This is a genomic window from Rhodococcus sp. Eu-32, assembly GCF_003336925.1.
GTDB classification, from domain to species: Bacteria; Actinomycetota; Actinomycetes; order Mycobacteriales; family Mycobacteriaceae; genus Rhodococcoides; species Rhodococcoides kyotonensis_B.
Genome location: NZ_QGNK01000027.1, coordinates 1 through 57,671, shown reverse-complemented (window position 1 = coordinate 57,671; position 57,671 = coordinate 1). Strand labels below are relative to the sequence as shown.

Here is a 57,671-nt window from a genome sequence, read left to right as displayed (position 1 = left end):
TCGGCAGATCCAACCAGGTCGGCCGATTGCGCGCCTCGTACACCGCTTCGTAGACGGCCTTGTCGAGTTCGTAGGCACCGAGCAGCGCCGCGTGATCACGGGGGTCGTAGCCCGCGACCTCGGCATAGCCGTCGCAGAACGCCGACGAGTTGCGGGCAGCCCAGGCCGACGCGCGGGCATACGTCTCGTCGGTCACGTCGGCATCGCCGAGGAGTAGATGGTGCGCGGCGTAGTCGAACGAGCGGAGCATGCCCGCGACGTCACGCAGCGGACTGTCCATCCGACGTCGTTCCTCGAGGGACTTCGCCGGCTCACCTTCGAAGTCGATCAACAGCCACGTCGACGGCGTCCGCAACACCTGGCCCAGGTGCAGGTCACCGTGGATGCGTTGCACCGTCGCGGTTCCGCCCGCCTCGGCCCTGGCGACCAGATCGCGTGCCGCGGGGAGGTGCTCGGCGAGTTCGGGAACGACGGCCACAGCACCTTCGACGCGTCCGAGGATTTCGGCGACCGTCGACGACGCGTCGCGCTCGTCGGTTCCGAGTCCGCGGGCCAGATCCGCGTGGACGTGCGCGACCGCCGCACCCAGACCACGCGCTTCCGACGCGAAGTCCGAATCCATGTCCTCCGGCGACCGATCGGAGGCCAGCAGGTCACGCACGCTGGTGAGCGCCGTCGTCCATCCTTCGGCGGAATCCGAGGCGAAGTCCTGCGCCATGCCGAGCATCGACAGTTCGCCGTCGGATTCGGTTTCGATCCATGCTCGCAGCGGTGCCACGTACGTGCAGTCGGTCTCGGCGAGGACACGATGCAGTTCGATGTCCGGATTGATGCCCGACGCGACCTGCCGAAACAGCTTGAGCAGCAGCACTTCACCGAGAATCACCGACGTGTTCGACTGCTCGGCACCGAGTACGCGACCCGACATCCCGGCGTCGACGGCGGCCCCGGCGACGAGTCGGAAGTCGAGGGGCCCGACCGAATCGGCCGCGGCGATCGCGTCGGAATACAGGGCGATCACCGCGGGATCTCGAAGGCCGTCGTAGACGAACGGGCCATCCTGGATCGGCAGCCGCCATGCCGCCAGATCGTCGACCGAGGCGTCGCGAAATCCCAGCGGAACCTGATACCGCTGTACCGTGCCGTCACCCAGTTCTACATCGACGAGCAGGTGCTCGACCTGCACGTCGGGACGCGAGCCGACGTCGACGCGCGATGCGACACGCAGCGACGCGATGGGCGACCCCTTGGCCGCGAACCATCGTTGCTGCGGAAGCCACGGCAGCAGGGCATCTTCGAGAGAGTCGGTACTGACGTGCGCTCTGTCGGTCATGGGGACGTTTCTACCCGGAACGATCCGGAGACACACCTGTCGCGGGAAAGTTATGCGGACCGCGCTGTGCGTGGATGAGGTGACTCGTACAGTGGTCCCATGCCCCCTCCAATTCCGCACATCGATGTCCATCGGGCGGGCGATCGTCCGAAAACCCGTGTGGCGTGGCTCGACTCGAAGCATTCGTTCTCGTTCGGCCAGCATTACGACCCGGACAACACACATCACGGTCTGCTTCTCGTCAACAACGACGACATCGTCTCTCCCGGGCAGGGTTTCGAGACACACCCGCACCGTGACATGGAAATCGTGACGTGGGTCATGAAGGGCTCGCTGGTACACCAGGATTCGATCGGTCACTCCGGCGTGATCTATCCCGGGCTCGCGCAGCGCATGAGTGCGGGTCGAGGAATCATGCATTCGGAGAAGAACGATTCGTGGCGCATCGGGGGCGAAACACACGACGAGCCCGTCCGTTTCGTCCAGATGTGGGTCGTGCCCGACAGCCCGGGAATCGACCCGGGCTACGAACAACTCGAGATCGACGACGAGCTGCTGCGCGGCGGACTGGTTCCCGTGGCGTCGGGCATGAAGAAACATGCGGGGCAATCGGCGATTTCGATCTCGCAATCGGCTGCAGCGCTGCACGCAGCGCGATTGCAACCGGGTCGACCCGTGACCATTCCCGAGGCGCCGTTCCTGCACGTGTTCGTCGCGTCGGGCACGGTGCAGATGGAAGGCGTGGGCGAACTGTACGAGGGGGACGCCGTTCGACTGAGTTCTTCTGGCGGACAACGCATTCAGTCGTCCGAGCCCGCGGAGGTCCTGGTCTGGGAGATGCATTCGCGTCTCGGAGGGTGAGCGCAGCAGGTGAAAAGATGATCACGGTGTCGTCATAAGCGCAGAACACCGCCGCGTGCAGGCCTACACTTCGCAGGACTGACCCCGCACGCATCGGAGGTAGTCGCCATGTCGGATCAGCCGCCGTCAGGACCCCCGCCGTCAGAACCCCCGCCCGGCGAGTCACCACGTCCGGGCCGATATCAGCAGGGAAACACACCACCCGCCGGATATCCACAGGGCGGTGGCCAGCCACAGGCCGGTTATCCCCAGGGCGGTTACCCGCAGGGTGGTTATCCGCCGCCCGGTGGTTATCCGCCGGCCGGCAACTATCCGCCCGAGCACCGGCCGGGCCCGCAGAACGTCGTCGGGATCGTCGCGATCGTGGTCGCGATTCTCGCGTTCGTGACCAGCTGGACCATCGTCGGCGGCATCATCCTGGGCTTGCTGGCAGTCGTTCTCGGGTTCGTCGGCAGGTCGAGGTACAAGAAGGGCACTGCGACGAACGGCACGATGTCGCTGATCGCGATCGTCCTCGGCATCATCGCGGTCGTTCTGTCGATCGTGCTCGTCGTCGTCGGAATCGGGATCTTCCGCAGTTCCGGAGGTGACGACTTCGCCGACTGCATCAGCAAGGCAGGCAACAATCAGCGTGCACAGGAACAGTGTCGCGATCAGTTCCAGCGCGACCTCGAGAACCGTTTCGACTTCACGATCCCGCCGACCTGACCGGACGCGTCAATCCTGACTCCGTACCGCGGCGACGACCACCTGGTTGCCACCGCGGTGCTTCGCTTCGTACATGGCGACGTCGGCGCGACGGAGCAGCCGGGTCACCGCCGTCACGCTGTCGCCTTCGATGCTGGATGCATGTGCGACGCCGATGCTGACGGTCAGCGGCGACACGTCGTACGGCGAATACAACCGCGATCGAAGCCATTCGGCCACCGAGACGGCCTGATCGGCGCACACCCGTACGACGAGCGCGAACTCTTCACCGCCGGTACGAGCGACGAGAACGTCGTCGACGAGGAGCCGTCGCGCGATCAGCTGGAGTGCCAGATCACCGCCCTCGTGCCCGAACCGATCGTTGATGGATTTGAAGCGGTCGACGTCGATGACCATGACGGCGACCTCCGACTCCTCTCCCAGGAAGTGCGGCAGATCTTCGTCGAGGCCGCGCCTGTTCCGAAGGCCGGTCAGTGGATCGATCAACGCCCCGTTCGCGTCGAGACGCAGACTGAGCAACATCGACTGCAGGAAGACCGGCGTCGAGAACATGACCGGCAACAACACGACCAGTTGCGAGACGGCCAGTCCGTGATCGAACGTCGGCGTGCGAAGAATCAGCAGGAACATCGTCGTCACCGTGGCGCCCGACCAGGCCAGATGGGCGAGCAGCACCTTCGGACTGTGGAACACCTGCACGTAGACGCCCGTCGCCGCCAACAACGAGCACCCGGGGAACGACATCTGGATCGACCCGTAGGACAACAGCGCCAGGGTGGTCTCGACGTCGGCGTACAGCACGAACAGCAGGCTGACGCGCTCGGACGGCCACGGCCCACGCAGCCACAGTGCTCCGACGACGAACGACGACACCGTCCCGGCCAGGATGAACACGTCCGCGATCCACGTCGTCGGCGGCTTCGCGGTCAGGTACGTCGTGATCGCGGCAAGTCCGTAGCAGAAACAACACACGCCCACCACGACGCGGAACGCACTGAGCGCGCCGTGCGACTCGAAATATCGGCTCATCCAGTCGTAGCTGTACGACTGCCCCCACCACCTGCGCAGAAACGTCACTCGAGCGCCTCCACGCCGTTGTTTCGCCGACCAAACCACCTGGTCGCTTTCGGCACTCTACCGCCCGTCACCCCCGTAGGTCCCGTCTGCGGAACAATGCGGCTCCCACGGCGACCGCGACCACGGCCAACGACACCGTCCACGCCAGAGGAACCGCGGAGAAGTGTCCGCCCGGCAGATGCGGCACGTGGGTGAACGGCGAGATGTCGAGGATCGCCTGCGGCAACCCGATCACCTCACCCACCTGGCCGAGCAGCACGACCCCGGCCACGACCGCCCAGACGGCCGTCGACCAGGCCGGCAGGGCGCCGAACAACACCACGGCCACGCCGACGAGCACCCACACCGCCGGTAGCTGCGACAGCGCGGCACCGAGCACGCCCGGCAGCACCGAACCCACGTCGCCGACGCCTGTCCCGTACGTCAGTCCCGCCGCGAGCCCGACGACGAGCATCGCCAGCGCCGGCCCGGCGATCGCGAACGTCAGATGGCTTGCCAGCCACCGAACCTTGCCGACGCTCGCCGAGACGACCCACTCGGCGTGCGCATCCTCTTCCTCGGTATGAGCCCGAAGCACCGCCGATACCGCGTACGCGGCCGCAGCGATGCCGATGATGCTGATGATCGCGGCAACATAGGACTGCACGAGAGAGTTACCGCCGAACGCCGCGAGTGCGTCCGCGACCGCCTCGCTGCCGCCCAACTGGTCGCCGACGCTGTTCGCGGCGCTACCCAGGATCGCCGCGAACACCCCGAGGCCGACGGTCCAGGCCGCGAGCGACCCGCGATGCTGACGCCACGCAAGCGAGAACACCCCGGTCAGGCTCGCCGGTGCCGATGCAGGCCCGAGCCGGTCCGCAACGAGGCCGGAACCGACGTCGCGGGCTCGCGCGAGTGCGACGGCCGTCGCGATCGTCACCGCGGCCGCGCCTGCGGACAGCGTCGTCACCCACCAGCGCTCGTCGGCGAACGGCCGCAGCTGAGCGGACCACCCGATCGGCGACAGCCACGACAGCGTGCCGGACCCCGCGTCGCCGACTGCCCGGAGCGCGAACGCGACGGCGAGGACCGTCAACGCGTATCCGCGCGCGAGGCGGGCGCGGGGTCCGATCTGCGCAGCGACTGCACCGACGCCGGCGAACACCGTGCCGACCGAGGCGATCGCTGCACCGAACGCGATGCTGCCGACCACAGCGAACCCGGTCGCCAGCAGCGATACCGTCCCGACGAGTCCAGTCGTCACGACCATGCCGATCGTGACGACGAGCGCCGCGGCGAGACCGGCATGATGTCCGACAGCCGTCGCGCCGATCAGTTCGGTGCGTCCGGCATCCTCCTCGGCCCTCGTGTGACGGATGACCGTCAGAATCGCGGCGAGCGGAACGAGCGTCAGCAGCAACCCGGCACGCCACGTCACGAGAGCACCGAGGTCGCTGCCGAAGATCGGCGAGACCAGCGCCAACTCCGCCGGAGTGCGCAGCGTCGCCTGATAGAAGGCCTGCCGGTCGGCGGCCGTCGGGTACAGGCCCTCGAAGCTCACCGCGTACAGCAGTGGGACCAGCCCCATCGCGAGGATCCACAGCGGGGCGACCACGCGATCGCGGCGCAGGAAGAGCCGAACGAGCTGTGTCGTGCCCGTCACGACGCGCTCCCGTAGTAGCGCAGGAACAGATCCTCCAGCGTGGGCGGGGCACTGACCAGACTTGTGATGCCCGCGTCGGCCAGCACGTGCATCACCTTCGGCAGATCGGCCGGGTCGACGCGCACGCTCACCCGGCTCCCGTCGACACGGACGCCGTCGACGCCCGGCAACGAATCGAGGCCGTCGGGCACGCGCTGCACCTCGGCCGTGACCGTCGTCCGACTCAGGTGTCGCATCTCGGCGAGCGAGCCGGTGTCGACGGTTCGGCCGTCGCGGATGATCGTGACCCGCTCGCAGAGCTTCTCGACCTCGGACAGAATGTGCGACGACAACAGCACCGTCGCACCCCGCCCGGATGCGGCGGCCACGCAGTCGTCGAAGACCTGCTCCATCAGCGGATCGAGACCGGACGTCGGCTCGTCGAGCAGAATTAGTTCCGCGTTCGACGAAAAGGCCGCTACCAGAGCAACTTTCTGACGGTTTCCCTTCGAGTAGGTGCGTGACTTCTTCCTCGGATCGAGCGCGAACCTGTCGATCAACTCGTCGCGCTTACCCTGGTCGATACCGCCGCGCATCCGCCCGAGCAGGTCGATCACTTCACCACCGGTGAGCGACGGCCACAGCGTGACGTCTCCCGGGACGTACGCGATTCGCCGGTGCAGTGCGACGGCGTCGGTCCACGGATCGTGGCCGAGCAAGTGCACCTCGCCCGAGGTCGCGCGGATGAGCCCGAGCAGAACCCGCAGCGTCGTCGACTTGCCTGCGCCGTTGGGCCCGAGGAAGCCGTGCACCTCGCCGGCGTCGACGCGCAGCTCCAGCCCGTCGAGTGCCGTGACGTGGCCGAACGACTTCTTCAGGTCATGCACTTCGATCGCCGTGTTCATGGCTCCCCTGCCACTTCGGACGGAAACACACTTGCAAAGAGTGTAAAGATGGGGTGCATGACAGCAGTTGATTCTGGACAGGTGAATTCGGGTATCGACCTCAGCTTTCGCGACGACAGCACACGGGCTCAGGACGACCTGTTCGTGCACGTCAACGGCAAGTGGCTCGACGAGTACGCCATCCCGGCGGATCGAGCGGTCGACGGCGCGTTCCGGACTCTGTACGACAGGGCCGAGGAAGACGTCAGGACGATCATCCAGGAAGCTGCCGCGTCGAATCCGCCGGTCGGGACCGACGCACAGAAGATCGGCGACCTGTACTCGAGCTTCCTCGACGCCGACGCGGTCGAAGAATCCGGGCTCGCCCCCATCGCGAGCGAACTGGCCTCCGTCGCCGACGCCGAGGACCTCGTCACGCTCGCCGAGGTTCTCGGATCGCTGCAGCGCACCGGCGTCGGCGGCGCCATCGGCCACTATGTCGACACGGACGCCAAGAACTCGACGCGCTATCTGATGCACTTCACGCAGTCCGGCATCGGCCTTCCCGACGAGTCGTACTACCGCGAGGACAACTACGCGCAGATCCGCGAGGCGTACGTCGCGCACATCGCGACGATGTTCGAGCTCGCCGGTGTCTCGTACGACGCACAGCGCGTCTTCGAGCTCGAGAAGAAGCTCGCCGCCGGGCACTGGGACGTCGTTGCGCGTCGTGACGCGGAGAAGAGCTACAACCTGATCGACTTCGACACCCTCGTGCAGAACGAGCCCGGATTCAACTGGACGGCATGGATTTCCGGCCTCGGAAGCAACACCGAGCAGTTCGCCGAGATCGTCGTGCGCCAACCTCCGTTCCTGTCGACGTTCACCGGTCTGTGGGTCTCCGCCGACATCGAGGACTGGAAGGCGTGGCTCACGTGGCGCATCGTGCACTCGCGCGCCCCGTACCTGACTGCAGCACTGGTCGACGAGAATTTCGCGTTCTACGGAAAGACGTTGAGCGGCACCGAGGAAAACCGTGAGCGGTGGAAGCGCGGCGTCTCGCTGGTACAGGATCTGCTGGGCGAGGCCGTCGGCAAGCTGTACGTCGAGCGACACTTCCCGGCCGACGCGAAAGCGCGGATGCAGGTCCTCGTCGCGAATCTGCAAGAGGCATACCGTCGTAACATCACCGACCTCGAGTGGATGAGCCCGGAGACACGGCAGCGTGCGCTCGAGAAGCTCGACAAGTTCACGCCGAAGATCGGTTACCCCGACCGTTGGCGCGACTACTCGGCGGTGGAGATCGACGCGAGCGACCTCGTCGGCAACTACCGTCGCGGTTACGTCGCGGAGTACCAGCGAGACCTGGACAAGTTGGGCGGACCGGTCGATCGCGACGAGTGGTTCATGACGCCGCAGACCGTCAACGCGTACTACAACCCGGGAATGAACGAAATCGTCTTTCCCGCAGCGATTCTGCAGCCACCGTTCTTCGATGCCGACGCGGACGACGCCGCCAATTACGGCGGGATCGGCGCGGTCATCGGACACGAGATCGGCCACGGGTTCGATGATCAGGGCGCCAAGTACGACGGTGACGGAAACCTGATCGACTGGTGGACCGACTCGGACCGCACCGAATTCGGCAAGCGCACAACAGCGTTGATCGAGCAGTACGACCAGTTCGAGCCGAAGGCTCTGCCGGGTCACAAGGTCAACGGTCAGTTCACGATCGGCGAGAACATCGGCGACCTCGGTGGCCTGTCCATCGCCGTCACCGCGTACGAGATCGCATTGGAAGGCAAGGACGCACCGGTGCTCGACGGGCTGACCGGTCTGCAGCGTGTGTTCTTCGGCTGGTCACAGGTATGGCGGACCAAGGCGCGCGACGAGGAGGCGATCCGTCGCCTCGCGGTCGATCCGCACTCGCCGCCGGAGTTCCGCTGCAACGGCGTCGTTCGCAATCTGGACAGTTTTCACGAAGCGTTCGACGTGAAGCCGGGAGATGCGCTGTACTTGGATCCGGACGAGCGCGTCAGGATCTGGTAGGCGGCTGCGCCGCTCGTGAGTGCGAATGTAGTCCCTGCTATACATTCGCACTCACGAGCCCGACGGAGGGGTGGAAAATGAAGGCAAGAATCCGCTGGCTCGCGGCGCATGGGGTGGTGCGCTACGGAGCGAAGAAAGCTGCGGCACACGGGGATCCGCAAGCCATGCTGGTCGCCGATCCGGTGACCCGCGCCGATCCCCGGCCGGTGTTCGAACGGATCCGTGCCACCGGACCTCTGGTGAAGACGCGCATCGGCCACATCAGCGTCGACCACGGTGTCGTCCACGAACTGCTGCGTTCCGACGACTTCCGTGTCACGCAGCTCGGCGCCAACCTTCCCGCTCCCCTGCGCTGGATCGAGAACAGGACCCGGCCGTCGTCGCTGCATCCGCTGAAGCCGCCGTCGCTGCTGTCGGTGGAACCGCCCGAGCACACGCGGTACCGCAAGCTCGTCTCGTCGGTCTTCACCCCACGCGCCGTCGCCAGGATGCGTGAGATGGTGCAGGAGAAGGCGGACGAGTTGCTCGACGAGTTGACGCACGGCGCGAGAGAGATCGATATCGTCGCCCAGTACTGCTCGCAGCTGCCGGTGGCCGTGATCAGCAGCATCCTCGGCGTACCCGACGCCGATCGCCAGCGCGTGCTCGAGTTCGGTGAGATGGCAGCGCCGAGTCTCGACATCGGGCTCACCTGGGAACAGTTCGTCCGCGTCGAGGACGGCCTCCGGCAGTTCGACGCGTGGCTCGCCGGTCACCTCGCGGAGCTACGGCGGAACCCGGGCGACGATTTGATGAGTCAACTGATTCGCGCCGAGGACGACGGCGTCGGCCTGAACGACGAAGAACTCCGGGCGACGGCGGGGCTCGTGCTCGCCGCGGGATTCGAGACGACCGTCAATCTGCTCGGCAGCGGGGTTCGGTTGCTGCTGGATCACCCCGATCAGCTCGCGCTGCTGCACCGGGATCCGTCGCTGTGGCCGAGTGCGGTCGAGGAGATGCTCCGGCTCGAATCGCCGGTCCAGTTGACGGCGCGTCTGGCCAAGCGCGACGTCACGATCGAGGGCGTTCCGCTGACGCAGGGCGACCTCGTCGTGCTCGTACTCGCGGGCGCCAACCGGGATCCGGGTGTGTTCGACGACCCGTACCGGTTCGACGTCACGCGCGCCAACGCGAACAAGCACCTGTCGTTCTCGGGCGGTCGGCACTACTGTCTGGGCGCCTCGCTCGCGAAGGCAGAGTCGGAGGTCGGCCTGAAGACGTTGTTCGACAGGTTCCCTCACCTGCACGCGGCAGGTGAGGGAATCCGTCGTGACACCCGAGTCCTGCACGGCTGGGCGTCGTTGCCCGTCGACCTCGGGCAACCGGCAGCTACAGGCGCTGCCCGGTAGTCGACGAGAAGAAGAACACCTCGTCGAGCTTGGGGACGAGCCGGACGGTCTGGGCCAGACCGATCGACAGCTTCCGGTCGACCCGCACTGCGACACGGCCGGACTGGGTGTTCCAGTCCGCGCCGAGCGGCGGTGCACCGTAGACGAACGACTCGGCGCCGAGCTCCTCGATGAGCTCGACGGTCGCCGTCACCGCGCCGACGCCTTCGCCGACGAGATTCCAGCTCTCCGGTCGGACTCCGACCGTGACGCGGGCTTCCGCGGTGCGCGGCACCGGGATTCGCACATCGCCGACGACCGCAGCACCGTCGACGACGGGTGCGTCGATCAGATTCATGCCGGGCGAACCGATGAATCCGGCGACGAACGTGTTGACCGGGCTGTCGTACAGGTCGCGCGGCGACGCGATCTGTTGCAGCACCCCAGCTTTCAGCACCGCGACGCGGTCACCCATCGTCATGGCCTCGACCTGATCGTGCGTGACGTAGACCGTCGTCGTACCCAGTCGTTTCTGCAGACCGGCGATCTGTGCCCGCGTCGACACCCGAAGCTTCGCGTCGAGGTTGGACAGCGGCTCGTCCATGCAGAACACCTTGGGCTGCCGCACGATCGCGCGACCCATCGCGACGCGTTGACGCTGCCCGCCGGACAACTTGCCCGGCTTGCGGTTCAGCAGTGGTTCCAACTCCAGCATCTTCGCCGCGTCGAGCACACGAGCTGCCGTGTCGGACTTGCTCATTCCGGCGTTGCGCAGCGCGAAGCCCATGTTGTCCGCGACGGTCATGTTCGGGTAGAGCGCGTAGTTCTGGAACACCATCGCGACGTCCCGCTCGCGCGGGGCGAGCGAGGTCACGTCGACGCCGCCGATGTCGATGTGGCCGCTTTCGACCGACTCCAACCCTGCCAGCATCCGGAGACTGGTCGACTTTCCGCAGCCCGACGGACCGACGAGGACGATGAATTCCCCGTCGGCGATGTCGAGTTCGAGGGTGTCGACGGCAAGGGTGTCCGCACCGGGATACCGGTGCGAAACTCCCGCGTAGTGGACGCCTGCCATTACGACGCCGGGAGGTTCGGCGTGATCTGGCGATCGATGATCTGCTGCAGCTGATCCTGGACGCCGGCGAATGTGGTTGCGACGTCGGCGTTCTGCAGGGCGATCTGCTCGAGTCCGGTGCCGATGATCTTGTCGCCGCCCGGAACGAACACGCGTGCGTAGTCCTGCGAACGCGTGCGTGCGAGCTGGTCGACGGCCGTCTTCGCGTTCGGGTTCGCGGCGAGGAACTCGATCTCGCTCGGATCCTGCTGCGCCGACTTGCGGACCGGCATGTAGCCCGTGTTCTGCGAGAAGTACGCGGTGCTCGACGCGTTGGTGAAGAACTCGATGAACTTCAGCGCGTTGACCTTGCGCTCCTCCGAGATCTTCGACGGGACGGCGAGGCCGGCTCCACCCGTCGGGCAGCCGGGCTGTCCGTCGGCGGCGGGCAGGAAAGCGGTGCCGAACTCGAAGTTCGCGTTCGCGGTGACGCCGGACAGGTCGCCGGTGGAGGCGATCGTCGACGCGATGATTCCCGCGGCGAAGTCGTTGGCGATGTCGTTGGACACGTTCGCGTACTTCTTCGTGTGAATCATGTCCTTCAGGAACTGGCCGGCCGCAATGGTATTGGGGTCGTCGAACTTCAGGTCGAAGCCGTCGGAGTACGCGCCACCGAACGTCCAGATCGGACCTTCGAACGTCCATCCGAGATAGTCCACCGCGTTACCCCAGCCGTGGGCGAGCTTGCCGTTTCCGACGACGGCCTGGATGCGCGGGCCCCACTCGTCGAACTCCTGCCACGTGGCCGGTCCGCGATCGGGAAGGCCTGCCTGCGCCCAGACCTGCTTGTTGTAGTAGAAGAGCGGGGTCGAGCGAGCGTACGGAAGCGCCCAGTGGTTGCCGTTCCAGTCGTAGTCCGCGAGAAGCGAATCGACGTAGTCGCTGGAGTCGACGCCTGCAGCATCGAAGTGCTTGTCGAGCGGCTCGATGGCGCCGGTGAGCGCGAAGTTGAACCACCAGACGTCGGACAGGACGACGACGTCGGGAACGTCGTCACCGGAGAGCGAGGCGTTGAACTTCTGCGCGACCTCTTCGTAGTTCTTGCCGCCGTCGATCAGGTTGACCGTCAAGCCAGGATTCTCGGCCTGGAAGCGCGAGATGAGCTCCTTCTCGAATTCCTGCGACTTACCGGGGTGGCTCGACCAGAAGTTGATGGTGCTCGCGTCGCCACCGGAAGCCTCGGAGCCGGAACTGGTACCGGGGCTGCTGCAGGCTGCGAGTGCAGCAGCGGCTGCCGCTGCGCCGGTGAGCGTGAGGAATCCGCGGCGGTTGATGTTGGCCATAACTGTTCTCTCTCTTGGTGAATGAAGCGGATCAGCCTTTGACCGCACCGGAGGTGAGGCCCTTGATCATGTGGCGTTGCAGGGCGAGGAAGACGACGAGGATGGGAAGGATGGTCAGGACCGTCGCCGCCATGACCGCACCCCAGTTGGTGTAGCCCTCGCTGTTCTGCAACAGCGTGAGGCCGACCGGAAGCGGTGCGACGGACGAGTCGTCGGACATCAGGAACGGCCAGAGGTATTCGTTCCATTCGTTCACGATGGTGATGATCGCGAAGGCCACCATCGTCGGCCCCGACAGCGGGAGCACGACACGGAACAGCAGACGGAACGGGCCCGCCCCGTCCATGCGCGCCGCCTCGATGATCTCGGCGGGCAGGGACAGGAAGTGATTGCGCATCAGGAACGTACCGAATGCGACGCCTGCCAACGGGATGATGATGCCCTGGAACGTATTTCGCCACCCGAGTTCCGAGATCAACGAATAGTTCGAGATCACGGTGATCTGGTTGGGCACCATCAGCGCTGCGATGATGACGAGGAAGACGATGTTCTTGCCGGGGAACCGCAGGAACACCAGACCGTAGGCGCTGAGCACACCGAGCACGAACTTGATCGACGCGATCGCGGTGGTGATGATCAGCGAGTTGCGCAGGTACGTGAAGAACGGCACCTCCGTCGTCACCTCGCTGTAGTTCTCGGGGCGGAACGAACTCGGCCACCACGTGACCGGCTGGACGTAGATGTCACCGCGTTCCTTGAACGACGTGATCAGGATCCAGAACAGCGGCAACCCGATCATGAGCAGCACCAACACCATTGCGATGTATCCGAGCACCGTCGACAGGCTGCGCTGACGCTGCGGATCTCGCGGAGCTCGGCGCGTCGGCTCGGTGACGTCTTTCTTCAGGGTGATGGTCATCGCTGGTCGTCCCGATCCATGATGCGTACCTGCACGAGCGTGATGATCAGCAGGATGACGAACATGATCGTCGCCACCGTCGCGCCGTAGCCGGCTCGGAAGTTACGGAAGGTTTCCTCGTACACCTGAAAGACCATCGTGGTGGTGCCGTTCCCAAGGGGGCCACCGCGGGTCATGACGTTGATGATGTCGAAGACCTGCAACGAGTTGAGCAGCACGGTGATGGACAGGAAGAACGTCGTCGGACGCAGTTGCGGCAGAAGCACTTTGCGGAACGTCGTCCACTTCGACGCCCGATCGATCTCGGCCGCCTCCATCAACTCCTTGCGGGTGCCCTGCAGCGCAGCGAGGTAGATGACGAACGTGTAGCCGAGGTTCTTCCACAGGTAGGTCACCGTCACCATGAACAGCGCCCACGTGGGATCCTGGTAGAAGTCGGGAGACGAGAACCCTATGCGCTGCAACAGGTCCTGCACGAGGCCGAAGTTCGGGTCGAACACGAACTGGAAGGCGATACCGATGGCGGCGCCGGAGATGACGAACGGCGCGAACACGGCGGACCGGACGAAGTTGCGGCCCCGCAACTTTCGGTCCAGCAGCATCGCGAGAACGAGCCCGAGCACGAGACTTCCGACGACGGCCGCGACCGTGAAGACGACGGTGTTGGACACGATGGTCCACGTGTCGTCACGCGAGAACCACTCACGGTAGTTCTCGAAACCGATGAAAGTCGATGTGGGAGAAGACAAGTTCCAGTCGTAGAACGAGAACTGGAAATTCTCGACGAGGGGCCGGTAGGTGAACACGGCCAGCAACACGAGGTTGGGTCCGAGGAGGATCAGGAAGAGTGCGTAATCACTCCACGGCCTGCCGAAAAAGCTCTTTCGGCGTGCTGTGGGCAGCACTCGTTCCGTTGTTGTACTCACTGCGGGGACTGTGCTCACCTACCGCGAACGGTAGGTGAACGAGACCCCAATTCAGTTGAACGTTGAAACCAAAACCTCGGTCGTGCGCGCGAATGTACAGCCAGCGGGAGTGGAGCCTGCGGAATGACCCGTAGGCACTACACATTCGCGCGCACGTGCGGCGGAGCCGCTTACCGGTTCCAGTCGCCCAGACCGTCGGCGCCGCTGAGGGTTCCACCCGAAGTGTTCACGACGACGACCGGGTCACCCTTCTGCGAGTTCTCGAAGAACCACTGGCCGTCCTCGGTGCTGACGTTGAGGCATCCGTGGCTGGTGTCCTCGGATCCCTGAGCCCATTCCGACCACGGCGCAGCGTGAACGAAGATGCCGCTGTAGGAGATACGCGTCGCGTACTCGACGTAGGTGCGGTACCCCTCCGGCGAGTCGACGGGGACGCCGTACGTCGACGAATCCATGTACATGTCGCGGAACTTCTCGCCGACGATGTAGGTGCCGTTCGGGGTTTCGTGCCCCGGCTTGCCCATCGACGTCGGCATCGTGCGCACGACCTCACCGTTGCGCGTGACCGTGATGGTCTTGGTGGCGTCGTCCGCGGTGGTGATGACCGAGTCGCCGGTCGAGAAATCGGCGCGAGCGCCACCGGCTTCGACGGTCACCGACGTGTGCGCCGGATAGAACTCGTTCGGGAGCCAGCGAACCTGGGTGTCGTTGATCCAGTAGAAGTGGCCGTCGACCGACGGCGACGTGGTGACGCGGATGGCGCGCTCGGCTGCGGCACGGTCTCCGATGGCCTCGTCGAACCGGATCGCGATCGGCTGCGCGACGCCGACGACCTCACCCGAGTTGGGCGTGATCGACGGGTCCGCGAAGTTCGCGGGTGCGAGCTGTTGCGGCAGGATTTCGGGTGCGGGAGCGGGGAGGGCCGGATCGGACGAGCCGGGGAAGCCGGGTACTTCCGGGCCGCCGGGCCACAGAGGAGCGGCCTGAGCGGGTCCTGCGAGTGCGACGGCAGCGGACGCGGCGACCGCAACCAGTGCGATCCGCGAGACGAAAGACTTCATGATCGGCTGTCAGTTCCATTCTTCTCGTGCATACGGCCCAGTGAGACCACAAGGCATGCGAACCAACTGCCATTAACACACACCAGGCAGTGAATTGCTAATCGGTTCCTCAGGCCGAGGTGAGGCCTGCTTTCTTCGCGGCCGATCGAATCTGGAATGCCGAGACGACGAACAGAAGTCCGAACACGATCGCGAATACACCGACGAGCCACACCACCGTGAGAATGCCGCTGACCGGGAAGAACACCAGAACGAGGCCGAACAGCACCTCGATGACGCCTGCGACGAGGAGCATCATCCAGTGCGTCGCGCCCTCCAGGGAACGAAGCCGGAACGAGCCCGCAATTTCGAGAATTCCGCCCACTATCGCCCAAATTCCGATGACGAATACCGCGGCGAGTGCCGTTATCTCGGGCCAGACGAATGCGACGATTCCGGCACCCAACGACACGATTCCGCCGAGCAACCACCACACCCAGCCGGACTGCACCTTGCGTGCTCGGATCGATCTGACGATGGCGGAGATGCCGTCGACGACGGCGTAGACACCGAAGACGACGACGATCGCCCAGACGGTGACGCCGGGCCACACGAGCGCGACGATGCCGAACGCAATCGCCAGGATGCCGCGGAGCAGGACGGCCCACCACAGATCCTTGGCAATACGTAGCAGAGCGTCCTCGTTGTTCGGCAACTGTGTTGACATCGGTAACACCTACCTCCCACTAGGGCAGAGCGACGACAGAACTCCAGGAACGAACTCCGTCGGACAGGCACACCTGTCCGGTGGTGACGTTGACGGCAAGGCCTGCGCCCGCGTGGCACTGCACCCCTTCGTCTGCGGTCCCGACGAAAGTCTGACCACGGTCGAGCGACACGGCGAGGGCCAGAGCGCCCGTGTCGGGGGAGACGATGGACACCGAATCGGCGCCGGTCGACACCGCGGCGACGGTCCCCGACTTGGTTTCCGCTGCGGCGACGCCACCGCCGCCTGCCAGTCCGAGGGCTGCGCCTCCGAGTTCGGCGCGCGCGAACGCGACGCCGTCGAGTGCGCGGGCGTAGGCGTTCGACGTGCCGTCGGTCTGCACTCCGCACGCCGACTTCCCCTCGAGCGCCGTGCTCTGTGCACCCGGTGTACAGACGAGATCCGTCGCCGACGCGGTACCGGGCGTCAGCAGTGCCGCGGCGATTCCGAGCACCGCAACTGGACCCGCCATCGCGGCCATCCGCTTGAATTCCCCGACGATCCCCACCACGACAAACCTTCCGCTGCTCATCGGTTGTCCCTTGCGTTTGGATTCTGCCACTACTGGGGATGAGATACCGGGTCTACGGACAGAAGAAGTACGAACCGTCGAGCAGCCGGCGGAGCTCCATCGCAGAACAGGGATGGCATTGATCGATTCTTCGACGGATATTCGCCGAGTTGTCGTGGTAGTACCGGTTCACGACGAAGAAGAACTACTGCCAGCGTGTCTGGACGCGCTCGCCGACGGCCGGGCCCAGGTCCCCGACCTCGACGTATTCACGGTCGTCGTGCTGGATTCGTGTTCCGACGGGTCCGAGTCGATCGCGCGTCGCTGGGCGGACGGGTCGGGCGACCGATCGGTGAGGTCCGTCTCGGCATGCAATGTCGGTGTCGCGCGCGCGGCCGGCTTCCACGGTCGAGCTGCGTCGCCGGACACGTGGTTCGCGACGACCGATGCCGACAGCGTGACTCGGCCCGATTGGTTGGCGTCACAAATCGCCCATGCCCGGCGCGGAGCCGGGGCCGTCGCCGGAACGGTCCGCGTCGACCTCGACGGACTGCCTGCCGCGGTGGCCGCTGCCTACCGGTCCGGATACCGCGAGCATGCAGGCCACCGCCACGTGCACGGCGCGAACCTCGGTGTCCGTGCCGATGTGTACCGACGCGTCGGCGGCTTCGGGCCGCTGCGCACCGACGAGGACGTCGACCTGGTTCGACGGCTGGAGCAGGCCGGGATTCCGGTGCTGTACGCGTGCGATTCACCGGTGTCCACGTCGAACCGGCTGTTCGGGCGCGCTCCCGACGGGTTTGCGGCACATCTTCGTTCGCTCGACGCGGCGGTCCCGCAATGATCGACCGCCTTCGAGAATTCTTCGACGCCCCCCTTCCCCTCCCCGGCTCGGGGCGCACCGAAGAGCGGTGGGATCGGCTGGCGGCGCTGAGCCGCGAAGATACCGTGCTCGGACGGTTCGCCGAGGCTCATGCGGACGCGCTCGCGATCCTCGCCGAGCTGGGCGGGCCGCAACCGCGCCGCGGACAGATCTGGGGTGTCTGGGCAGCCGAGCCACCGTCGCCGGTTCTGGGGGCCGACGAGACGTCGGACGGGTGGACACTGACCGGGGTCAAGCCGTGGTGCTCGGGAGCGCACCTGTGCACCGACGCCCTGGTGACGGCGCGCGTCGGCGATCGACGCAGGCTGTTCGCCGTCGATCTCACTCAGCCTGCGTGCTCGCCGATTCCGGATACGTGGCACGCAGTGGGTATGGCGGACAGCGACTCCGGCCATGTTCGATTCGACGGCGCCCGTGCACACCCCGTGGGTGAACCGGGCGCCTATCTCGAACGGCCCGGGTTCTGGCACGGCGCGATTGGTGTCGCCGCCTGTTGGTTCGGCAGCGCCTGCGGCGTCGCCGACACCCTGCACGCCGCGGTCCGATCAGGTGCCGACGCCCATGCCGCGGCCCATCTGGGTGCCGTCGCCGCGGGACTGAGCGCCGCATCGAGCACGCTGAAAGTTGCTGCAGCCGAGATCGATTCGGACCCGTTCGACTACGACGGCCGAGGCAGGCTACGCGCCAGGACAGTTCGTGCGGTCGTGGAGAACGCCGCCTCCGATTGCATCGATCGGGTCGGCCGCGCGCTCGGCGCAGGACCGTTGTGCATCGACGCCGCGCACGCACGCCGCGTGGCGGATCTGACCGTCTACCTTCGCCAGTCGCACGCGGAGAGAGACCTCGCCGCGTTGGGTGAGGACGTCGCCGAGGAGAAGAGTCCGTGGTAGAGGAGTCGTTCGACGGTTCGGAAGCCGGCACACCCGAATCCGTCTGGCGCGCATGGCAACACACGTACCCGGCTGCGGATCTCGCGGGGTGCCGCGACATGGTCGTCGTCGCACCGCATCCCGACGACGAGATTCTCGGCGTCGGCGGACTCGTGTCCACCGCGTCGGCGGCAGGCATCGACGTACGCATCGTGGCGGTCACCGACGGCGGCGGCTCGCACGAGGGTTCTCCCACCGTGACGAGGGAACACCTGATCGCCGAACGGCCCGAGGAGTCGCGTCGAGCGCTGACGCAGCTGGGTGTCGAGGCCGAACCGATCCGCCTCGGTATCCCGGACGGCGACGTAGCCGCGCACGAGAACGATGTCGCCGACGCAGTGGCCCGCGTCCTCACACCAGAAAGTTGGTGCCTCACGACGTGGCGAGGGGACCGCCATCCCGACCACGAGGCCACCGCCCGAGCCTGCCTGGCGGCCGCGTCGCGCACCGGAGTCCGCGTCGTCGAATATCCGGTGTGGATGTGGCACTGGGCTCGTCCCGACCATCCCGACGTACCGTGGGATCGAGCGCACGCCGTCGCTCTCGAGCCGCACGTTCTTGCCGCGAAAAAAGCTGCGGTGCAGGAGTTTCGGACGCAGATCGCACCGCTCTCGGAGCATCCCGCCGATCGAGCGGTGCTGCCACCGCACGTACTCGACCGACTCCTGCGACCGTACGAGGTGATCTTCCTGTGAGCGTGCCACCGGCCTACTTCGACGGCGTGTACGCCGAAGGCGAGGACCCGTTCGGTCTCGGCTCGAGCTGGTACGAGGATCGCAAGTACACGATCACGATGGCGTCGTTACCGCGTCAGCGCTATCGCCGCGCCCTCGAACCGGGATGCTCCGTCGGTGTGCTCACCGAACGGTTGGCCGCGAGGTGCGACGTTCTGGTGTCCACCGACGTCGTCGATCCACCGATTCGGACGGCCAGGGCACGCGTCGAGTCACCGCACGTGCATTTCGTGACATGGTCGCTGGCCGACAGCTGGGAGAGCGTCGGCACGGGGTTCGACCTGATCGTGCTCAGCGAGGTGGGTTACTACCTCGACGAGACCGATCTACGACGCGCACTCGACGAGTGCGTCCGGCACCTCGAACCGGGCGGAACGCTCGTCGCCGTGCATTGGCGTCATCCTGTGGCGGACTACCCGCTCACCGGGGACCAGGTGCACGACGCCGTCGCGGACACCGTCGGACTCTCGCGTCTCGGCGGGTACGTCGACGAGGATTTCGTCCTCGAAGTCTTCACCGCGTGGCAGCCCACGGAGACACAGCCCTCGGAGACGAGGCCCTCGTCGATCGCTCGCGCCGAAGGCCTCGTCTGACGCCGCTACACCACGTTCGGTGCGATCAGCAGGTGCACGAACCGCATCTTCTCCATGACCGCGGGCGGCAGCACGAACGGGTACAGATCCTGGTGGCCCATCGACCGGTTGATCTGGTTGAGCGCCCAGGACAGCGGGAGCCACCACTCGATGATCTGCTCGAACCCGATGTCGCCCGGCAGCGCGCTGTCCAGCGTCGATCCCGCGGGCGCCATCGCGAACGCCGCCGCGGTGTCGAGGGTGTCGCGGATGTGCAGATAGTGCGCGAACGTTTCGGCCCAGTCCTCGGCCGGATGCATCGTCGCGTACGACGAGACGTAGTCGTCTTCCCAGTTCTCGGGCGCGCCCTCGCTGTAATGCCGGTCGAGCGCAGCCTGGTAGTCGGTGTCGGGGTCGCCGAACAGTTCCTCGAACCGTGCGCGATGCTCACCCGTCCCGACCAACACCATCTGGTAGAAGTGGCCGATCTCGTGTCGGAAGTGACCGACGAGGGTTCGATACGGTTCCGCCATCGACACCCGAAGCTGCTCGCGGTGGACGTCGTCGCCCTCGGCGAGGTCGAGGGTGATCAGTCCGTTGGCGTGACCCGTCATCACCTGCTGGTCGGCGCTGGACAACAGATCGAAGGCAAGTCCGGTCTCGGGGTCGGCGTCACGGCCGATGATCGGTAGACCGAGCTCGGTCAGTTCGAGAACGACGCGACGCTTGTTCGTCTCGGCGTCGGCGTACGCGACCATTGCGTCGAGGTCGTCGTCGGCAGGCCGTGTCCGCGTGAGCCTGCACGAGATACACAGCTCCTCGCCCTCGGAGGTGTCGACGAGCCAGTTGCACCGAGCGGTGTCGAGGTTGGCGCAGACTCGCCACGTCGTGCCGTCGACGTCGACTTCCGCTGCACCGTCCTCCGACTTGTCCGGCAGCACGAGCATCGCTCTCGACGGCAGGTGGAACCCGAGCGCACTCTGGCAGCTCAGGCACAAGGAGTTCTCGAACGACAGCTTCTGACCACACTTGCGGCAGATCAAATCACGCATGCTTTCCGACTTTCGTTCCGCACAGACTCCCGCGACGGCGCTGCGCCGACGCATGAACAAGACCCTCCGACCGATCTATGCTGTCCTGCGAATACACGAATACTTGCAGGCAGCCCCGCACACGATACCGATGTGGAAGCAATTCGGAGTGGCGGCGGTTGGGTTGTCTGCGCGGGTTTTCCCGGACTGCACGTAACCGAAACCGATCGAGGGGAAACCGTCACCGATGGCAGACATGACACCGACGATGTCCCCGGTTCGCAGGCTCGCTCAGCGGCTCGGCGAATCACGCGGCGCCAGGAACAGCGAAACCTTGGCCGCCGGATTTCTTCTCGCAGCGACACTTCTGGCGTTGCTGTGGGCCAACTCGCCGTTCGGCGACACCTACGACACTTTCTGGCACACCGAGTTGTCGATCTCGATCGGCGGTCACGGAATCTCCCTTGACCTCGCCCACTGGGTCAACGACGGCTTGATGGCCCTGTTCTTCTTCGTGGTCGGCCTCGAGGTCAAACGCGAATTCGCGATGGGCGAGCTGACCGACCGCTCGCGCGCGAGCATCCCGATCGTCGCCGCCCTCGCCGGACTCGCGGTGCCCGCCGTGTTGTTCCTGCTGCTGAACCCGTCCGGCGAAGCGGCAGGTGCGTGGGGCGTCGTCATCTCGACCGACACCGCATTCGTTCTCGGCGCGCTCGCCGTCGTCGGACCCAAGAAGGCGGCGCGCCTGCGCATCTTCCTGCTGACGCTCGCCGTCGCAGACGACGTCGGCGCGCTTGCAATCATCGCGTTCTTCTACACCGACGACCTCGACATCGGTGCGCTCGCACTGGCATTCGTCGGACTCGCAGCGATCGCGCTGCTGCGCAAACTCCAAGTATGGCGCGGCATCAGTTATTTCGTCGTTTCGGTCGCCACCTGGGTCGCGTTCTACGAATCGGGTGTTCACCCGACGCTCGCCGGCGTCATGATCGCATTGATTCTTCCGGTCTACCCGCCGCGTCGACGCGAGGTCGAGCGCGCCGCCGATCTGACCCGCGCGTTCCGTCAGTCACCGAACCCGGAGTACGCGCGGGCCGCGAGACTCGGCTTGGATCAAGCGGTTTCGGTCAACGAACGTCTCATGCGGCTGTACCAGCCGTACACCGCGTTCATCATCGTGCCGATCTTCGCGCTGGCCAACGCAGGCGTTCCACTGAGCGGCGAGACGCTCCGGGCTGCCGCCACGTCCCCGTTGACGTGGGGAATCGTCGTCGGTCTCGTCCTCGGAAAGCTCATCGGCATCACCGGTGCCGCAGCGATCTTCTCGAAGATTCGTCCCGACGCCCTCGCACCGGGACTCACGTTGTCGCACATCGCGGGCGGTGCCGCACTGTCCGGAATCGGGTTCACGATCTCGCTGTTCATCGTCGACCTGGCTCTCGACGACGAACTGCTCGCCGACGAGGCCCGCGTGGGCGTCCTGGCCGCGTCGGTCATCGCTGCCGCTCTGGGGTGGTTGTTGTTCCGTATCGACGAACGAGTCCACCCGCCGCGTAAAGAGATGTCGCACAAGATCCTTCGAGGCGTGGACCCGAAACGCGATCACATTCGCGGCCCCGTCGACGCACCGCTGACCATCGTCGAGTACGGCGACTTCGAATGTCCGTTCTGCAGCAAGGCGACCGGCAGCATCAAGGAAGTGCGAGCACACTTCGGTGACGACGTGCGCTACATCTTCCGCCATCTGCCGCTCGACGACTACCACCCGCATGCGCGGTACGCCGCTCAGGCGAGCGAAGCGGCTGCGGCACAGGGAAAGTTCTGGGAGATGGCGGACGTGCTGTTCACCAACAGCGACGCACTGTTGCCCGAGGACATCGACCGCTACGCCGAAGAACTCGGTCTCGACATGGAGCGGTTCGAGGAAGACCTACGCACCGGCGACTACGTGGTCCGCGTCGAGGACGACGAGCTCGACGCCAAATCCAGCGACGTCGAGGGAACTCCGACGTTCTATCTCGGCATCGGCGACAAGGATCTGATCCGGCACACCGGACCGTACGACGCCGCGTCGCTCATCCGGGAGTTGGAGGTGGCGCGGACGGTCTAGCCGCTACTCGACGCGATTGCCCTGTTCGTCCCAATGCTCGGCGACTTTCTTCGACGGCTGTACGCGAGGAGGTTCGCCGGGCATCTTGGGATAGTCCGGCGGAAAGTTGAGCTCTCCCCCGGGCAACGTCTCCCACAGGTGCAGAAGCGGTTCCAGCGAGTAGGACTCGCCGTCCATGTCCTCCCACGGATCCCCGTCGGCCAGGTAGTCGCGCACGGTGACGATGTTGTAGTCGCGGGGATCGGTGACGGACTTCAGGTGGTCCCACGTCATCGGCGTGCTGACGGGCGCCCCCGACTTGGCCCGAAGGCTCCACGCACTCGCGATGGTGCGGTCGCGGTTGTTCTGGTTGAAGTCGAGGAAGATGCGTTCTCCGCGTTCCTCTTTCCACCACTTCGTCGTGACGCCGTCGTCGCGGCGTTCGAGTTCGCGTCCGAGTCCGATGGCCGCGTGCCGCACCTGCTCGAACGTGTACTCCGGCCTGATGCGGACGTAGATGTGAATTCCCCTGTTGCCGCTCGTCTTCGGGTAGCCGCGTAGCCCCAGTTCCTCGAGGAGCTCGCGGGTCACCTCGGCCACGCGTTGGGCGTCGGCGAACGTGGTGCCGGGCTGCGGGTCGAGGTCGAGGCGCAGTTCGTCGGGCTTGTCGACCTCCGGGCGTCGAACCGGCCACGGGTGAAACGTCAACGTGCCCATCTGTGCCGCCCACACCAACGCCGCCGATTCGCGCGGGCACAGCTCGTCCGCGGACCGGCCGCTGGGAAACTTGATCCCGACGGTCTCGATCCAGTCGGGAGCGCCTTTCGGCAGTCGCTTCTGATAGAAACCGTCGCCCTCACGATCCTGCGGTCCGACGGCGAGTCGCATGCCCTCCCGGTAGCCGTCGGGCCAGCGTTCCATCGCCGTCGGACGGTCTCCGATGGCACGGATCATCGGTTCACCGACGGACGCGAAGTATTCGCACACCTGAACTTTCGTGATCTCGGGCGTGCGCTCGGTGGCCTCGTAGATGACGCGGTCCGGACTCGACACTCGGACCTCGCGTCCACCGGCCTCGACGTATGCGGGCGGAGTCTTCGACGGCATCAGTGTCCTCCCGCGATGACGTCCGCGACGTCGTAACTTGCCGGCACTTCCAGTTGGTCGTAGGTGCAGGACGTCGGCTCACGGTCCGGACGCCAGCGCAGGAACCGTGCCGCGTGCCGCAGCCGTTCCCCTTCCATCTGGTCGTACGCCACCTCGACGACGCGCTCGATGCGCAGCGGCACCCAGCTGCGGTCCTTGTTCGACGTCCACCGGTTGGGTTCGGCGGACTTCGGGTCCTCGCCGGTGCGCAGTGGCTGCAGCTCTTCGAGCAGTTCGACGCGCCGCTTGTCGGTGAACGCCGACGCCCCACCGATCATGCGAAGTTGGTCGCCGTCGTACAGGCCGAGAAGCAGCGATCCGATTCCGTTGCCGGACTTGTGCACTCGATATCCGATGAGCGCGCAATCGGCCGTCCGCGCATGCTTGACCTTGATCATCTCGCGCTTGTTCGGCAGGTAGACGCCTTCGAGCTTCTTCGCGACGACACCGTCGAGGCCTGCGCCTTCGAACTGTTCCAGCCATCGCTCCCCGGTGGCCGCGTCGTCGGTCGCGCTGGTGACCTGGCATCGATCGCCGCCGGAGGCCGCGTCGAGCATGCGCCTGCGGCGTTCGTCGAACGGCGTGTTCATCAGGTCGTCGGACCCGAGCGCCAGGAGATCGAACGCGACGAACATCGACGGAGTCTTCTCCGCCAACATGTTCACGCGGCTCTCCGCGGGATGGATCCGCTCGGACAACGCGTCCCAGTCGAGACGCGTGCGGCCGTCGATCTCACGGGGCACGACGATCTCCCCGTCGACCACGATCCGTTCGGGAAGTTCGCGCTTGATGTCGGCCACCAGTTCGGGAAAGTAGCGCGCCAGATCCTTGCCGCCACGCGATCCGAGAATCACCTCGTCCCCGTCGCGGAAGACGATCGCGCGGAAGCCGTCCCACTTCGGCTCGTACGACCACTGGGCCGGGCCGTCCGCGGGCTGCGGAGGCACCGCTTTCGCAGCTTTCGCGAGCATCGGTTGCAGAGGCCATTCCACCGGTAGGTCCACGACCTCAATACTGCCCCATCGCTCCGACACCGTCGCTGCAAACGGAATCGAACCGACGGGTTGGACGTCGGTGATGCTTTCGGGCGGTTGGTCGGATATTTTTGTTGCGCCCGTCAACGAAAGCACTCACAGCTAGGAACGATCGATGACTCACTTCGGCCGAACGCTTCGTGGTGCTGCCCTCGGCGCATCCGCCTGTGCGTTGCTGATTCTCACCGCCTGCGGTTCCGACGTCACTCCCCGTGCCGTTCCGGCCGACGACCTCGGCGCGATCGCCACGTCGACGACGTCCACCACGTCCGAACGCCCGAGCACACCTCCCGGACAGCAGGGTGAGGACATCGGTGGCGACGTCGACATCGACGTCGAGATCGGCGACTGCGTCGAACTCGGGGGAACGATGTCCGACGCGACGATCGACAACGCGACGTGCGGAAGCCAGGAATCCAACTACAAGGTGATCGCCAAGGTGCCGACCGGTGACCAGTGCTCGCCCGACGCCGATCAGTACTACTACGAGACGTACGGGGGCGTCGAGCAGGGCGCGCTGTGCCTGGACGTGGACTGGGTGATCGGCGGTTGCATGGAGCTCTCCGGTGACGATCCGCTGCGCGCCGACTGCACCAGCCCCGGCAGCAACACGGTGCGCGTGGTCGAGATTCTGCCGAACACCACCGATGTCAACCAGTGCTCCGACCCGGCAGACAGTGGTTACGCTTACTCGGATCGCAACTTCATGGTGTGTGTCGAGGAGTTGTAACCAGGTGTGAGCAGCGCAGTGTCGATACCGCTTGCGTCCGCGCGCGGGCGCTGGATCGTCGCTGCCACGGTGCTGGGCTCGTCGCTCGCGATGCTCGACGCCACCGTCGTCAATGTCGCACTGCCCGCGATCGGCCGTGATCTCGGATCCGGAGTGGCCGGATTGCAGTGGACGGTCAGTGGTTACACGTTGTCGCTCGCGTCGCTGATCCTGCTCGGCGGATCGCTCGGTGATCGGCTCGGCCGCCGCAGGGTGTTCGTCTGGGGCACCGTCTGGTTCGCGATCGCCTCCATCCTGTGTGGGCTCGCGCCCAGCATCGAAGTGCTCGTCGCCGCGCGTGTACTGCAGGGTGTCGGTGCGGCGCTGCTGACGCCGGGCAGCCTCGCGTTGATCTCCGCGTCCATCGACTCCGACGATCGCGGCGCTGCCATCGGTGCGTGGTCCGGACTCGGTGGGGTGGCGTCGGCGATCGGGCCGTTGCTGGGCGGCTGGCTCGTCGAGGTCGCGGGATGGCGATCGGTGTTCCTGCTCAACATCCCGCTGGCGATCGCCGTCGTGTGGGTCGCCGTGAAACATGTTCCGGAAAGCCGAGATCGGAACGCCGAGGGCCGTCTCGATCTCCTCGGGGCCGCGGTGGTGGCCGTCGCGCTCGGGCTGCTGACGTACGGGTTCATCGCGTCGGAGTGGATCGTCGTCGGGTTCGGTGTCGTGGGGGTCGCCGCGTTCTTCGTCGTCGAGGCCAGATCGCGGAACCCTCTCGTGCCGCCGTCGCTCTTCTCGTCGCGTGTGTTCCTGGCCGCGAATCTCGTGACGCTCGCCGTCTACGCGGCGCTGGGCGGGGTCTTCTTCCTGCTCGTGCTGCAACTCCAATTGGCACTGGGCTACTCGCCCATCGCGGCAGGCGTCGCGACACTGCCGATCACCGTGCTGATGTTGTTGCTGTCGGCGAGGACCGGACGCATCGCGCAGCGGATCGGCCCGCGCATCCCGATGACGATCGGTCCGCTCGTCGCCGCCGCGGGACTTCTGCTGATGCTGCGAATCTCGCCCGGTGCGTCGTACGTCCTCGACGTCCTTCCTGCCGTCGCCGTGTTCGGTCTCGGCCTGTCCTTGCTCGTCGCGCCGCTGACCGGGGCAGTGCTGGGGGCGGTCTCGACCGACCGTGCCGGTATCGCCTCCGGCGTCAACAACGCCGTCGCCCGGACGAGCCAGCTGCTGGCCGTTGCGGCGCTCCCCGGTCTCGCGGGGATATCGGGTGTCGACGATGACGACCCGACACTGTTCTCGAACGGATTCCACACCGCGATGGTCATCTGCGCGGTCCTGCTCGTCGTCGGTGCCGCGATTGCAGCCGTCATGATCCGCGGCGAACGCAGGTCGGATCCCGAGTCCATGGAATGCCACGCGCGGTGCGATATGTCGTCACCGGCCGTGAGCCCGTCGGAACACCGTTAGGGTCAAGACTGGATACAGCCCATCCGCGATAGGTCAGGAGAGTCATGTCGACCGAGAACGAGTCACCGGACGTCAAGCCGCGCAGCCGCGATGTCACCGACGGCCTCGAGAAGACCGCGGCCCGCGGCATGTTGCGTGCCGTCGGAATGGGCGACGACGACTGGACCAAGTCGCAGATCGGCGTCGCCTCGTCGTGGAACGAGATCACCCCGTGCAATCTGTCGCTGGAACGACTCGCGAAAGCAGTCAAGGAGGGCGTGCACGCGGCGGGTGGGTACCCGCTGGAATTCGGCACGATCTCGGTGTCCGACGGCATTTCGATGGGCCACGAGGGCATGCATTTCTCCCTTGTCTCACGTGAGGTGATCGCCGACAGCGTCGAGACCGTCATGAGCGCCGAACGGCTCGACGGTTCGGTTCTACTCGCCGGGTGTGACAAGTCGCTGCCCGGAATGCTGATGGCCGCAGCCCGTTTGGACCTCGCGAGCGTGTTCCTGTACGCGGGATCCACGCTGCCCGGTTTCGCGACCCTGTCCGACGGCAGCGAGCACCAGGTGACGATCATCGACGCCTTCGAAGCCGTCGGTGCTTGCTCGCGCGGCCTGATGTCCCGCGCCGACGTCGACACGATCGAACGCGCCATCTGCCCCGGTGAGGGCGCGTGCGGCGGCATGTACACCGCCAACACGATGGCCAGCGCGGCCGAAGCGCTCGGAATGTCGTTGCCCGGCAGCGCATCTCCTCCTGCACCCGATCGTCGACGTGACCAGTTCGCGCACGCGAGCGGCGAGGCCGTCGTCGAACTGCTCCGACGCGGAATCACGGCGCGAGACATTTTGACGAAGGAAGCATTCGAGAACGCCATCGCGGTCGTCATGGCGTTCGGCGGGTCGACCAACGCGGTGCTGCACCTGCTCGCGATCGCTCACGAGGCGGAGGTCGAACTGAGCCTCGACGACTTCACCCGGGTCGGCTCGCGTGTCCCGCACCTCGCGGACGTCAAACCGTTCGGCAAGCACGTCATGACCGACGTCGACGCCATCGGCGGAGTGCCCGTCGTCATGAAGGCGCTGCTCGACGCGGGGCTGATGCACGGTGATTGCCTGACCGTCACCGGAAAGACCGTCGCGGAGAACCTCGCTCACATCGCGCCGCCGGACCCGGACGGAAAGGTGTTGCGCGCCATGAACGAACCTATCCATCCGACCGGCGGCATCACCATCTTGAAGGGTTCACTCGCCCCCGGCGGAGCCGTCGTCAAGTCGGCCGGATTCGACTCCGACGTGTTCACCGGCACCGCACGGGTTTTCGAGCGCGAACGCGCCGCGATGGACGCGCTCGCCGACGGCACCATCTCCGCGGGCGATGTCGTGGTCATCCGCTACGAAGGCCCCAAGGGCGGCCCCGGTATGCGCGAGATGCTCGCCATCACCGGCGCGATCAAGGGAGCCGGACTGGGCAAGGACGTTCTGCTTCTCACCGACGGCCGATTCTCGGGCGGAACGACGGGACTGTGCGTCGGGCATGTGGCGCCGGAAGCCGTCGACGCCGGGCCTATCGCGTTCGTTCGCGACGGTGACCGCATCCGCCTCGACGTTGCCGAGGGAACCCTCGACGTGCTCGTCGACGACGCGGAACTCGAAGCGCGCAAACAGGGTTGGGCTCCGCTTCCTCCGCGCTACACGCGAGGAGTGTTGGCGAAGTACTCCAAGCTCGTGGGCTCGGCGTCGAACGGGGCTGTGCTGATCTAGCGGGCTCCCGCTCGTCGGCATCGACTCCCGCTCGTCGGCATCGATGGACCGCGGCAACTGTCTAACGGCTATCGCGTGCCATCGATGCCGGAAGGGGTTCTGCATCGATGGACCGCGGCAACTGTCTAACGGTTACCGCGTGCCATCGATGCCGGAAAGGGGACTACAGCGGCATCGCCCACATCGAGCTCGACCGCTCCTGAATCTCGGTGTCGTGACGGTGCCGAGAGTCGGCGTATTGGTAGATGTTCAGCTGCCCGGGCCTGTTGACGGGTCTCGGCGCCCGACGCATGACGGGGAGTTCGGCGAGGTCGAGTGCCGCGTCGAGTTCCTCCTCCGCGAGTTCGCGCCTCCTGCGGGCGATGTCGGCAAGCGCCAGCTGGTGGATGGTGACGCGGTCACCGTGGTCGGCGAGCCGCGTCTCCGTCTTCTCCGCCGCTTCGAGTTCGAACACCTTCGCCGCGAGCTGGTAGATGCTCGGGCGTGAGAGTTCGTCGTCGACAAGCGATTCCGCCACGGGCGGGCTCGGTGCCGACGGTTGCCCCAGCATCTCCTCCAACTCGGCGATCTCGTGAGCGACTCCCTCGTCGACGATCGGCGTCACCGTCACGACCCGACGCTCCCGCGACGCCGGTAGAAGGATTGCCACCAGCACTGCGCCGACTCCGAACACCACCGTCGCGATCACCGACGTGTGGCTGACGGCGGCAGCATAGGCCTCGACCGCGGTGACCTCCAGCGAATCTGCGTAACCGGTCAGAAATGGGTTGTCCCGCAACATGTCTGCGACGATGACCGCCCCGGCCACCGAGTCGCTCGACGCCTCGACCGCCTGGGCCGCCTGCGCCGTCGGCTCACCGCTCGGCGTGCGGCCAGGGAAGTCTGCGAGAAAGTCGACGACGCCACCGCGGTAGGTCGTCGCCAGAACCGAACCGAGGATCGCGATTCCGAGCGAACCCCCGAGTTCCAGTGCCGTGTCGTTGAGTCCGCCCGCAACGCCGAGCTTACCGTCGGGAAACTGCGCCATGATCGCGTCCGTGCACGGGGACACGCTGAGCCCGATCGCGAGGCCGAGCATCGTCAGCGCCGGGAGAAAGTCGACATACGTTGCGTCGGAACGCGTTCCGATCATCGTGCAGACGGCGACAGTGCCGAGCACCATCCCTGCCGTCACGGTGTACTTCATGCCGAGCCGGGGCGTCAGCAACTCGGTGATACCGGATCCCACGAACACCGCGAGAGCAAGCGGGAGCAGGTGAATTCCCGTCGACACGGGCCCGGAGCCGAGTACGAACTGAAGATGTTGTGCAACATAGTAGATCGCGCCGAAGGTGACGAGAAAGAACAGCAGGACCGCGAGGACGGAGCCGGAGAGCACGCGGGAGCGAAACGCGCGGACGTCGAGCAGCGGGTTGGGGTGTCGCAGTTCCCACGCGACGAACGCCGCCGCTCCGAGAACGCCGATCACAGCGAAATAGACCGGCCCGACGTTCCATCCGAAGTGCGATCCCTCGATGATCGAGTAGACGGTCGCCGACACGGTGAGCACCGACAGGACACCGCCGAGCCAGTCGATCCGCCCGGTGTCCGCGGCGCGCGACGGCGGAACGACGAGCACCGCCGCGACGATCGCGAAGACCGTGATCGGCACGTTGAGCAGGAAACTCGAACCCCACCAATAGCTTTCGAGGAGCCATCCGGCGAGCAACGGACCCATCGCGATCGCCAATCCCGACGTCGCCGCCCAGATGGTCACGGCCGTCGCCCGCTCGTGCTTCGGGAACGTGGCCACCAGAAGCGACAGCGTGGCAGGCATGACCACGGCGGCAGCGACGCCCATGACGATGCGGGCGAGTACGACACCTGCCGTCGCCTCCGTCAATGCACCCGCGAGCGATCCGGCGGTGAACATCATCAATCCGATGAGCAGTGCGCCGCGTCGGCTGTACCGATCTCCGATCACACCGAACAGCAGCATCAGTGCCGCGTACGGGACGGTGTATCCGTCGATGACCCACTGGAGGTCCGCGCTGCTGAGGTCGAGATCCACCGTCATCGCCGGAGCCGCGACGAGAAGGGAGGTGTTCGCCATGACGACGACCAGCAGACTCAGGCACAACACGCCCAGCGCTGCCCACCGTCCGGCGTACGGCTTCTCCATCTCGTGGACAGGCGTCATCGCAAGCAAAGTCATGTCTTCCCCCCAGAAGCACCGAAAGCTCAGAGGCACGAAGCCTATGGAGGGCGCGTCGACGCGTGCAAATCGGTGTGGTGGCCGTTACAGTGGCCGGTTACATCTCACTGCCGCAGCGGAATTCACGCCCCGTTCTTGTCACCGATCACAAACAACGACACTGCCCACCAACGACACCGCCCCCAACAACGAAGGGGCCGCCGCGTTGGAGTACCAACACGACGGCCCCTTCGGCCGTAAAACCCGCTACGGGATCGGGACGAATCCGGCTCCCACTGCGTTGCCTGCGTTGATCTGGCGCAGGATCGCATCGATGTTGGTACCGACCTGCGGGCCGAAGCACGCAACACCCAGGTATGCGTTGACCATTCCGACGAGCGTGGTGCCGACGACGACCGGGCTACCCGAGTCACCTTCGACGACGCACAGCTGCGACCAGGTTTCCTGCGACTGCAGGATGTCGCCGTAGGCGATACCGCACGTGTTACCGGTGGTGCGGCCTTCCTTGCACACGATGTTCGGGAACAGCGCGGGCGGACCGACCTGTGTGATGGTCACGTTGCCGACATGGTTGGTCGGGATGACCTTCGAACGGTCGAACTCGATGACCGCGAAGTCGTACTCCGGGTTGGAGAAGGCGATGCGTCCGACGACTCCTGCGCTCGGGTCGTACTCGGGGACGATGGTCGCGCCTGCGTTACCGCAGTGACCTGCCGTGAGGCCGACGAGACGACCCGACGAATCATTGCCGATGGTCGTCAGAGTGCACTCTGCGGCGCTGTCGACGATGATCCCGGATCCACCTCCGAGGACCGCCGGGGCTGCAGCAGATGCGGTCCCGACGCCGACGCTTGCCGCGACGGCTGCGGCGGCCACGGCGACGAGCATGAACTTCTTCAACATGAATTCCCTCTCCAGCGGTGTCCGCAGAACCCTAGCAATAACTGCGACCTCGGGACGACCATGTCGGTCAACGTTCTCGTCACGACTAGGGCATCGGTGTCCGTCTCGTTATCCGGCGCGGAGCAGCGATTCGTCCGGTTCGTTCGGTTCGTTCCTTCTACTGTGTGCCGCTTTCGAGGGCTGCGAGCATCGACTGCGCTTCCTCCAGCTGACGACTCAGCTCGGCCACTCGCTGCGCAGCTTCCTCCCTGGCATGGGAAATGACGGCCTCGACGGCCTGGACAGCGCTGTCGTAACCGAGCTCCCGAACGGCGCGCGAGACCGACTCGGGCGACACCGGCTGCGCCTTGCCCGGCCTGCGCGCTCCATGCGTGACCGTCACGGACCAGTCGTTGTCGGCGCCTGCATGAATGGTGACGCTGACGCTGTCCGGTCCCTTCTTCCCCTTCCGCGCGGACTGCGCGGCGGGTTTGGGTGACGCGGCGGGCTTGGAGACCTCGGCGGGCTTCGGCGTGGCCGGCTTCGGCGCCGCCGGCTTGGCCGCAGGCTTGGGCTTGGGTTCGGCCGCGGGCTCGGTCCATTCGGCGATCTCGGGCTTCGGCGCTGCGGGCGCAGCAGGCTTGGGAGCACCGCCGGGTGGGTTGCGCGTCATGCGGAGTTCGTCGGCCTCGAACGGAAGTTCGTCGTTGACACCCTTGGGACTGATCGTGACGGTGTTGCCCGCGATCGACACCACGCGTGCCGACGTACCTTCCGGCAGCCCGAGACTCGGCGTCGCCTCGATGAGATACACCGTCGCCCGCTTGCCTGCGGCGAGCGCATTCGCCAGCGTTTCGAGGTTCTCGGGCGTCAGGGACTCGTTCGCGGTCGAACGTCTACGCGGTGGCATCGGGCGAACCTCTCTCGAAAGTGTTTGCGAATACTGTCCCATACTCGCCGCACGTCGGCATCAACGACGAACCCCCTTCGTGTGGGCCGCGTCACGCGTAACCTGACGGCGTACCTGTTTACGGGGTGCGGAACGGGAGGGATTTCGATGTATCACGTCGATGCCGGCGCGCAGAGCAAAACGTACGAGGGCCAGCCGGTCTATCTTCTCGACGCGGCATCGACCCTCGAGGTCCAGGCTCTGAATCAGTGGATCGATTCGACCACTCCGGACGGCGAGACGCGGCCGCCGTCGATAGTTCTGTTCGGAGAGAGCGCACATCAGATCGTCGAGACGGTTCGCACCGTCGGCGACGATCCTCTTCTCGTTCCGTTGCGCGTCACGCTCACGGAGAAGAAGCGCAACGGGCTGCTGCGTCGAATGTTCGCGCCGCGCGGCAACTCCAAGCCCACGCGGGTGTGGCAACGCTGGGTGCAGGGCGACGACCCCGACCGTTCCGAGGTGCTGATCGGTGCTCCGGCAACACTCACCGAACTCGAGACTCGCTTCGATCGCACCGGCGGCAAGTCGCTGTCGTCGTTCATCTGCAGGCAGGCCACGCTGGCACTCGACAAGGCCGAACGCGACGTCATCGGCTCCGAGTACAAGATTCCTCGGTTCGTCGTCGAGGACATGACGGAACAGAAGAAGTTTCACGACGGCATCGCGGAACTCGCCGCCGAGGTCGGCGAAAGCGTCGCCGACGTCAACCGTCGAGTGCACGAGATCCTGCACGAGATGGTGGCCACGGAAACCCGTCGAGCCGTCGAGATGTGGGGAACGCTCGGGGCCTACTTCTCCCGCGCGTACCGCGTCGACGTCGACCGCACCGACCTGGCGAAGGTCCGCGAACTCAACAAGAACTATCCGTTGGTGTTTCTGCCGAACCACCGCTCGTACCTCGACCCCCTCGTGTTGCGTCCGGCGTTGCTGACCGAAGGCCTTCCCCTCAACCACGTGATGGGCGGCATCAACGTCGGCTTCTGGCCGCTCGGACCCATCGCCAAACGCAGCGGCGTCGTACTCATCCAGCGCAAGTTCTCCGACGAGATCTACAAGTGGACACTGCGGCAGTACATGAGCTTCCTGCTCGGCAAACGTTTCAACCTCGAGTGGTACATCGAAGGCGGACGCAGCCGCACGGGCAAACTGCGACCACCGCGGTTCGGTCTGCTGACCTATCTGGTCGACGCGCTCGAGAGCAGCGACGCCGAGGACGTCTATCTCGTCCCGACGTCCATCACGTACGACCGCCTGCACGAGGTCGGCGCGATGGCCGCCGAATCGCACGGGGCACAGAAGCAGGCCGAGGGCATCCGCATGTTGATCGGGTACATCCGCGCGCAGGGCAAGCTGCGCGGCAACGTGTATCTGACGTTCGCCGAACCCATCTCGGTGCGATCGATCCTCGCCGAGAACGACGACAAACGCGTCGCGGTCCAGAAGATCGCGCTGACGGTCGCCCACGCCATCAACGACACGACTCCGGTGACGCCCGCTGCGCTCGTCACGATGGCGCTGCTGGGCATCGAGGATCGTGCGCTCAACGTGCACGAGATGTGGGCGATCATCTCGCCGCTCGCACGCTACATGCAGAAACGAGGCCTCCCGACGGCTGGAGGCGTCGACATCAGCGAGGTCGACGTCGTGCGCAGTGCCGTCGTCGCCCAGGTCAATGCGGGCGTCGTGAAGCGTTTCGACGACGGACCCGAACCGGTCTTCTACCTGGCGCAGGACAAGCATCTCGTCGCCGCGTTCTTCCGCAACAACGCGATTCACTACTTCGTCATGCGTGCCATCGGCGAACTCGTCGTGCTTCCCGACCGAGATCAGACCGAGGCGTCGACGCCGGAATCGATGTGGAAGGCTGCGCTCGAACTGCGGGATCTGCTGAAGTTCGAGTTCTTCTTCGGCGACAAGAAGGACTTCGGGCAGCGACTGGAGGCGGAGGTCGCGCTGATCGATCCCGACTGGCGAGACAATCTCGCCGATCCGGAGTATGCGGCGCGCCAGATCGAGATGCAGGATCTACACCTCGCGCACCGCGTGCTGCAGCCCATTCTCGAGGCGTACCAGGTCGTCGCCGACCAACTCCTGCTCCTCCCGGTGGACGCCGAACTCGACAAGCCGTCGTTCATTGCGCAATGCCTCGGTGCCGCTCAGGCCAGGCGACTGCGACAGCAACTCGATCACAGCGAGGCCATCTCGGGCGAATTGTTCGACACCGCACTGCAATTGGCCGACAACCGTAAGCTCGTCGACCCCGGTGGGGAGAACCTCGCGCAGCGTCGACGGGATTTTGCACGCGAGATCAACGAGTGGGCACGCAAGGCACGCGTCATCCGCGACATGGCGCACCGCATGCTCGACGACGTCGACCCGCTGAACGTTCCGGGCCCGATGGCCGGCGACACGGTGTCCGACGAGAGTGGGGACGAGGTTCGATGATCGATCTGGCCGAGCAACTACGCGCCATCGCCGCCGCACCTACCGGACCCGACACCGCTGCGTTCTTCGATCTCGACGGCACCTTGATCAACGGGTTCTCCGCGAAAGCGGTGTTTCTCGAACGACTCAAGACGCTCGACGTCACGGTGCACGAACTGTGGGAGATCTCGAGTGCCGTCGTCGAGATGCGGATGAAGAGCTCGCCCGTCGACAATCTGATGGGCAAGGCCGTCAGGGGGCTGGAAGGGCGTCGCGAAGCAGACCTGATGGAACAGGCATACGCATTGTTCCGCAACGACATCGCGCCGATGATCTACCCCGAGGCTCGCATTCTCGTCGAGGCTCATCGACGTGCAGGCCATCGCGTGGTGATGGCGACGTCGGCGACGCCGTACCAGGCGATTCCGGTCCAGGAAGACCTCATGGTCGACGAACTCCTCTGCACCACACCGGTCGTCGTCGACGGCGTTCTGACGGGCGAGCTCGTCGGCAGTTCGCTGTGGGGTCCGCGCAAGGCACAGGCGGTGGCCGACTACGCCGCGGGGGAGGGCCTCGACCTCGCCGGATGCTTCGGCTATTCCAACGGTGGCGAGGACATTCCGTTCCTGTCCGAGGTCGGCCTGCCCGTCGCGCTCAACCCCGACGACGAGATGACGCGGCACGCCACTCGGGTCGGTTGGCCGATCCTCCGGCTCCAGAACCCGAAGCGGGGAACCGACCTCGTGTCGGCAGTGCGCAGCACGGCCGCACTCGGATCGGTGCTCGCGAGCGCAGGTCTCGGCCTCGGACTTGGCCTGCTGACGCGCAGCAGACGCACCGGCGCCAACATCACCTCCACGATCGCCCCGGACATAGCCCTGACGATCGCGGGCATCAAGCTCGACGTCACCGGCACCGAGAACGCGTGGTCGGCCCGACCGGCGGTGTTCATGTTCAACCACCAGAGCACCGCGGACTCCGTCATCGTGGCGTCGATCCTTCGCAAGGACATCACCGCCGTCGCCAAACGCGAACTGGGGCATGACATCCGGTTCGCGTTGCTGGGCGCGATGTTCGACGTCGCCTACATCGATCGTGGTGATCCCGCGCAGGCACGGGAAGCGATGAAGCCCGCCATCGAGAAGCTGCACTCGGGCATCTCCGTCGCCATCGCTCCCGAGGGAACACGGATGCCGACGTCTCGTCTCGGCCGCTTCAAGAAAGGCGGATTCCACCTCGCGATGCAGGCGCGCGTTCCTATCGTCCCGATCGTCATCCACAACGCAGGCGACGTCATGTGGAAGAAGGACTTCACCGCCCATTCGGGTACGGTCAGAGTAACCGTCGGGGAACCCATCTCCACCGAGGACTGGGTCCCCGAGAAGATCGACAGCTACATCGACGACGTCCGATCCTTCTTCGACAGAACGTTGGGACATGCCTGACAGTGACATCAGTTTCGTAGTACAGCGGGAGATCGAGAAGACTCTCCTCGGGGGAACACCGAAATACACTCGAATGGACATCGTCGAGAAGTCGGGAATTCCCCTCGAGCGCGTCGTCCAATTGTGGACGGCCATGGGATTTCCCTTGCACACCGATCCCGAGGCAGTGGTCTACACCGACGCCGATCTCGACGCCCTCCGCCTTCTGACCGGGTTGACCGAGCGACGCGTCATCGAACCCGACATGGAAGTCGCGATCGCGCGCACGCTCGGGCAGGCCATGTCGCGCTTGACGGAGTGGCAGGTCGGCGTCGTCAACAGCCATATCCACGACCGGTCGACCGAAGGCGCCGATATCGACGCAGTGCGCAAGAACGCCAGAGAGGTTGCCGCACAGACCGTCCCGACGCTCGAAGCGTTGCAGTCCTACACGTGGCGACGCCACCTCGCGGCGACGGCGGGCCGGTCCATCGCGGATCCGGGCGAGGAAACCACCAGTCGCACTGTGGCCGTCGGGTTCGCGGACATGGTCGGGTACACGAGCTTGACGCGCCGCATCGGGGTCGACGAACTGACCGAGCTGCTCGAGGAATTCGAGTCGATCGCCTCCAACATCATTGCGCGCGGACGTGGTTCGATCATCAAGAACGTCGGCGACGAGGTGATGTTCAGCGCGCAGACCGCCGAGGACGCCGCGCACATCGCGCTCGACCTGCAGGACGCCTACGAGGCGAAAGAGGACATGCCGGAGTTACGCGTCGGGCTCGCCTGGGGGCCCGTCCTCGCCCGCTACGGCGACCTGTACGGCTCCACGGTCAACATCGCTGCGCGACTGACCAGTTCGGCACACCCCGGCACCGTCCTCGTGGACACGACGATGGCCGAGATTCTCCAGGAAGACGCCGAATTCTACGTCAAGTCGCTTCGATCACTACGTGTGCGCGGATTCCACAAGCTCAAGCCTCATGCGTTGCGCCGCAACAAGAAGGACCGATAGAAATCGAGGTGCTTCTGCGCCGCAGCGTCCCAAGTGAGACTCCGGGCGAGTAGCCGTCCAGCCTGCGAATCACGCGGCCGATCCAGTGCCGCTGCGAGCTGATCGGCCATCGACTTCGGTTCCGACGCGTACGTGACCGCGTCGCCGAACACCTCGCGCAACACCGGCAGATCCCGTGCAACGACGGGAATTCCGGCTGCGAGCGCTTCCATCGCGGCGAGTCCGAACCCCTCCTTCGTCGAGAAGAACGGCAGCACCGACGCCTGTGCGACGAGGTGCGGTAACTCGTCGTCGTCGACGGTTCCGAGGATGATGGGCTCGATGCCCAACTGCGCTGCGTACGAGTCGAATCGACGACGGTAGTCGCGGTAGTCGAACAGCGTCTCCCCGCCGGCGAAGACGAGAGACAGGTCGGGACGATTCAGGCGGGCGAACGCGTCGAGCAGGTCGATCGATCCCTTGCGCGGCTCGATACCGCCGACCGCGAGCACGTAACGGCCGAGCTTCTGCTGCCACTCGGTGCCGCCCGACGCCGCCGCTGCTTCGAATCGCCCCGCGTCGACACCGTTCGGGATGACCGTCGGCTCGAAGCCCCACCCCCGGCGGACCTCCTCGGCCACCGCTGCCGAGACACAGATGCGGGCGTAGGGTTCAACGACGGCACGTTCGTGGCATGCCGCCAGCGCGGGCGTCGTGAACGTGTCGAGGTGGTGAATGGTCCTGATGCACGGCCCCACGGCGTTGGCAGAGATACAGTCCTGCGCGTGCACGATGTCGTAATCGGAGTTCGAGAACGCCTGTCCCAGAACATCGATCGACCGCAGAATACGGTCGCCGACGGACTCGTCGTCTCGCGCCTCGAACGGAACCATCCTGATCGAGACCGACGGGTCGACCCGCCGGAAGAACGCGCTGTCGCCACCGCGTCCGAGGGACCAGACCGTCACGTCGACACCGATGCGCGCCAACGCTTCCGCAAGGTGCAACGTGTGCACCACGCCTCCACGGGGTTTCGACGAGTACGTGAGCAGTGCTATTCGGGTCATTCCGCAGGCTCCACTCCCAGGGCAATTCGGGTCATTCCGCAGGCTCCACTCCCAGTGCTATTCGGGTCATTCCGCAGGCTCAACTCCCAGGGCGACTCTCATGTCGACGTGCCCCCGTACGCATCCACCCGGCGCTCCTTCAGGTGATGCAGCACCCGCCGGGCACGATCTACTTCGGCGTCGACGTCGATGTCGCACACCGCAAGTCCGCCCTTGGACCATGTCTTCGCGAGGACGTCACCACCCGGGCCGACGATCTTCGCCTGCCCCAGGAACCGCAACGACCCCATCACACCCGTCTGGTTCGACGACACCAGCACGACCTGATTCTCGGCCGCGCGGGCCGCGTCGTACAGGTCGAAGAGGCGTGACTGGCGGTCGTTCGGCAGACTCGACGCCCGGTCGGTGACGCTCGCCGGCCACGCGGACAACGCTGCGATGATGCGAGCACCGTCCAATGCAAGTGCCCGAGCGGATTCCGGAAACGTCTTGTCGTAGTCGATGAGCATGCCCATGCGACCGACAGGGGTGTCGAAGGCCTCGAAGCGATCGCCCGCCGCATACGCCAGCGACTCACCCACGGGCTGATGGACCTTGCGGTGACTGCCGAGCACACCGTCACCCGTCAGACACGCAGCAGCGTTGTAGCGCAACCCGTTCGACAGTTCGGTGTATCCGATGCAAACCGTGAGGTCACCGGCCGCTGCCATGATCGCCCCGATCTCCGGGCCGTCGATGTCGAGCGTCGGCGGAAGCTCGGACACGTCCGGGTTGCGCAGGCTGTCGATGTATCCACCGAGAGAGGCGTCGGGCAGCACGAGCAGGTCGATTCCGTCGCGCTTCGCGCTCTCGACGATCGTCGTGATCTTCGAGACCGCGCGAGGCACATCGCGACCGAAATGTGCTGCCAGAGCGCCTATCCTGATCGACGTCACCGAGCTACACCATCGACTTGTCCGGTTGTGCCGCACTGATTTCCAGACCGATCTGATCGGCCAGGAACTCGGCATCACGCGCGACGGCCGCGAACCGACCCGATCCCCACGTGTGCTGCCACGGGAGCCCGAGGAAGTAGAGGCCACGCACCGCGCTGACGCCACGATTGTGCGTGGGATGCCCCTTGCCGTCGAACGCACCGACCTCGAGCCAGCGGTAGTCGGTACGGAAGCCGACGGACCAGACGACGGCAGTGATATCCGCGTCGGCCAGATCGAGTTCGGTGGTCTCGACCTCCGGACGCCATACCGGCGTGTATCGCTCTTCGGTGGGCGCGGAGATGCCCTCACGCGCGATGTACGCGTCGATGTTGTCCTTGATGCTCTCGGCCACGGCGTCGGCCGCATCGAGCGACGCCTCCAGCGTCGGCGCGAACTGCAGGACACCGTCGTCCACGTCGAGAAGCCTGCCGTACAGCTGCATGCCCTCGGTCGCGAACGCACGCAGGTCGATGTCGCGACCACCGTCGCGACCCGTCACGTAGTGGTTCGTGTTCTCGCGTTTGCCGACGCCACCGGGCTGATCCTCGATGGAGACATCATAGATGCCCATGTCGTGCAGCCAGGCGACACAATCACGGCCGCGATAGAAGCGTGCGACGCGTGGCGCGGTACCGGCAACGAGGTGCACGCGTCGACCGTCGAGATGCAGGTCCTCGGCGATCTGGGCGCCGGACTGTCCGGTGCCGACGACGAGTACGTCGCCGTCGGGGAATTGGTGCGAACCCCGATACTGCGACGAGTGGATCTGAATGACGTCCTTCGGGAGCTTTTCGGCGAACCGCGGAATGGTCGGGACGTGGTATCCGCCGATCGCGACGACGATCTGGTCCGCGTGCATCGGCCCCGCGGTGGTCTCGATGTCGAAGCCACCCCCGATTCCCTGCCGCGTGGACGTGACGGTGACGTGCTCACGGACGGGGGCGTCGAAACTTCGGGCATACCGCCGGACGAAGTCGTACACCTCGTCGCGCTTCATGAAACCGTCGGGATCGTCACCGTCGTACGAGAACCCGGGGAGCACGCACTGCCAGTTGGGTGTCACGAGCGTGAAGTTGTCCCAGCGGGAATCCTTCCACTCGTGTGCGATCGTATTCGACTCCAGCACAACGTGTTCGATCCCGCGCTGCGTCAGGTGCCAGCTGATGGACAGACCGGCTTGCCCACCGCCGACGACCACCACCTCATGTGTCTCTCTCACAACAAATCAGCTCCCGTCATACTCAGGACCTTCACGGCGCCGCCGTCCGTATATGCCGCACCGACGTCGCGAATTTCCTCCATCTGCTGCGCGGCCGACGTACAGCGCATTCCGAACTTCGCCAGCACGCGATCACCGGCCACCGTGAGCGCTTCCGACGTCCGCTCGACGAACTCGTCGACCGGGTACTCCGCTCCTGGTGCGAGGTAGTCGTGCATCACCAATGACGGTGAGTAGCAGGACTGTTCACGCCCATCCGGCCATCGGACCTGGAATCTCATCTCAGGCATGGACCGGCTCTTTCGTTATCGTCTTGTACACCGACGGACGGCGATCGCGGAGGTTGTACATACCGCCTCCACGCGCCGCACCGAGAAGCCCGTCGACGTCGACAGTTGCCGTCGCCAAACCCGGCTCGACGCCTGTGCCCGCGAGGATTTCACCGCCCGGCCCGACGATCTTCGCGCTGCACACGAAACGAAGCGAACCGAACGTGCCTGCCTGGTTCGCGGCCACCCAGATCACCTGGTTCTCCAATGCCCGGGCGCGGTCGTAGATGTCGAAGCGCTGCTTCCAGCGATCGTCCTCCATGTTCGACGTCGTCGCAGTCCGTGCGGTCGGCCATGCCGAGATGGAGGTGATGATTTCGGCGCCGTCGAGTGCGAGTTCCCGTGCTGCTTCGGGAAATCCCTTGTCGTAACAGATCTGCATGCCCATGCGTCCGACCGGAGTGTCGAACGCCTCGTAGGTGTCTCCCGCGTCGTAGCAGAGGTTTTCACCGAGCGGCTGGTGCACCTTGCGGTACGAACCGAGGATGCCGTCACCGTTCAGTGTCACGGCCGCGTTGTAGCGAGTGTCGCCGTCCTTCTCGCAGAACCCGAGGGTGACCACCATGTCACCGGCCATGTCGATGACGCGTTTCAACTCGGGACCGTCGAGTTCCAGTGCGGGCGGCAAGCTTCGGAGCCGACGCTGCCGCGACTCCTCCGACTCGTCCCCGCCCCCGAGACTCGGCAGGTACCCACCGAGGCAGGCCTCGGGAAGTACCAGGAGTTGGCTTCCGCGGTGACGCGCTTCTTCGAGTAGCGCCGCGATGGTGCTGTAGCCCTGTTCCATGTCGCGGCCGAACTCGGCGGCGGCCACGGAAATCGTGACGGTGTTCGTGTGGATGTTCATGCTTCTCCCAATCCAGTCACGGTCGATGCAACTGCGCGAGTGGTGATTCCGTCGGGCCATCGCAACGCGACGCCCGGAGTGTCGGTGAGCTCTCCGCAGCGAGCGGAGACTGCAGGTCCCGACGACGCGAGCGACGCGTCGGGACGGTCCGCGGTGATCATCGCGAACCCTGGAAAGCACGTGACCCATTCGCCCACCGACGCAGTCGTCGGCGTGGGGATGGAGGCGACATCCAGGACGGCTCCGGTACCGCACGCTTCGGCGAGCATGCCCGTCGTGCCGGCGAGACCGGCCATCGACACGTCCTTGGCCGCCTTGGGTGCGGTGCGGGCGACGAAGGACGCCATCTCGTCGAGTTCTTCGGACGTGCGTCGCGACGTCGAATCCCATTGCTGTCCCTGATATCCGCGACGCCATCCGCCCTCGATGTCCGCGGTCAGGGTGAGGACGTCGCCGGCAGCAGCACCGCCCGCGCGGACCGGCGACGGCGTGCTGCCGAGCGCCGTGACCGACAGGGACGACGGGACCCCGACCTGGGTGTGGCCACCGAGCACCGGAACCCGCCACGCCTGCGACGCATCGGCAAGACCCCGGATGATGCGCGTGAGCCTTGACTGTGTGGGTGCTCCGACCGAGTCGAGCATGCCGACGGCTCTGGCACCCATGGCCGACAAATCGTTCAAGTTGGCGAGCGCCGCACACCATCCGGCCCACTCGGGATCCCGATCGACCATCGACGGGATGATCGCGTCACATGCGGCGATGACGTCGCTTCCGGGCACCGGGACCCCGTCGTCTCCGCGAAAGCCTCTGGCGCCCAGCCCCAGTGATTGCGCCTTCAGGGGCGCAAGTACCCCCGCGAGCATGGCCTTGGTCGCCGACACCAGTCGTTCGATCCGGTCGATCGGCCAGTTCATCGCGACGTGCGGTGCACCGTGGATGTCGAGGTCGCCGCGCCGGACCCAGCCGAGCCTGGTGAACAGCTTCTCGTGCTGTCTCTGGACCGTCGCGTCGAATCTCAGGACGCCGTGGCTCTCGGCGTGCGCGCACGCCGCTCGGACCAATGCAGGTCCGACGCCGGATGCGCGGGCGTCGGACGAAACGACGAGACGACTGCCTGCCCACCACCCCAGATCCCGTGCCGTGCAGGGCGCAAGGCGGACACCACCCAGGACGATGCCGTCGGCGCTGCGGGCGATCAGGACGACGGTACGCGGGTCGTCGTCGACGTCGTCATGATCCGAACCCGTGAACAGACCCTGCTCGGTGACGAAGATGTCGCGTCTGAGGCGTCGATACGCGTCGAGTTCGGTTGCGCCACCGCATTCGTGGATCAGGAACGGGGCCTGCGACGTCGCGACCGCGGTCCCGGCCAAGTCGGTGTACATCAGCCACCCGCATTCTGGAGAACACTGCAGGCACCGCACGCAGCACAGCCTGCCTTCTGGTCCGTACCGAGCATCGACGCGGCCTGAAGTTCCTTGGCGACGCGGCGCGTCACGTCCTCCAACACGTCACGGTTCGGTGCGACCGCACGGTCGACGTCGACGGCCAACGTTCCTGCGAGCGGCCGGAACGGAACGATGAACGGGTAGACACCCATCTCGATGAGTTCGGCTGCACCCGAGACCAATTCGTTCGGGTCCTCGCCGAGGCCCACGAGAAGGTAGGTCGACACCTGGTTTCGTCCGAACACGCGGACGGCTTCGGCCCATGCCGCCCGGTAGTCGTCCATCGGGACTGTTGCTTTGCCCGGCATCCACTTTCGGCGAACGTCGTCGTCCAGCGATTCGACGTGGATCCCGATGGATTCGGCACCCGCGTCGTGCAGATCGGTGATGGTCTGCAGATCGCCGGGTGGCTCGCACTGCACCTGGATGGGCAGATCGGGAACAGCTGCCTTGATCGCTGCGACACAACGCGCAATGTGCCGCGCACCACGGTCTTTCGCCGCCGACGTGCCGGTCGTGATGACCATCTGGGTGACGCCGTCGAGTCGGACGGCGGCTTCGGCGACCTCGGCCAGCTGCGCCGGCGTCTTGACGGCAATGGTGTCCCCCGCGTCGAGTGACGCCTCGATGGAGCAGAAGCGGCACCGTTGTTCGGGGTCGTACCGGATGCAGGTCTGCATGACCGTCGTCGCGAGGACGCTGGAGCCGTGCAGTTTGGCGATCTTCTCGTAGGAAATCCCGTCGGCGGTCTCGAGATCGTAGAATTTCGGCCGGGAGACGGCCTCTATGTCCACTCCGATGTCGTTGCCGTCGAACAATATTCGGTCTCCGTCGAGAACGTACGGGCTCGACGGGTTTCGAGGGATGGCCGCGCCGAGGCCATCGATTCGGACATGCCCGTCGTCGCTGGGCCCGGCGCCGGCCGTTCTGTTGACCGGTGGCGTTCCTCGAATCCCGAGGAGCGCCAGATCTACTCGCACACCGACAGACATAACAAGCTCCTAGACCATGTACGTCGAGTTGATGATGGCGCCCTTGCGTGCGTAGTGGATGAGCGCGTCCTGAACGTCGAGCGGATGCGCCGGGATGACGCCCTCGATCAGGTCTTCTTCGCGGCCACCGTGCAGTGCGAGACCGAAGCGGCAGCAGAACACCGTTCCGCCCTCGGCGATGAAGGTCGCGAGCGAGTCGTTGATGTTCTGCTCACCCGGGAATCCGGAATCGCCCGTCGTCGGAAATCCGCGCGTGGCAAGACAATTGATCGCGCCGGGACCGTAGAAGTACATGGCCGACTCGAAACCCTTGCGCAGAGCGCGCGTTGCCTGCAGCACGGCGACGAAGCTGACCGACGACTCGTGCGCGATGCCGTGCACCAACGTGAAGTAGCTTTCGCCGTTCTCTGCCTTGTAGTCCGGGAAGATCTTGGTGGAACCGTAGATGTTGCTGCCCTTGGGCAACGAGGGGTGCGGAATCTCTCCGAGCGACTTCTGGATGTTCTCGGCGATTGTCTTGTCGATGTCGGACACTGCGTCGGCTCCTGAGGGTCGTGTGCGTGAGGAGAAGAGGATGGCGTCGGAGGTGCTCCTCGGCCATGTGACCAGTACAGGCGACATCCGTTTCCGAGTGGTCACGCCCGGAATAACGCACTGTTTCGAAGGCCTCACCGCTGGGGCGACGCGCACCCCGATACCCTGGGATGCGTCCACACCACCCGAAGCCACCGAGAGGGAACGATGATCGGCGCCGTCACCGGCTTGCTGTACGTGATGTCACTGGCCGTCGGCCTCTGGGTTCTCGTCAAGCTCGTGCTGGGCAAGCCGGTGCTCCTGAAGAACGCATCGGACCGCGCGTTGTTCTGGGCGATCTCCGCAACCGAGGCCGTCGTCCTGCTCCAGGCGATCATCGGATTCGTCATGATGTTCACCTCCGACCGCGACATTCACCGGTTGACGTTCGGCGCCTACCTGATCGGATTGCTCCTGCTGCTGCCGATCGGTACGTGGTGGTCACTGGGTGATCGTTCACGCGGCGGCACCGCAGTGCTGCTCGTCGCCGTCACCACCCTCGCAGCGATGGTGCTGCGTCTCAGCCAGATATGGGCCGGATATGCCTGATACTCCCGACCGCCTTCAGGAGGCGACCCGCACCGGCTTCGGTCGCTTCCTCATCGCCGTCTATGCGGTGTTCGCCGTCGCCGCCACCTCACGGTCGATCGTGCAGTTGACGACACGCTTCGACGTCGCCCCGCTCGCGTACATCCTGTCGGCGCTCGCAGCGGTCATCTACATCGTGGCGACGGTCGGGCTGGCACGCGCGACCGAGGCGTCGCGCCGAGTCGTGACGGTGTCCTGCATCATCGAGCTCGTCGGCGTCCTCGCCATCGGTGCGCTCAGCTACATCCAGCCTCAGGATTTCCCCGACGCGACCGTGTGGTCGCACTTCGGTCAGGGATACGTCTTCATTCCCGTGGTGCTCCCGATCGCCGGGCTCTGGTGGATACGGCGGACCCGCCGCCTGTGAGCGCGAACGTATAGCGGGCAGGAGCGGAGCCTGCGAAGCGACCCGAAGACGCTATGCATTCGCACTCACGTGTCGAGTGCAGCGAGATTGTCCACCGACTGCTTGATGTCGGTGTCGAGGGCCTTGGCGACGACCTTGCCGACGGGCCCGAACAGGACCCCGCCGCCGAAGTAGGCGTCGAGCGTCAGAGTGGAGCCGCCCTCGTGGTTCTCGCGCACGTGGATGGTCATCGCGATCTTGATGCCACCCTTTCCGCGGCCGGACATCTCGATGAGTTCGGGCTCCTTGTACTCGGTGAACGTCCATTTGATGGTGTTCCGGAAGCCCTTGACCTTCACGAGCGACTCGACCTCGGTGCCCTTCTCGATCGTCGCGGGAGGCGGGCTGCACCAACCACCGTGGATCGTCATCCATTCGTCGAAGCGGTTCAGCGCGGACGCCTTGTCCCAGGCACCCTGAGGATTTTCGGGCATGTTCACGGTCACTCGGATCGTCGCCATACCCCCGAGATTGGCACTTCTCGCGCGCGGCCAAACCTGACCAGTGACTAGCCTGGGGAAATGGCGACGCTCGAGATCGCAGGCCGAAAGCTCTCGGTCACCAATCTGGACAAGGTGCTGTTCCCCGAGACCGGCACGACGAAGAGCCAGGTCATCGAGTACTACACCTCGATCGCACCCGCGATGCTCCCGCACTTGGCCGGCCGTGCCGTGACGCGGAAGCGGTGGCCGAACGGGGTGGATCAGCCGTCGTTCTTCGAGAAGAATCTCGCATCGTCGGCGCCGGACTGGCTGGAACGACGCGACATGCAGCACTCCGATCGCGTCGTCGTGTATCCGTTGTTCTCCACCGCCGCGGATCTCGCGTGGCTCGGGCAGCAGGCCGCCATCGAGGCACACGTCCCGCAGTGGCGTTTCGACGGCGATGCGCAGGGCCTGGCCACGAGGATGGTCTTCGACCTCGATCCGGGCGACGACGTCGACCTCGCCCGCTGCGCCGAGATCGCCTGCGAAATCCGCGGCCTCATGACCGACATCGGGTTCACCGCCTATCCGGTCACGAGCGGCAGCAAGGGCATTCACCTCTACGTTCCGCTCGACAAGCCACTGACGTCGTCGGGAGCGTCGACCGTCGCGAAGCACGTCGCGACGATTCTCGAGGAGCGCTCACCCGACCGCGTGACGGCGACGATGGCCAAAGCGAAGCGGACCGGCCGAGTCTTCGTCGACTGGTCGCAGAACAACGGGAAGAAGACGACGGTCGCGCCGTACTCGATGCGTGCGCGATCGGAACCGACCGTCGCCGCGCCCCGGACGTGGGAGGAACTCGAATCCCCCGGCCTCACACAATTGCGGTACGAGGAAGTGCTCGAGCGCTATCAGGACCAGGGAGACCTCCTCGCCGATCTGGACCCACCGCTGGACGACGTGGAGACCGCTCCTGCCGAGCCCGACAAACTCACGAAGTACCGCAGCATGCGCAGCCGCGCGAAGACGCCCGAGCCGATACCGACCGGAGGAGAACCGCGCGGGAACGACGACACGTTCGTCATCCAGGAGCATCACGCCCGACGCCTGCACTACGACTTCCGACTCGAACACGACGGCGTCCTCGTCTCCTGGGCCGTGCCGAAGAACATTCCCGACGACCCGACGCAGAACCGCCTCGCCGTACACACCGAGGACCACCCACTCGAATACGCGACGTTCGAGGGCAGCATCCCGAAGGGCGAGTACGGCGGCGGAGAGGTGACGATCTGGGACAGCGGTACGTACGAACTCGAGAAATGGCGCGACGACGAAGTCATCGTCGTCCTGTCGGGAGCCAAGGCGAAGGGCCGTTTCGCTCTCATCAAGACCAAGGGCGATCAATGGCTGATGCATCTGATGAAGGAGCAGTCTCCGTCGCCCGATGATGAACATCCGTCGAACAAAGGCGTACCCGAAAGCAATCTCCCGAAGAATGTTGCGCCGATGCTCGCGACCGCGGGCGACGTCCTCGGCCTTCCCGACGGCGAATGGTCCTTCGAGGGAAAGTGGGACGGCTTTCGCGTCGTCGCACAGTTCTCGTACGGCGAGATGAAGCTGACGTCTCGGACCGGAAAGGACCTGACCGAGCGCTTCCGTGCATTTCAGGCTCTCGCAGACGATCTGAAGGACCACGAGGCCATCGTCGACGGTGAAGCAGTCGTCTTCGACGCCGACGGCATCTCCAGTTTCGAACTGCTGCAGAACAGCACCGGCAAGCACGTCGACTTCATCGCGTTCGATCTGCTGCATCTCGACGGAACGTCGTTGCTGCGCAAGAAGTATTCGGATCGGCGCAAACTTCTCGAGCTGCTGACGACGGGCCTCGATTCGGTCATCGTGCCGGAACTGTTGCCGTCGACGGCATCCGAGGCGGCGGCCGCGAGTATCGAGCGAGGACTGGAAGGCGTCGTCGCCAAGCGGTCCGACTCGATCTACCAACCCGGCAAACGCGCCAAAACCTGGATCAAGTCCAAGAATTGGCGTACTCAGGAAGTGGTCATCGGTGGGTGGCGACGCGGCCGCGGGCGCCGGGGAGGCGGCATCGGCTCGCTGCTCGTCGGTGTGCCCGACGAGGGTGGCCTGCGCTATCTCGGCCGCGTCGGAACCGGTTTCAGCGAACAGGCACTCGACCGTCTGAGCACCGAGTTGTCTCCGTTGCAGACCGACAGCTCGCCGTTCGCAGAGACCCTCCCGACGGCCGACCGGAAGGATGCGGTGTGGGTGACGCCGCTTCTCGTCGGTGAGGTCCGGTTCTTCGAATGGACCGACTCGATGCATCTGAGGCATCCGAGTTGGCGCGGTATTCGTGAGGACAAGAAGCCGGAAGACGTAGTGATCGAGCACAATTCCTAGGCGCGCGCTCGAGCCCTCTCGCGGTTGCCATAAAATCTCTTGCTGCGTACCCTTTCGAACATCGTTTCCGGGGGGAGCGTAACGAGCGGGGTCACTTTTTCTATATCGCACCTGGTGCGGCGTTCTCTCGATCGGGCGCTGCAGGGGGGGTGCGGTCGGACTGTGTCTCCCGCACGGGAAAACGAAGCTTTGTCGGGAGGGATTTGACGCCATGCGCGCTTACAAACTGATCGGGGCAGCGGTCGTGTCCGCAGCCACGGTCATGTGTTCGACTCTGATGACCGCAGCACCTGCTACGGCGATTCCGCTGGAGCCCACGCCCATTGCCGATGTGTTCTACGCTCCGGTTCCTGGTCTGGATGCGCTGAACCCCGGTGACATCATCTCCAGCAGGCCGATGCCGCCACCTCCCGGTTTCTTCGACGTCGACGTGTGGCAGCTGCGCTTCCGGTCGACCAACTCCGCAGGCAATCCGATCGCCGCGGTCAACACGGTCATGGCTCCGAAGAACAAGGCACCGAACGGGCCTCTGCTGTCGTACCAACACATCATCAATGCACTGGGCTTGAAATGCGCTCCCTCACAGGCACTCTGGACGTCCGATCCCAACCTGATGATTCGTGAGGCTCCGGCACTCAACGTTGCCCTGCAGCGTGGATGGACCGTCGCGATCGCCGATCACCTCGGCCCCAACAGCGCGTACGGCGCAGCCAAGATGGGCGGCCAGATCGTCCTCGACAGCATCCGTGCGACGCAACGCTTCGATCCGCTTCAGGTGCAGCAGAGCCGCGTCGCGCTCGCCGGCTACTCGGGCGGCGGCATGGCGACGGCGTGGGCGGCCGCACTGCAGAACGACTACGCACCCGAGCTGAACATCGTCGGCAGCGCTGCGGGCGGTGCGCCGATGAACCTCGAACGCATGGCTCGCGATTTGGGCTTCAACCCGCATCCGGTGTTCGGCCTCGCATTCGCTGCGGCGCTCGGACTCGAGCGGGAGTACCCGACTCGGATTCCGATCAGCGAGCAGCTGAACCCGCTGGGCCGGCAGATGGCCGCCGAAGTGCAGAACGCGTGCACCAACGACATCATTCGGGTCGGCGCAGGCAAGAGCGCGACGCTCGTCGCCGACTCGCTCAGCCTCATCGACAGCCCCGAGATGGTCGACGCGGTCAACGAGAACAGCGTCGAGCTCTACCCGGGCGTTCCGAAGGCTCCCTACTTCGAGTGGCACAGCCCGACGGACGCACTCATCCCGGTCTCGTCCATCACCAACACCCTCGGCCGCTACTGCGCCGCAGGTGTCCCGGTCACCGAGGTTCAGGTGCCCAGTAACGATCACCTCACCGCCGCGGTGCTCGGGCTCCCACAGGCTCTCGAATGGATCAACGCCCGCTTGAACGGCGTTCCTGCGCCGAGCAACTGCTGAACTGGCAACCACACGAGCGAAGGACGCCCTCGGTCACCCCAAGTGACCGAGGGCGTCCTTCGCTTCCGGCCCTTGAAATTTCGATGACCTCGGGCATCGGTTAGGCTAACCTCGCATTTCGTACTTACGCGAGGAGTCCCACAGTGCGCACCAGTTACCTCCGCATCGCCGCAGGCGCTGCAGCAGTCGCGCTCGTCGCCGGCTGTTCGTCCGACGGCAGCTCGTCGTCGACCAACTCCGACGAGTCCGGCGCTTTCCCCGTCACCATCACCCACCACTTCGGTGAGACGACCGTCGACAGCGAACCGTCGAGCATCGTCACCATCGGCTTCAACGAGCAGGACTTCGTGCTCGCACTCGGCGTGAAGCCCGTCGCGACGCGCGGCAACCTCAGCTACGACTACCGGAACCGTCCCTGGGCGCAGGAAGCTCTCGGTGGCACCGACATCCCCGAGGTCGGCTCCGAGGAACTGAACCTCGAGCAGATCGCGAACGCGGGGCCCGACCTCATTCTCGGCCCGTACTCGTTCATCGAGCAGGGCCAGTACGACCAGCTGTCCGAGATGGCACCCACGATCGCCGACATCGGCGGTTACGACGACGTCCCCGCGGCCACGTGGCAGCAGGAGTTCGAGGTCATCGGCAAGGCGCTCGGCATGGAGCAGGAAGCCGCCGACCAGACCGCCGAGCTCGAGCAGAAGTTCCAGACGACGCAGGACGAGAACCCGCAGTTCGCGGGCAAGACGCTGACTCTGGGCTTCGACATGGGCGACGGCACCTACCTCGTGCTCGGCGAGGACGACATCCGCGCCCTGTTCTTCAAGGATCTCGGTTTCGAGATCCCTGCGGTCACCGAGACGATCAGCCCCGAGAATCTGAACAAGCTCGATACCGACGTTCTCGTGATGGCGGGCGCCAGTCGCGAACAGCTGCTTGCCGATCCGCTGTTCGCTGCACTGAACGTCGTCTCGCAGGATCGCACCGCCTACATCGGTGCGTTCAGCGAGGACCTGCCGTCGGCTCTCGGCTACTCGAGCCCGCTGTCGCTGAACTACGCGATCGACGGCTTCGCACCGATGCTGGCAGCCGCGTCCGACAACGACCCGTCGACGGTCGTTCCCGCACCGGCCAACTGAGAATCCGTCCTGAACTGCGTCCGATGGAGCTCCTCGTAGCGGCCACCCGCCGCGAGGAGCTCCTCGTGCGTTCCACGTTCGACGATCGACCCGCCTTCGACGACCAGAATCGTGTCGGCAGCGCGGATGGTCGACAACCGGTGTGCGATCACCACCGACGTCTTGCCTGCCAGCGCCTCACCGAGGGCGGCCTGAACCGCGGCTTCCGACGTCGAATCCAGTGACGCCGTCGCCTCGTCGAGAATGACGACCTTCGGCCGGGAGATCAACAGTCTGGCGATCGTCAGACGCTGTCTCTCACCACCGGACAGCCGGTAACCGCGTTCGCCGACGACGGTGTCAAGGCCGTCGGTTGGGGCTGCACGAGATCGCTGAGCCTGGCGCGTCGAAGCGCGTCCCAGACTTCGTCCTCGGCGGCGTCGGGGCGCGACAGCACGATGTTGGCGCGGACCGTGTCGTGGAACAGGTGCCCGTCCTGGGTCACCATGCCGACCGCGTCGCGAATCGATTCGGCCGTCAGATCACGGACATCGTTCTCGCCCAACCGCACCGAGCCGTCGTCGACGTCGTAGAGACGAGCGACCAATTGCGCGATGGTCGACTTTCCGGCTCCGGATGTGCCGACGAGCGCGACCATCTGTCCCGGCTCGGCCCGGAACGACACCCCGTGCAGAACCTCCTCATCGCCACGCGTGTCCAACGCCGCCACTTCTTCCAACGACGCGAGCGACACCTTGTCCGCCGACGGGTACGCGAATCGCACGTCCTTCAACTCGACCGACACCGGCGCGTCGGGCAACGCGACAGCGCCCGGCTTGTCCTGGATGAGGGGCACGAGATCGAGAACCTCGAAGACGCGCTCGAAGCTGACCAGGGCGCTCATGACCTCGACGCGTGCGCTCGCCAGTTCCGTGAGCGGTGAGTACAGACGAGTGAGCAGAAGCGACAGCGACACAACGGATCCCGGGTCGAGCTGGCCGCGCAGAGCGTAGAAGCCGCCGAGCCCGTAGACGACGGCCAGAGCCAGTGCCGAGACCAACGTCAACGCGGTGACGAACACCGTCTGGACCATCGCACTGCGCACACCGATGTCGCGGACCCGGGATGCCCGGACGGCGAACTCGCGAGACTCGAATTCGGGCTGCCCGAACAGCTTCACCAGCGTCGCGCCGGGCGCCGAGAAGCGCTCGGTCATCTGCGTGCTCATGGCCGAGTCGTGCGCGGCTGCCTCGCGCTGCAAGCGTGCGAGTCGACGACCCATTCGACTCGCCGGGATCACGAAGACCGGCAACAGCAGGAGCGCGAGAAGTGTTACTTGCCACGAGATTCCGATCATGACGACCAGCGTCAGGGCCAGCGTCACGAGATTGGAGACGACGCCGGACAACGTGTCGCTGAACGCACGCTGCGCGCCGATGACGTCGTTGTTCAGTCGACTCACGAGTGCGCCCGTGCGAGTGCGTGTGAAGAACGCGATCGGCATGCGCTGCACGTGGTCGAACACGGCGGTGCGCAGGTCCAGGATCAAGCCTTCCCCGATGTTCGACGACAGCCACCGGTTCAACAGACCGAAGCCAGCGTCGACCACCGCGATGAGCGCGATGAGCAGCGCGAGCCGAAGGACGATGTCGAAGGACTCACCGTCGACGATCGCATTGACCACGCGTCCCGCCAGCACCGGCGTCGCGACCGCGAGGACCGCAAGCACGACGCTGAGCAGCACGAAGCCGAGCAGTTTCGTCTTGTGAGGACGGGCGAAGTCCAGGATTCTGCGGGCGGTGTCGGCATTGAAACGGGCCGTACCGGACGACGCATGCATCGTCCGGTACAGCTGATTCCACGCAGTGACTTCCATGCTCATGCCTGAAACCGTAGAACCTCGACATAGGTGGAGGTCAAGGGTTCATGCTCGACCGGTTCACGCAGTCCTGACCTCGCCCACGACAACGGTCCCGTCGAGTTCGTCCGAATGGGCGATGCGTGCGTCGAACCCCGCACCGCGCATGATCTGCACGGTCCCCTTCGCCTGGCCGACGCTGGTCTCGATCAGGAGATGACCGCGGTCGGTGAGCCACTGCCTGGCGTCGTCGGCGATGCGGCGGTGCCAGTCCAGTCCGTCCAATCCGCCGTCGAGCGCGACGCGGGGTTCGTGATCACGCGCTTCGGCCGGCATCGAGGCGATGGCGTCGGTGGGGACGTAGGGCGCATTGGCGACGATGACATCGATGCAGCCTCGAAGGTGTTGCGGCAGAGCAGAATACAGATCGCTCTCGTAGACGTGGCCCGCACCGATGTTGCGGCGAGCGCACCGGACGGCGACGGGGTCGATGTCGGTGGCGTGGAGGTCGAGGTGCCCGAGCTCGTGTTCGAGCGCCGCCCCGACTGCCCCGGATCCGCAACACATGTCGACGACGGTCGTCGGCCGGAGCGCGAGTGCCTCCTCGACGAGGAGTTCCGTGCGACGTCGGGGCACGAAGACGCCGGGTTCGACGACGATACGGAGTCCACGAAATTCTGCCCACCCGAGGATCTGCTCCAAGGGGGTGCCCGCCACGCGTCGGGACACCATCTCGAGGAGCCGATCACCGGTGAACGCCTGGAGGAGAAGTGCGGCCTCGTCCTCGGCGTACACGCATCCGGCGGCGCGGAGGGTGCGGGTGATGGCCTGGTGGGAGTCGATGCTCGACTGTATCCCAGTGCTCACGCCGGTAGGAATATCCGGCCACTGACCGTACCGCGCACGGTGCCCCAGGCAACGATTGCCCATGCCGCGACGAGCAGTGCATAGAGGCCGATTGCGACGATGTTCAGTGCGCCGAACGTGACCCCGAGCGCGGTTGCGCCGGTGACGCAGGTGCCGACGGGGAACGTGAAGCTCCACCAGGTCATGGAGAACCGGAGGCCGCTGCGGGCAGCTGTGACGGTCAGACAGGTTGCAACGGCGAACATGACGATGCCGAACACGCCTGCGCATATCCCGTAGGCGATGCCGATGTCGTGGAGCCAGTCGCTGCCCGCATCGGCGGCCAAGAGATTGGCTGCGGTGACCGACTGGCCGACGAGGCCCAGCGTGATCCAGATCGTCGGAATCGCCTGCACGGGAGGCGTTCTCCTATGCACGAGCTCACCGCAGACCGTGACCATGATCCGCGCACCGAGGATCAGGCTGAGCGCGAACAGGACATAGCACAGGGCGAGGAATTCAGTCCTGACCGTGCCGCTCGGGATGTGTTGCGCCAGAATTGCTCCCCCGGTCGCCGACACCATCGGAGGCACGACGGGCATCAGCAACGCGGGCAGACGGTGCCCCCACACGCGAACCGGAATCCACAGCACGGTCGCGATTCCTGCGAGAGTTCCTATGGTCCACAGCGTTCCGGCGATCCAGAGAGCCGCAGTGATGCCGAGTAGATCCTTGCCGAGAAGGATTGTTCCGCTGCCGACGGTCAACAGCGCCATCGGGATTGCGCCGTAGAAAAGGCCGATGACCGGATGCGCGACGTAACCGCGAGCGTTGTCGACATGCAGGATCCAGTGCGCGGTGAAGGCAATTGTCAGCGCGACGAGGGCGGTTGCCGCGACTCCCCAGACCACGGTGGCGAAAGAATGCAGAATCGGAGAGTGCAGGGGAAGCGTGGCCGCGGCGTTCGCGACGATGCCGGTTCCCATGATGGACGCGAACCAGTTCGGGGTGAGGTGTTCCAGCACGCGGCCAGGACGGTCGAGGTCGCGGAACAATCCCAGGGGCGCGTCGGCGAGAACGGCTGCGGTCATGGTTCCACCGTCGTCGGCGAGGGGCATTCTCGGTAGAGGTGCCGCTGTTGTGTAGCCACAACCGGTTCTTGTGGCCGGCCCTCCCCGTGCGCGCGAATGTATAGCCCGCTATACATTCGCACGCACGACCGATACTCGACCTCGCGGTGGTAACCGGTTGGGGCGCGGGTGAATTGGGAGAATTGGGTTGCGCTGAACCTGTTGTGTTCGAACATGCGTTCGAGTATCATGGTGGGCATGGACATGCCGGGGGGCTTCGAACAGATCAGACGCGACGCCGACGCGTCCGCATCCGACATGCTGACCACCCTCACCGACCTGCGCCGCCAGGAGAACATTGCCGCTGCCGCGACCGTGCACCGAGTGCACGACCTCCTCGACCTACGGATCTCCACCAAAGCCGCGATCTACGACTACGGCCTCGAACACGACACTCCCACCGGACCACAGCAATACGGCGTCGCCGAACCCGACATCTACAAAGCCCGCCTCGCCGCCGAAACCGAAGCGTCCGTAGCATTCTCACTCTCCCGCCAGATCACCCGCGACATGATCACCACCGGCGAAGAACTCGCGCAGCGACTCCCCGCCATCGACGCCGCCTTCACCGCAGGAGATCTTGACTACCCCCGCGTCCGCACCATCGCCCTCACCCTCTCCCGCGCCGGCGACGACACCGTCGCCGCCCTCGAACCCGACATCCTCGCCGCCGCCCACCGCTGCACCCCACGATCACTCCGCGACAACATCTGGCGACACTGGTTCGACCACAACCCCCACGAAGCCACCGCCGCACGCGCCCGAGCCGACGCAGACGAACGCTCGGTCAACATCCGCCGCAACACCGACGGCACCGCATCACTGTTCGCCCGAATCACCGCCGTCGAAGCCTCCGAAATCGACGCCATCCTCGACCAATTCGCCGCCACCGTCTGCGACCGCGATCCCCGCACCAAACGGCAACTCCGCGCCGACGCCCTGGTCGCGCTCATGCACCAAGAAGACGCCCTCGCCTGCACCTGCCGCACCGACGAATGCCCCGCAGCAGCCACCGCCGACCGCACCCCAGCCCGGCCAAAACCACTCATCCAGGTCATCGTCGACCTCGAAACCCTGCTACGCCTCACCGACACCCCCGCCACCCTCTCCGACGGCACCGTCCTCGACGCCGACACCGCACGCCTACTCGCCACCGACGCACACTGGCAAGCCTTCCTCACCGAGGCTCTCGAACTCGCACGCGCCCACCACAACTCTGCCAACGACAGCGATGAAAGACCGACGGCTGCAACACAACCGGAGCCCACCGGGCAGGCATCCGAGGTACACGAGCCCGAAAACGAGAAGCCTGTCGACGACGACAGAACACCGGACGACGACGCAGCAGAGAACCGCGACACAGTAGAGAACACCACCGGCGATATCGACAGGCCGAACGACGATGACCCGAACACCGACGGTCCCGCAGACACTGGACACTGCGACGACAGCGACGGTACCGGTGAGACACCCGCAGCCGACGAAACCACAACCACCGGCGGCGAATTCGACATCGATTCGAACACGGCCGATTCGAACGAGATCGATTTGAACCCTGACAGCCCGGAAAACCATGGCGGACAGTGTGATTCAGAAGAACCGAGCAACCCGCCACCACCCGCACCGCGCGGCACCAGTTCACTCGTTCCCCGCGCCCGCCGCATCCTCACCCGCGGACGCACACGACCCGCACCGCCCTTACCGCCGGCCCACCCGACGCCCGGGCCCGGACCCGGACCCCGACAAGGCTCCGGGCGTCCCCGCACGCCCATTCTCGCCGGGCGCGACACCGCCCTGACCGCCACGATCGACGCCTACCTCGCCGCCGCTGCCCTCGACCCGGCCCTCACCCGCGGACCGCACCCCGACGGCCACGGCGGCCACGGCGGCCACACCATGAATCACCCCAGGTTTGATGCCGCTTCCTTCTGAGTCAGGAAGGATGAGCACATGCCTAAGAAGATCGATCCGGAGGTCCGTGCGCGGGCGTTGCGGTTGTTGGAGACCCACGGCGGGGAGTACCCGTCGATGACTGCTGCGGCCGAGGCCATAGCTAAGCAGGTCGGTGTGGGCCAGGAGACGGTGCGCCGCTGGGCGGTGCAAGCCCAGATCGACGCCGGCGACCGGACCGGAACCACCTCGGCCGAGGCCGCCGAGATCAAACGACTCAAGGCCGAGAACAAGCAGTTACGCGAGGACGTCGCGATCTTGAAAGCGGCGACGACTTTCTTCGCGGGGGAACTCGACCCCCGCAATCGATGATCATAGCGTTCATAGATTCGTTGCGCGCCAATGGTTTTGCGGTCGAGTCGGTC

Annotated in this window: 49 protein-coding genes and 2 pseudogenes (1 of these 51 running past the window's edge); 22 read left to right on the top strand and 29 right to left on the bottom strand. The window is 65.4% G+C overall.

Going from position 1 to position 57,671, the window contains the following annotated elements; genetic code table 11:
- Positions 1 to 1,333 carry the 5' portion of a hypothetical protein gene (locus DK926_RS23910; RefSeq protein WP_114332459.1) on the bottom strand. Its footprint begins 44 nt before the window's first position, so the window shows 1,333 of its 1,377 coding nt (coding positions 1-1,333); the start codon lies at positions 1,331 to 1,333; its stop codon lies off the left edge, out of view.
- A 99-nt stretch (positions 1,334 to 1,432) separates the two neighbouring features.
- On the opposite strand from DK926_RS23910, the gene DK926_RS23905 reads away from it, so the two are divergent.
- Together DK926_RS23905 and DK926_RS26510 are read left to right on the top strand one after the other, a co-directional pair.
- Positions 1,433 to 2,194: a pirin-like bicupin family protein gene (locus tag DK926_RS23905; protein WP_068427261.1), complete on the top strand. Its 762-nt coding sequence runs from the start codon at positions 1,433 to 1,435 to the stop codon at positions 2,192 to 2,194.
- A 108-nt stretch (positions 2,195 to 2,302) separates the two neighbouring features.
- Positions 2,303 to 2,902, top strand: coding sequence for a DUF4190 domain-containing protein (locus tag DK926_RS26510; RefSeq protein ID WP_125833452.1), 600 nt, complete (start codon positions 2,303 to 2,305; stop codon positions 2,900 to 2,902).
- A 9-nt stretch (positions 2,903 to 2,911) separates the two neighbouring features.
- On the opposite strand, the gene DK926_RS23895 is transcribed toward DK926_RS26510, so the two are convergent.
- The 3 genes from DK926_RS23895 to DK926_RS23885 form a co-directional block, all read right to left on the bottom strand.
- The gene (locus tag DK926_RS23895; RefSeq protein ID WP_243636990.1) at positions 2,912 to 3,979 is read right to left on the bottom strand and encodes a GGDEF domain-containing protein; all 1,068 of its coding nucleotides are present in this window, start codon (positions 3,977 to 3,979) and stop codon (positions 2,912 to 2,914) included.
- A 67-nt stretch (positions 3,980 to 4,046) separates the two neighbouring features.
- Positions 4,047 to 5,621: an ABC transporter permease gene (locus DK926_RS23890; RefSeq protein ID WP_114332457.1), complete on the bottom strand. Its 1,575-nt coding sequence runs from the start codon at positions 5,619 to 5,621 to the stop codon at positions 4,047 to 4,049.
- Complete coding sequence (locus DK926_RS23885; protein ID WP_114332456.1) at positions 5,618 to 6,505, bottom strand: ABC transporter ATP-binding protein; 888 nt, start codon at positions 6,503 to 6,505, stop codon at positions 5,618 to 5,620. The genes DK926_RS23890 and DK926_RS23885 overlap by 4 nt, the downstream gene beginning before the upstream one ends.
- Before the next feature lie 57 nt (positions 6,506 to 6,562).
- Between DK926_RS23885 and DK926_RS23880 the strand changes: the two genes are divergently transcribed.
- Both DK926_RS23880 and DK926_RS23875 read left to right on the top strand, forming a co-directional pair.
- Positions 6,563 to 8,533 (top strand): M13 family metallopeptidase, encoded by a 1,971-nt coding sequence (locus tag DK926_RS23880; protein ID WP_114332463.1) that lies wholly within the window; start codon positions 6,563 to 6,565, stop codon positions 8,531 to 8,533.
- 77 nt (positions 8,534 to 8,610) lie between these two features.
- Positions 8,611 to 9,921, top strand: coding sequence for a cytochrome P450 (locus tag DK926_RS23875; RefSeq protein ID WP_114332455.1), 1,311 nt, complete (start codon positions 8,611 to 8,613; stop codon positions 9,919 to 9,921).
- Here the strand turns inward: DK926_RS23875 and ugpC are convergent.
- From ugpC to DK926_RS23840, 7 genes are all read right to left on the bottom strand, one after another.
- On the bottom strand, positions 9,902 to 10,978 hold the full coding sequence (ugpC, locus tag DK926_RS23870; RefSeq protein WP_114332454.1) for a sn-glycerol-3-phosphate ABC transporter ATP-binding protein UgpC: 1,077 nt from the start codon (positions 10,976 to 10,978) through the stop codon (positions 9,902 to 9,904). The genes DK926_RS23875 and ugpC overlap by 20 nt on opposite strands.
- Entirely contained in the window at positions 10,978 to 12,300 is a 1,323-nt protein-coding gene (locus DK926_RS23865) for an ABC transporter substrate-binding protein (RefSeq protein WP_114332453.1), read from the bottom strand. The genes ugpC and DK926_RS23865 overlap by 1 nt, the downstream gene beginning before the upstream one ends.
- Positions 12,301 to 12,331: 31 nt before the next feature.
- A complete protein-coding gene (locus DK926_RS23860) occupies positions 12,332 to 13,219 on the bottom strand; it encodes a carbohydrate ABC transporter permease (RefSeq protein WP_114332452.1) in 888 nt (295 codons plus the stop codon).
- Positions 13,216 to 14,145 (bottom strand): sugar ABC transporter permease, encoded by a 930-nt coding sequence (locus DK926_RS23855; RefSeq protein ID WP_207890900.1) that lies wholly within the window; start codon positions 14,143 to 14,145, stop codon positions 13,216 to 13,218. Before DK926_RS23855 ends, DK926_RS23860 begins: the two co-directional genes overlap by 4 nt.
- Before the next feature lie 170 nt (positions 14,146 to 14,315).
- A complete protein-coding gene (locus DK926_RS23850) occupies positions 14,316 to 15,206 on the bottom strand; it encodes a L,D-transpeptidase (protein WP_114332450.1) in 891 nt (296 codons plus the stop codon).
- Positions 15,207 to 15,315: 109 nt separating this feature from the next.
- The gene (locus DK926_RS23845; protein ID WP_068427279.1) at positions 15,316 to 15,912 is read right to left on the bottom strand and encodes an HdeD family acid-resistance protein; all 597 of its coding nucleotides are present in this window, start codon (positions 15,910 to 15,912) and stop codon (positions 15,316 to 15,318) included.
- Between the two features lie 19 nt (positions 15,913 to 15,931).
- The gene (locus tag DK926_RS23840) at positions 15,932 to 16,483 is read right to left on the bottom strand and encodes a DUF6764 family protein (protein ID WP_084423816.1); all 552 of its coding nucleotides are present in this window, start codon (positions 16,481 to 16,483) and stop codon (positions 15,932 to 15,934) included.
- Positions 16,484 to 16,637: 154 nt separating this feature from the next.
- Here DK926_RS23840 and DK926_RS23835 point away from each other — a divergent pair, with 154 nt between their 5' ends.
- The 4 genes from DK926_RS23835 to DK926_RS27150 are packed head-to-tail and all read left to right on the top strand — an operon-like array spanning position 16,638 to position 19,601.
- Positions 16,638 to 17,306, top strand: a complete 669-nt coding sequence (locus tag DK926_RS23835) for a glycosyltransferase (protein ID WP_347812655.1) — start codon at positions 16,638 to 16,640, stop codon at positions 17,304 to 17,306.
- Positions 17,303 to 18,235, top strand: a complete 933-nt coding sequence (locus tag DK926_RS23830; protein WP_114332449.1) for an acyl-CoA dehydrogenase family protein — start codon at positions 17,303 to 17,305, stop codon at positions 18,233 to 18,235. Before DK926_RS23835 ends, DK926_RS23830 begins: the two co-directional genes overlap by 4 nt.
- A complete protein-coding gene (locus DK926_RS27155; protein WP_243636989.1) occupies positions 18,229 to 18,969 on the top strand; it encodes a PIG-L family deacetylase in 741 nt (246 codons plus the stop codon). Before DK926_RS23830 ends, DK926_RS27155 begins: the two co-directional genes overlap by 7 nt.
- Positions 18,966 to 19,601, top strand: coding sequence for an SAM-dependent methyltransferase (locus tag DK926_RS27150; RefSeq protein WP_243636988.1), 636 nt, complete (start codon positions 18,966 to 18,968; stop codon positions 19,599 to 19,601). The genes DK926_RS27155 and DK926_RS27150 overlap by 4 nt, the downstream gene beginning before the upstream one ends.
- A gap of 5 nt (positions 19,602 to 19,606) precedes the next feature.
- On the opposite strand, the gene DK926_RS23820 is transcribed toward DK926_RS27150, so the two are convergent.
- The gene (locus tag DK926_RS23820) at positions 19,607 to 20,632 is read right to left on the bottom strand and encodes a putative zinc-binding metallopeptidase (protein ID WP_114332462.1); all 1,026 of its coding nucleotides are present in this window, start codon (positions 20,630 to 20,632) and stop codon (positions 19,607 to 19,609) included.
- 226 nt (positions 20,633 to 20,858) lie between these two features.
- Between DK926_RS23820 and nhaA the strand changes: the two genes are divergently transcribed.
- Positions 20,859 to 22,721, top strand: coding sequence for a Na+/H+ antiporter NhaA (gene nhaA, locus DK926_RS23815; protein WP_068427353.1), 1,863 nt, complete (start codon positions 20,859 to 20,861; stop codon positions 22,719 to 22,721).
- Positions 22,722 to 22,724: 3 nt separating this feature from the next.
- On the opposite strand, the gene DK926_RS23810 is transcribed toward nhaA, so the two are convergent.
- Positions 22,725 to 23,807, bottom strand: a complete 1,083-nt coding sequence (locus DK926_RS23810) for a DNA polymerase domain-containing protein (RefSeq protein WP_114332447.1) — start codon at positions 23,805 to 23,807, stop codon at positions 22,725 to 22,727.
- Positions 23,807 to 24,850 (bottom strand): ATP-dependent DNA ligase, encoded by a 1,044-nt coding sequence (locus DK926_RS23805; RefSeq protein WP_114332461.1) that lies wholly within the window; start codon positions 24,848 to 24,850, stop codon positions 23,807 to 23,809. Before DK926_RS23805 ends, DK926_RS23810 begins: the two co-directional genes overlap by 1 nt.
- 145 nt (positions 24,851 to 24,995) lie before the next feature.
- On the opposite strand from DK926_RS23805, the gene DK926_RS23800 reads away from it, so the two are divergent.
- Genes DK926_RS23800 through ilvD form a run of 3 tightly spaced genes read left to right on the top strand, consistent with a single transcriptional unit; the run spans position 24,996 to position 28,816 of the window.
- Positions 24,996 to 25,610: a hypothetical protein gene (locus tag DK926_RS23800; protein WP_114332446.1), complete on the top strand. Its 615-nt coding sequence runs from the start codon at positions 24,996 to 24,998 to the stop codon at positions 25,608 to 25,610.
- A gap of 6 nt (positions 25,611 to 25,616) precedes the next feature.
- Entirely contained in the window at positions 25,617 to 27,065 is a 1,449-nt protein-coding gene (locus tag DK926_RS23795; RefSeq protein ID WP_114332445.1) for an MFS transporter, read from the top strand.
- 44 nt (positions 27,066 to 27,109) lie between these two features.
- On the top strand, positions 27,110 to 28,816 hold the full coding sequence (gene ilvD, locus DK926_RS23790) for a dihydroxy-acid dehydratase (RefSeq protein ID WP_068427291.1): 1,707 nt from the start codon (positions 27,110 to 27,112) through the stop codon (positions 28,814 to 28,816).
- 163 nt (positions 28,817 to 28,979) lie between these two features.
- On the opposite strand, the gene DK926_RS23785 is transcribed toward ilvD, so the two are convergent.
- From DK926_RS23785 to DK926_RS23775, 3 genes are all read right to left on the bottom strand, one after another.
- Entirely contained in the window at positions 28,980 to 31,010 is a 2,031-nt protein-coding gene (locus DK926_RS23785; protein WP_114332444.1) for an MFS transporter, read from the bottom strand.
- A 246-nt stretch (positions 31,011 to 31,256) separates the two neighbouring features.
- Positions 31,257 to 31,913, bottom strand: coding sequence for a peptidase S1 family protein (locus tag DK926_RS23780; RefSeq protein WP_068427293.1), 657 nt, complete (start codon positions 31,911 to 31,913; stop codon positions 31,257 to 31,259).
- A gap of 157 nt (positions 31,914 to 32,070) precedes the next feature.
- Positions 32,071 to 32,802, bottom strand: a complete 732-nt coding sequence (locus tag DK926_RS23775; RefSeq protein WP_114332443.1) for a DUF6319 family protein — start codon at positions 32,800 to 32,802, stop codon at positions 32,071 to 32,073.
- Between the two features lie 147 nt (positions 32,803 to 32,949).
- Here DK926_RS23775 and DK926_RS23770 point away from each other — a divergent pair, with 147 nt between their 5' ends.
- From DK926_RS23770 to DK926_RS23760, 3 genes are read left to right on the top strand one after another with little or no spacing between them, the layout of a single operon-like run.
- On the top strand, positions 32,950 to 35,289 hold the full coding sequence (locus DK926_RS23770; RefSeq protein ID WP_114332442.1) for a glycerol-3-phosphate 1-O-acyltransferase: 2,340 nt from the start codon (positions 32,950 to 32,952) through the stop codon (positions 35,287 to 35,289).
- Positions 35,286 to 36,713 (top strand): HAD-IB family hydrolase, encoded by a 1,428-nt coding sequence (locus DK926_RS23765; RefSeq protein ID WP_114332441.1) that lies wholly within the window; start codon positions 35,286 to 35,288, stop codon positions 36,711 to 36,713. Before DK926_RS23770 ends, DK926_RS23765 begins: the two co-directional genes overlap by 4 nt.
- Positions 36,706 to 37,710, top strand: coding sequence for an adenylate/guanylate cyclase domain-containing protein (locus DK926_RS23760; protein ID WP_114332440.1), 1,005 nt, complete (start codon positions 36,706 to 36,708; stop codon positions 37,708 to 37,710). The genes DK926_RS23765 and DK926_RS23760 overlap by 8 nt, the downstream gene beginning before the upstream one ends.
- Here DK926_RS23760 and DK926_RS23755 read toward each other — a convergent pair.
- From DK926_RS23755 to DK926_RS23720, 8 genes are all read right to left on the bottom strand, one after another.
- A complete protein-coding gene (locus DK926_RS23755) occupies positions 37,677 to 38,756 on the bottom strand; it encodes an MSMEG_0565 family glycosyltransferase (RefSeq protein ID WP_114332439.1) in 1,080 nt (359 codons plus the stop codon). The genes DK926_RS23760 and DK926_RS23755 overlap by 34 nt on opposite strands.
- 98 nt (positions 38,757 to 38,854) lie before the next feature.
- Entirely contained in the window at positions 38,855 to 39,691 is an 837-nt protein-coding gene (locus DK926_RS23750; protein ID WP_114332438.1) for a carbon-nitrogen hydrolase family protein, read from the bottom strand.
- A 4-nt stretch (positions 39,692 to 39,695) separates the two neighbouring features.
- Positions 39,696 to 40,952 (bottom strand): MSMEG_0569 family flavin-dependent oxidoreductase, encoded by a 1,257-nt coding sequence (locus tag DK926_RS23745; protein WP_114332437.1) that lies wholly within the window; start codon positions 40,950 to 40,952, stop codon positions 39,696 to 39,698.
- A complete protein-coding gene (locus DK926_RS23740) occupies positions 40,949 to 41,242 on the bottom strand; it encodes an MSMEG_0570 family nitrogen starvation response protein (protein ID WP_114332436.1) in 294 nt (97 codons plus the stop codon). Before DK926_RS23740 ends, DK926_RS23745 begins: the two co-directional genes overlap by 4 nt.
- Positions 41,235 to 42,128: a carbon-nitrogen hydrolase family protein gene (locus tag DK926_RS23735; protein WP_114332435.1), complete on the bottom strand. Its 894-nt coding sequence runs from the start codon at positions 42,126 to 42,128 to the stop codon at positions 41,235 to 41,237. The genes DK926_RS23740 and DK926_RS23735 overlap by 8 nt, the downstream gene beginning before the upstream one ends.
- On the bottom strand, positions 42,125 to 43,516 hold the full coding sequence (locus DK926_RS23730) for an MSMEG_0567/sll0787 family protein (RefSeq protein ID WP_114332434.1): 1,392 nt from the start codon (positions 43,514 to 43,516) through the stop codon (positions 42,125 to 42,127). Before DK926_RS23730 ends, DK926_RS23735 begins: the two co-directional genes overlap by 4 nt.
- On the bottom strand, positions 43,516 to 44,571 hold the full coding sequence (locus DK926_RS23725; RefSeq protein ID WP_114332433.1) for an MSMEG_0568 family radical SAM protein: 1,056 nt from the start codon (positions 44,569 to 44,571) through the stop codon (positions 43,516 to 43,518). Before DK926_RS23725 ends, DK926_RS23730 begins: the two co-directional genes overlap by 1 nt.
- Positions 44,572 to 44,580: 9 nt before the next feature.
- A complete protein-coding gene (locus tag DK926_RS23720; RefSeq protein ID WP_068427316.1) occupies positions 44,581 to 45,105 on the bottom strand; it encodes an MSMEG_0572/Sll0783 family nitrogen starvation response protein in 525 nt (174 codons plus the stop codon).
- Between the two features lie 207 nt (positions 45,106 to 45,312).
- Here DK926_RS23720 and DK926_RS23715 point away from each other — a divergent pair, with 207 nt between their 5' ends.
- Entirely contained in the window at positions 45,313 to 45,693 is a 381-nt protein-coding gene (locus DK926_RS23715) for a hypothetical protein (RefSeq protein WP_068427321.1), read from the top strand.
- Positions 45,686 to 46,099, top strand: a complete 414-nt coding sequence (locus DK926_RS23710) for a hypothetical protein (RefSeq protein WP_114332432.1) — start codon at positions 45,686 to 45,688, stop codon at positions 46,097 to 46,099. Before DK926_RS23715 ends, DK926_RS23710 begins: the two co-directional genes overlap by 8 nt.
- A gap of 65 nt (positions 46,100 to 46,164) precedes the next feature.
- Here the strand turns inward: DK926_RS23710 and DK926_RS23705 are convergent, their stop codons facing one another.
- Complete coding sequence (locus DK926_RS23705; protein WP_114332431.1) at positions 46,165 to 46,599, bottom strand: SRPBCC family protein; 435 nt, start codon at positions 46,597 to 46,599, stop codon at positions 46,165 to 46,167.
- 60 nt (positions 46,600 to 46,659) lie between these two features.
- On the opposite strand from DK926_RS23705, the gene DK926_RS23700 reads away from it, so the two are divergent.
- The 3 genes from DK926_RS23700 (at position 46,660) to DK926_RS23690 (ending at position 51,543) form a co-directional block, all read left to right on the top strand.
- Positions 46,660 to 48,981: an ATP-dependent DNA ligase gene (locus DK926_RS23700; RefSeq protein WP_114332430.1), complete on the top strand. Its 2,322-nt coding sequence runs from the start codon at positions 46,660 to 46,662 to the stop codon at positions 48,979 to 48,981.
- A gap of 211 nt (positions 48,982 to 49,192) precedes the next feature.
- Entirely contained in the window at positions 49,193 to 50,407 is a 1,215-nt protein-coding gene (locus DK926_RS23695) for a lipase family protein (RefSeq protein WP_114332429.1), read from the top strand.
- Between the two features lie 143 nt (positions 50,408 to 50,550).
- On the top strand, positions 50,551 to 51,543 hold the full coding sequence (locus DK926_RS23690; protein WP_114332428.1) for an ABC transporter substrate-binding protein: 993 nt from the start codon (positions 50,551 to 50,553) through the stop codon (positions 51,541 to 51,543).
- Here the strand turns inward: DK926_RS23690 and DK926_RS23685 are convergent.
- The 3 genes and pseudogenes from DK926_RS23685 to DK926_RS23675 all read right to left on the bottom strand — a co-directional run bounded on the left by DK926_RS23685 (position 51,459) and on the right by DK926_RS23675 (position 55,317).
- Positions 51,459 to 53,404: pseudogene (locus tag DK926_RS23685) on the bottom strand (ABC transporter ATP-binding protein). The gene DK926_RS23690 and the pseudogene DK926_RS23685 overlap by 85 nt on opposite strands.
- Before the next feature lie 57 nt (positions 53,405 to 53,461).
- The gene (locus DK926_RS23680; RefSeq protein ID WP_243636987.1) at positions 53,462 to 54,247 is read right to left on the bottom strand and encodes a putative protein N(5)-glutamine methyltransferase; all 786 of its coding nucleotides are present in this window, start codon (positions 54,245 to 54,247) and stop codon (positions 53,462 to 53,464) included.
- Positions 54,244 to 55,317 (bottom strand): TDT family transporter, encoded by a 1,074-nt coding sequence (locus DK926_RS23675; RefSeq protein ID WP_114332460.1) that lies wholly within the window; start codon positions 55,315 to 55,317, stop codon positions 54,244 to 54,246. The genes DK926_RS23680 and DK926_RS23675 overlap by 4 nt, the downstream gene beginning before the upstream one ends.
- A gap of 237 nt (positions 55,318 to 55,554) precedes the next feature.
- Here DK926_RS23675 and DK926_RS23670 point away from each other — a divergent pair, with 237 nt between their 5' ends.
- The gene (locus DK926_RS23670) at positions 55,555 to 57,288 is read left to right on the top strand and encodes a DUF222 domain-containing protein (protein WP_165839659.1); all 1,734 of its coding nucleotides are present in this window, start codon (positions 55,555 to 55,557) and stop codon (positions 57,286 to 57,288) included.
- An 18-nt stretch (positions 57,289 to 57,306) separates the two neighbouring features.
- Positions 57,307 to 57,671: pseudogene (locus tag DK926_RS23665) on the top strand (IS3 family transposase); the annotation flags it as partial.

What these genes read in the sequence shown, in the direction of transcription:
- DK926_RS23810 (WP_114332447.1), bottom strand. Translation starts at nt 23,807, where the DNA reads ATGCCGTCGAAGACTCCGCCCGCATACGTCGAGGCCGGTGGACGCGAG.
- DK926_RS23775 (WP_114332443.1), bottom strand. Translation starts at nt 32,802, where the DNA reads ATGCCACCGCGTAGACGTTCGACCGCGAACGAGTCCCTGACGCCCGAG.
- DK926_RS23840 (WP_084423816.1), bottom strand. Translation starts at nt 16,483, where the DNA reads ATGAGCAGCGGAAGGTTTGTCGTGGTGGGGATCGTCGGGGAATTCAAG.
- DK926_RS23760 (WP_114332440.1), top strand. Translation starts at nt 36,706, where the DNA reads ATGCCTGACAGTGACATCAGTTTCGTAGTACAGCGGGAGATCGAGAAG.
- DK926_RS23770 (WP_114332442.1), top strand. Translation starts at nt 32,950, where the DNA reads ATGTATCACGTCGATGCCGGCGCGCAGAGCAAAACGTACGAGGGCCAG.
- nhaA (WP_068427353.1), top strand. Translation starts at nt 20,859, where the DNA reads ATGGCAGACATGACACCGACGATGTCCCCGGTTCGCAGGCTCGCTCAG.
- DK926_RS23885 (WP_114332456.1), bottom strand. Translation starts at nt 6,505, where the DNA reads ATGAACACGGCGATCGAAGTGCATGACCTGAAGAAGTCGTTCGGCCAC.
- DK926_RS23865 (WP_114332453.1), bottom strand. Translation starts at nt 12,300, where the DNA reads ATGGCCAACATCAACCGCCGCGGATTCCTCACGCTCACCGGCGCAGCG.
- DK926_RS23860 (WP_114332452.1), bottom strand. Translation starts at nt 13,219, where the DNA reads ATGACCATCACCCTGAAGAAAGACGTCACCGAGCCGACGCGCCGAGCT.
- DK926_RS23905 (WP_068427261.1), top strand. Translation starts at nt 1,433, where the DNA reads ATGCCCCCTCCAATTCCGCACATCGATGTCCATCGGGCGGGCGATCGT.
- DK926_RS23705 (WP_114332431.1), bottom strand. Translation starts at nt 46,599, where the DNA reads ATGGCGACGATCCGAGTGACCGTGAACATGCCCGAAAATCCTCAGGGT.
- DK926_RS23830 (WP_114332449.1), top strand. Translation starts at nt 17,303, where the DNA reads ATGATCGACCGCCTTCGAGAATTCTTCGACGCCCCCCTTCCCCTCCCC.
- ugpC (WP_114332454.1), bottom strand. Translation starts at nt 10,978, where the DNA reads ATGGCAGGCGTCCACTACGCGGGAGTTTCGCACCGGTATCCCGGTGCG.
- ilvD (WP_068427291.1), top strand. Translation starts at nt 27,110, where the DNA reads ATGTCGACCGAGAACGAGTCACCGGACGTCAAGCCGCGCAGCCGCGAT.
- DK926_RS23880 (WP_114332463.1), top strand. Translation starts at nt 6,563, where the DNA reads ATGACAGCAGTTGATTCTGGACAGGTGAATTCGGGTATCGACCTCAGC.
- DK926_RS23875 (WP_114332455.1), top strand. Translation starts at nt 8,611, where the DNA reads ATGAAGGCAAGAATCCGCTGGCTCGCGGCGCATGGGGTGGTGCGCTAC.
- DK926_RS23755 (WP_114332439.1), bottom strand. Translation starts at nt 38,756, where the DNA reads ATGACCCGAATAGCACTGCTCACGTACTCGTCGAAACCCCGTGGAGGC.
- DK926_RS23695 (WP_114332429.1), top strand. Translation starts at nt 49,193, where the DNA reads ATGCGCGCTTACAAACTGATCGGGGCAGCGGTCGTGTCCGCAGCCACG.
- DK926_RS23845 (WP_068427279.1), bottom strand. Translation starts at nt 15,912, where the DNA reads ATGTCAACACAGTTGCCGAACAACGAGGACGCTCTGCTACGTATTGCC.
- DK926_RS23850 (WP_114332450.1), bottom strand. Translation starts at nt 15,206, where the DNA reads ATGAAGTCTTTCGTCTCGCGGATCGCACTGGTTGCGGTCGCCGCGTCC.
- DK926_RS23740 (WP_114332436.1), bottom strand. Translation starts at nt 41,242, where the DNA reads ATGCCTGAGATGAGATTCCAGGTCCGATGGCCGGATGGGCGTGAACAG.
- DK926_RS23675 (WP_114332460.1), bottom strand. Translation starts at nt 55,317, where the DNA reads ATGACCGCAGCCGTTCTCGCCGACGCGCCCCTGGGATTGTTCCGCGAC.
- DK926_RS23710 (WP_114332432.1), top strand. Translation starts at nt 45,686, where the DNA reads ATGCCTGATACTCCCGACCGCCTTCAGGAGGCGACCCGCACCGGCTTC.
- DK926_RS23715 (WP_068427321.1), top strand. Translation starts at nt 45,313, where the DNA reads ATGATCGGCGCCGTCACCGGCTTGCTGTACGTGATGTCACTGGCCGTC.
- DK926_RS23765 (WP_114332441.1), top strand. Translation starts at nt 35,286, where the DNA reads ATGATCGATCTGGCCGAGCAACTACGCGCCATCGCCGCCGCACCTACC.
- DK926_RS26510 (WP_125833452.1), top strand. Translation starts at nt 2,303, where the DNA reads ATGTCGGATCAGCCGCCGTCAGGACCCCCGCCGTCAGAACCCCCGCCC.
- DK926_RS23730 (WP_114332434.1), bottom strand. Translation starts at nt 43,516, where the DNA reads ATGTACACCGACTTGGCCGGGACCGCGGTCGCGACGTCGCAGGCCCCG.
- DK926_RS23800 (WP_114332446.1), top strand. Translation starts at nt 24,996, where the DNA reads ATGACTCACTTCGGCCGAACGCTTCGTGGTGCTGCCCTCGGCGCATCC.
- DK926_RS23785 (WP_114332444.1), bottom strand. Translation starts at nt 31,010, where the DNA reads ATGACTTTGCTTGCGATGACGCCTGTCCACGAGATGGAGAAGCCGTAC.
- DK926_RS23820 (WP_114332462.1), bottom strand. Translation starts at nt 20,632, where the DNA reads ATGCGTGATTTGATCTGCCGCAAGTGTGGTCAGAAGCTGTCGTTCGAG.
- DK926_RS23725 (WP_114332433.1), bottom strand. Translation starts at nt 44,571, where the DNA reads ATGTCTGTCGGTGTGCGAGTAGATCTGGCGCTCCTCGGGATTCGAGGA.
- DK926_RS23700 (WP_114332430.1), top strand. Translation starts at nt 46,660, where the DNA reads ATGGCGACGCTCGAGATCGCAGGCCGAAAGCTCTCGGTCACCAATCTG.
- DK926_RS23735 (WP_114332435.1), bottom strand. Translation starts at nt 42,128, where the DNA reads ATGAACATCCACACGAACACCGTCACGATTTCCGTGGCCGCCGCCGAG.
- DK926_RS23780 (WP_068427293.1), bottom strand. Translation starts at nt 31,913, where the DNA reads ATGTTGAAGAAGTTCATGCTCGTCGCCGTGGCCGCCGCAGCCGTCGCG.
- DK926_RS23670 (WP_165839659.1), top strand. Translation starts at nt 55,555, where the DNA reads ATGGACATGCCGGGGGGCTTCGAACAGATCAGACGCGACGCCGACGCG.